The sequence below is a fragment of the Pseudomonas sp. RIT778 genome (genome assembly GCF_019718735.1).
Lineage (GTDB): Bacteria > Pseudomonadota > Gammaproteobacteria > Pseudomonadales > Pseudomonadaceae > Aquipseudomonas > Aquipseudomonas aphyarum.
Map to the genome: position 1 here is coordinate 112,410 of NZ_JAIHBA010000011.1, position 49,788 is coordinate 162,197.

The 49,788-nt window shown below is 61.2% G+C and carries 45 protein-coding genes and 1 tRNA gene; 23 read left to right on the top strand and 23 right to left on the bottom strand.

The features are described from left to right. Positions 1-259 precede the first annotated feature (259 nt). On the top strand, positions 260-1,651 hold the full coding sequence (gene gabP, locus K5E37_RS08900; protein WP_007952562.1) for a GABA permease: 1,392 nt from the start codon (positions 260-262) through the stop codon (positions 1,649-1,651). 70 nt (positions 1,652-1,721) lie between these two features. On the opposite strand, the gene K5E37_RS08905 is transcribed toward gabP, so the two are convergent. The 4 genes from K5E37_RS08905 to K5E37_RS08920 form a co-directional block, all read right to left on the bottom strand. Continuing rightward, on the bottom strand, positions 1,722-2,174 hold the full coding sequence (locus tag K5E37_RS08905; protein WP_085608645.1) for a hypothetical protein: 453 nt from the start codon (positions 2,172-2,174) through the stop codon (positions 1,722-1,724). Positions 2,175-2,180: 6 nt separating this feature from the next. Beyond that, positions 2,181-2,594 (bottom strand): hypothetical protein, encoded by a 414-nt coding sequence (locus K5E37_RS08910; RefSeq protein ID WP_007952560.1) that lies wholly within the window; start codon positions 2,592-2,594, stop codon positions 2,181-2,183. Between the two features lie 20 nt (positions 2,595-2,614). After that, positions 2,615-3,586 carry an alpha/beta fold hydrolase gene (locus K5E37_RS08915; RefSeq protein ID WP_221533622.1) on the bottom strand — a complete coding sequence of 324 codons (972 nt, stop codon included), beginning with the start codon at positions 3,584-3,586 and terminating at the stop codon, positions 2,615-2,617. A 69-nt stretch (positions 3,587-3,655) separates the two neighbouring features. Next, positions 3,656-4,714 (bottom strand): YhcG family protein, encoded by a 1,059-nt coding sequence (locus K5E37_RS08920; protein ID WP_221533623.1) that lies wholly within the window; start codon positions 4,712-4,714, stop codon positions 3,656-3,658. Between the two features lie 260 nt (positions 4,715-4,974). On the opposite strand from K5E37_RS08920, the gene K5E37_RS08925 reads away from it, so the two are divergent. After that, a complete protein-coding gene (locus K5E37_RS08925; RefSeq protein ID WP_221533624.1) occupies positions 4,975-5,424 on the top strand; it encodes a carboxypeptidase regulatory-like domain-containing protein in 450 nt (149 codons plus the stop codon). Between the two features lie 5 nt (positions 5,425-5,429). Here the strand turns inward: K5E37_RS08925 and K5E37_RS08930 are convergent, their stop codons facing one another. From K5E37_RS08930 to K5E37_RS08950, 5 genes are all read right to left on the bottom strand, one after another. Continuing rightward, positions 5,430-5,759 (bottom strand): hypothetical protein, encoded by a 330-nt coding sequence (locus K5E37_RS08930; RefSeq protein WP_221533625.1) that lies wholly within the window; start codon positions 5,757-5,759, stop codon positions 5,430-5,432. Between the two features lie 136 nt (positions 5,760-5,895). Continuing rightward, a tRNA-Phe gene (locus tag K5E37_RS08935) sits at positions 5,896-5,971 on the bottom strand. A gap of 104 nt (positions 5,972-6,075) precedes the next feature. After that, positions 6,076-6,348 carry an oxidative damage protection protein gene (locus K5E37_RS08940; RefSeq protein WP_007952551.1) on the bottom strand — a complete coding sequence of 91 codons (273 nt, stop codon included), beginning with the start codon at positions 6,346-6,348 and terminating at the stop codon, positions 6,076-6,078. Continuing rightward, entirely contained in the window at positions 6,345-7,412 is a 1,068-nt protein-coding gene (gene mutY, locus K5E37_RS08945; RefSeq protein WP_085746373.1) for an A/G-specific adenine glycosylase, read from the bottom strand. The genes K5E37_RS08940 and mutY overlap by 4 nt, the downstream gene beginning before the upstream one ends. After that, complete coding sequence (locus tag K5E37_RS08950) at positions 7,409-9,634, bottom strand: AsmA family protein (RefSeq protein ID WP_221533626.1); 2,226 nt, start codon at positions 9,632-9,634, stop codon at positions 7,409-7,411. The genes mutY and K5E37_RS08950 overlap by 4 nt, the downstream gene beginning before the upstream one ends. A 355-nt stretch (positions 9,635-9,989) precedes the next feature. Here K5E37_RS08950 and K5E37_RS08955 point away from each other — a divergent pair, with 355 nt between their 5' ends. The 7 genes from K5E37_RS08955 to K5E37_RS08985 all read left to right on the top strand — a co-directional run bounded on the left by K5E37_RS08955 (position 9,990) and on the right by K5E37_RS08985 (position 15,809). After that, positions 9,990-11,654, top strand: a complete 1,665-nt coding sequence (locus K5E37_RS08955) for an OFA family MFS transporter (RefSeq protein WP_007952548.1) — start codon at positions 9,990-9,992, stop codon at positions 11,652-11,654. Between the two features lie 270 nt (positions 11,655-11,924). Beyond that, on the top strand, positions 11,925-12,518 hold the full coding sequence (gene hisB / locus K5E37_RS08960) for an imidazoleglycerol-phosphate dehydratase HisB (RefSeq protein ID WP_221533627.1): 594 nt from the start codon (positions 11,925-11,927) through the stop codon (positions 12,516-12,518). Further along, entirely contained in the window at positions 12,518-13,156 is a 639-nt protein-coding gene (gene hisH / locus K5E37_RS08965) for an imidazole glycerol phosphate synthase subunit HisH (RefSeq protein ID WP_007952546.1), read from the top strand. Before hisB ends, hisH begins: the two co-directional genes overlap by 1 nt. Continuing rightward, complete coding sequence (locus tag K5E37_RS08970; protein WP_011332018.1) at positions 13,157-13,417, top strand: DUF2164 domain-containing protein; 261 nt, start codon at positions 13,157-13,159, stop codon at positions 13,415-13,417. A 42-nt stretch (positions 13,418-13,459) separates the two neighbouring features. After that, positions 13,460-14,197: a 1-(5-phosphoribosyl)-5-[(5-phosphoribosylamino)methylideneamino]imidazole-4-carboxamide isomerase gene (gene hisA / locus K5E37_RS08975; RefSeq protein WP_003220753.1), complete on the top strand. Its 738-nt coding sequence runs from the start codon at positions 13,460-13,462 to the stop codon at positions 14,195-14,197. A gap of 9 nt (positions 14,198-14,206) precedes the next feature. Continuing rightward, positions 14,207-14,977, top strand: a complete 771-nt coding sequence (gene hisF, locus K5E37_RS08980; protein ID WP_007909211.1) for an imidazole glycerol phosphate synthase subunit HisF — start codon at positions 14,207-14,209, stop codon at positions 14,975-14,977. A 76-nt stretch (positions 14,978-15,053) separates the two neighbouring features. Continuing rightward, positions 15,054-15,809, top strand: coding sequence for an ABC transporter substrate-binding protein (locus K5E37_RS08985; protein WP_007952542.1), 756 nt, complete (start codon positions 15,054-15,056; stop codon positions 15,807-15,809). Here the strand turns inward: K5E37_RS08985 and K5E37_RS08990 are convergent. The 5 genes from K5E37_RS08990 to gpmI all read right to left on the bottom strand — a co-directional run bounded on the left by K5E37_RS08990 (position 15,790) and on the right by gpmI (position 22,378). Continuing rightward, a complete protein-coding gene (locus K5E37_RS08990) occupies positions 15,790-17,190 on the bottom strand; it encodes a Vps62-related protein (protein ID WP_221533628.1) in 1,401 nt (466 codons plus the stop codon). The genes K5E37_RS08985 and K5E37_RS08990 overlap by 20 nt on opposite strands. A 106-nt stretch (positions 17,191-17,296) precedes the next feature. Next, positions 17,297-18,073, bottom strand: coding sequence for a divergent polysaccharide deacetylase family protein (locus tag K5E37_RS08995; RefSeq protein WP_045121689.1), 777 nt, complete (start codon positions 18,071-18,073; stop codon positions 17,297-17,299). A 2-nt stretch (positions 18,074-18,075) separates the two neighbouring features. Next, positions 18,076-19,395 (bottom strand): S41 family peptidase, encoded by a 1,320-nt coding sequence (locus tag K5E37_RS09000; RefSeq protein ID WP_007952532.1) that lies wholly within the window; start codon positions 19,393-19,395, stop codon positions 18,076-18,078. Positions 19,396-19,428: 33 nt separating this feature from the next. Next, on the bottom strand, positions 19,429-20,715 hold the full coding sequence (locus tag K5E37_RS09005) for a murein hydrolase activator EnvC (RefSeq protein ID WP_085608654.1): 1,287 nt from the start codon (positions 20,713-20,715) through the stop codon (positions 19,429-19,431). 136 nt (positions 20,716-20,851) lie between these two features. Beyond that, a complete protein-coding gene (gpmI, locus tag K5E37_RS09010) occupies positions 20,852-22,378 on the bottom strand; it encodes a 2,3-bisphosphoglycerate-independent phosphoglycerate mutase (RefSeq protein ID WP_221533629.1) in 1,527 nt (508 codons plus the stop codon). A 152-nt stretch (positions 22,379-22,530) separates the two neighbouring features. Here gpmI and K5E37_RS09015 point away from each other — a divergent pair, with 152 nt between their 5' ends. Genes K5E37_RS09015 through secB form a run of 3 tightly spaced genes read left to right on the top strand, consistent with a single transcriptional unit; the run spans position 22,531 to position 23,743 of the window. Next, complete coding sequence (locus K5E37_RS09015) at positions 22,531-22,944, top strand: rhodanese-like domain-containing protein (RefSeq protein WP_007952524.1); 414 nt, start codon at positions 22,531-22,533, stop codon at positions 22,942-22,944. Between the two features lies 1 nt (position 22,945). Continuing rightward, positions 22,946-23,200 (top strand): glutaredoxin 3, encoded by a 255-nt coding sequence (grxC, locus tag K5E37_RS09020; RefSeq protein WP_102687867.1) that lies wholly within the window; start codon positions 22,946-22,948, stop codon positions 23,198-23,200. Positions 23,201-23,257: 57 nt separating this feature from the next. After that, positions 23,258-23,743: a protein-export chaperone SecB gene (gene secB / locus K5E37_RS09025; protein WP_007909233.1), complete on the top strand. Its 486-nt coding sequence runs from the start codon at positions 23,258-23,260 to the stop codon at positions 23,741-23,743. A gap of 64 nt (positions 23,744-23,807) precedes the next feature. On the opposite strand, the gene K5E37_RS09030 is transcribed toward secB, so the two are convergent. Next, positions 23,808-24,263 carry a tRNA (cytidine(34)-2'-O)-methyltransferase gene (locus K5E37_RS09030; protein WP_007952520.1) on the bottom strand — a complete coding sequence of 152 codons (456 nt, stop codon included), beginning with the start codon at positions 24,261-24,263 and terminating at the stop codon, positions 23,808-23,810. On the opposite strand from K5E37_RS09030, the gene K5E37_RS09035 reads away from it, so the two are divergent. Further along, positions 24,262-24,702 (top strand): hypothetical protein, encoded by a 441-nt coding sequence (locus K5E37_RS09035; RefSeq protein ID WP_085608656.1) that lies wholly within the window; start codon positions 24,262-24,264, stop codon positions 24,700-24,702. The genes K5E37_RS09030 and K5E37_RS09035 overlap by 2 nt on opposite strands. 409 nt (positions 24,703-25,111) lie before the next feature. Here K5E37_RS09035 and ntrC read toward each other — a convergent pair whose 3' ends face one another. The 5 genes from ntrC to glnA form a co-directional block, all read right to left on the bottom strand. After that, positions 25,112-26,548, bottom strand: coding sequence for a nitrogen regulation protein NR(I) (ntrC, locus tag K5E37_RS09040; RefSeq protein ID WP_007952518.1), 1,437 nt, complete (start codon positions 26,546-26,548; stop codon positions 25,112-25,114). Continuing rightward, positions 26,545-27,630, bottom strand: coding sequence for a nitrogen regulation protein NR(II) (gene glnL, locus K5E37_RS09045; RefSeq protein ID WP_085608657.1), 1,086 nt, complete (start codon positions 27,628-27,630; stop codon positions 26,545-26,547). Before glnL ends, ntrC begins: the two co-directional genes overlap by 4 nt. Positions 27,631-27,860: 230 nt before the next feature. Next, positions 27,861-28,484, bottom strand: coding sequence for a DUF4124 domain-containing protein (locus K5E37_RS09050; protein ID WP_221533630.1), 624 nt, complete (start codon positions 28,482-28,484; stop codon positions 27,861-27,863). Then, positions 28,481-28,990, bottom strand: a complete 510-nt coding sequence (locus K5E37_RS09055; protein WP_085608659.1) for a DUF4124 domain-containing protein — start codon at positions 28,988-28,990, stop codon at positions 28,481-28,483. Before K5E37_RS09055 ends, K5E37_RS09050 begins: the two co-directional genes overlap by 4 nt. A gap of 285 nt (positions 28,991-29,275) precedes the next feature. Next, positions 29,276-30,682 carry a glutamate--ammonia ligase gene (gene glnA, locus K5E37_RS09060; RefSeq protein ID WP_011332032.1) on the bottom strand — a complete coding sequence of 469 codons (1,407 nt, stop codon included), beginning with the start codon at positions 30,680-30,682 and terminating at the stop codon, positions 29,276-29,278. Between the two features lie 327 nt (positions 30,683-31,009). Here glnA and thiI point away from each other — a divergent pair, with 327 nt between their 5' ends. Then, positions 31,010-32,464, top strand: coding sequence for a tRNA uracil 4-sulfurtransferase ThiI (thiI, locus tag K5E37_RS09065; RefSeq protein WP_221533631.1), 1,455 nt, complete (start codon positions 31,010-31,012; stop codon positions 32,462-32,464). Positions 32,465-32,603: 139 nt separating this feature from the next. Further along, positions 32,604-34,424, top strand: coding sequence for a translational GTPase TypA (gene typA, locus K5E37_RS09070; protein WP_007952502.1), 1,821 nt, complete (start codon positions 32,604-32,606; stop codon positions 34,422-34,424). A gap of 148 nt (positions 34,425-34,572) precedes the next feature. Here the strand turns inward: typA and K5E37_RS09075 are convergent, their stop codons facing one another. Further along, on the bottom strand, positions 34,573-35,010 hold the full coding sequence (locus K5E37_RS09075) for a YkgJ family cysteine cluster protein (protein ID WP_007952500.1): 438 nt from the start codon (positions 35,008-35,010) through the stop codon (positions 34,573-34,575). A gap of 258 nt (positions 35,011-35,268) precedes the next feature. Between K5E37_RS09075 and K5E37_RS09080 the strand changes: the two genes are divergently transcribed. The 5 genes from K5E37_RS09080 (at position 35,269) to K5E37_RS09100 (ending at position 44,591) form a co-directional block, all read left to right on the top strand. Continuing rightward, positions 35,269-37,719, top strand: coding sequence for a glycogen/starch/alpha-glucan phosphorylase (locus K5E37_RS09080; protein WP_007952498.1), 2,451 nt, complete (start codon positions 35,269-35,271; stop codon positions 37,717-37,719). A gap of 102 nt (positions 37,720-37,821) precedes the next feature. Then, positions 37,822-41,418, top strand: coding sequence for a DUF2339 domain-containing protein (locus tag K5E37_RS09085; RefSeq protein WP_221533632.1), 3,597 nt, complete (start codon positions 37,822-37,824; stop codon positions 41,416-41,418). Then, a complete protein-coding gene (locus K5E37_RS09090; protein WP_221533633.1) occupies positions 41,415-42,779 on the top strand; it encodes a DUF3999 domain-containing protein in 1,365 nt (454 codons plus the stop codon). Before K5E37_RS09085 ends, K5E37_RS09090 begins: the two co-directional genes overlap by 4 nt. A 195-nt stretch (positions 42,780-42,974) precedes the next feature. Then, entirely contained in the window at positions 42,975-43,985 is a 1,011-nt protein-coding gene (locus tag K5E37_RS09095) for a class 1 fructose-bisphosphatase (RefSeq protein WP_007952492.1), read from the top strand. A 3-nt stretch (positions 43,986-43,988) separates the two neighbouring features. Further along, positions 43,989-44,591, top strand: a complete 603-nt coding sequence (locus tag K5E37_RS09100) for a DUF924 family protein (protein WP_221533634.1) — start codon at positions 43,989-43,991, stop codon at positions 44,589-44,591. Between the two features lie 62 nt (positions 44,592-44,653). On the opposite strand, the gene K5E37_RS09105 is transcribed toward K5E37_RS09100, so the two are convergent. Continuing rightward, entirely contained in the window at positions 44,654-46,546 is a 1,893-nt protein-coding gene (locus K5E37_RS09105) for a methyl-accepting chemotaxis protein (RefSeq protein ID WP_218887838.1), read from the bottom strand. 282 nt (positions 46,547-46,828) lie between these two features. On the opposite strand from K5E37_RS09105, the gene K5E37_RS09110 reads away from it, so the two are divergent. After that, a complete protein-coding gene (locus tag K5E37_RS09110; protein WP_007952486.1) occupies positions 46,829-47,083 on the top strand; it encodes a hypothetical protein in 255 nt (84 codons plus the stop codon). A gap of 31 nt (positions 47,084-47,114) precedes the next feature. Continuing rightward, positions 47,115-47,684 carry a lipocalin family protein gene (locus tag K5E37_RS09115; RefSeq protein ID WP_007952485.1) on the top strand — a complete coding sequence of 190 codons (570 nt, stop codon included), beginning with the start codon at positions 47,115-47,117 and terminating at the stop codon, positions 47,682-47,684. Positions 47,685-47,821: 137 nt separating this feature from the next. Here K5E37_RS09115 and K5E37_RS09120 read toward each other — a convergent pair whose 3' ends face one another. Then, positions 47,822-49,186: a formimidoylglutamate deiminase gene (locus K5E37_RS09120; protein ID WP_221533635.1), complete on the bottom strand. Its 1,365-nt coding sequence runs from the start codon at positions 49,184-49,186 to the stop codon at positions 47,822-47,824. Positions 49,187-49,332: 146 nt separating this feature from the next. Here K5E37_RS09120 and K5E37_RS09125 point away from each other — a divergent pair. Next, on the top strand, positions 49,333-49,788 hold a 456-nt coding region (locus K5E37_RS09125; RefSeq protein WP_221533637.1), incomplete at its 3' end, for a GntR family transcriptional regulator.

Here is a 49,788-nt window from a genome sequence, read left to right on the forward strand (position 1 = left end):
CCCGTACTTTTTCAGTGTGTTTCTGGTGCGCTGATTCGTTTGAAAAGTGAGTCGCAGGGTAACGCTTTGGCGAAAGGCCAGTATTCTCAAGGACTTGCGATGACTGTCCGGTCGCGCTGAAAACCGCAGGCCAGAAGAGGTTGAAACATTTTGGCGCAATTATTGCGTGCAGAATCTGGAACGCCCCGTTGGTTTCTTTTTACGAGAAGGAAAACCAGACGGGCCGGACTGAATCGCTTTCCTCGCAAAGGTAGTTTCAATGAGCAGTACCCAAAGCTCCAATGGCCTCGAACAGGGGCTCAAACCGCGTCATGTGACCATGCTGTCGATCGCCGGGGTGATCGGTGCAGGTCTGTTCGTAGGCTCCGGCCACGCCATCGCCGCCGCCGGTCCCGCTGTTCTGCTGGCTTACGCCGCGGCTGGCGCGCTGGTTGTGCTGGTGATGCGCATGCTTGGCGAAATGGCTGTTGCCTCGCCTGACACTGGCTCGTTCTCGACTTACGCCGACCGCGCTATCGGTCACTGGGCCGGTTTCACCATCGGCTGGCTGTACTGGTGGTTCTGGGTTTTGGTGATTCCGCTGGAGGCCAACGCCGCTGCAACCATCCTGCACGCGTGGTTCCCGGGTGTGGATATCTGGGCCTTCGCGCTGATCATCACCATGCTGCTGACGGTGACTAACCTGTTCAGCGTGAAAAACTACGGTGAGTTCGAATTCTGGTTCGCCCTGCTCAAAGTCGTGGCGATCATCGGTTTCATCATCCTCGGCGTCGCAGCCATTTTCGGCTTCCTGCCGAACAGCCAGGTCAGCGGCGTGTCGCACATCTTCGACACCCAGGGCTTCCTGCCAAACGGCATGGGCGCGGTGCTGGGCGCGATCCTGACCACCATGTTCTCCTTCATGGGTACCGAGATCGTGACCATCGCGGCCGCGGAATCGAAGAACCCGGGCAAGCAGATTTCCAAGGCCACCAACTCGGTGATCTGGCGGATCGGTTTGTTCTACCTCGTATCGATCTTCATCGTTGTGGCCCTGGTGCCATGGAACGACCCGGTTCTGGCCAGCGTCGGTTCCTACCAGACCGTGCTTGAGCGCATGGGTATCCCGAACGCCAAGATGATCGTCGACATCGTGGTTCTGGTTGCTGTGACCAGCTGCCTGAACTCGGCGCTGTACACTTCTTCGCGCATGCTGTTCTCCCTCGGCAAGCGTGGCGATGCACCGGCCATGGCGACCCGCACCAACAAGAGCGGCACCCCTTACTGGGCGGTGATGCTGTCCACCGGCGCGGCGTTCCTGTGCACCTTCGCCAACTACGTGGCCCCGGCTGCGGTGTTCGAGTTCCTGCTGGCGAGCTCCGGCGCCATCGCGCTGCTGGTGTACCTGGTGATCGCGATTTCGCAACTGCGCATGCGTAAACAACGCATGGCTCGCGGCGAAAAAATCGTCTTCAGCATGTGGCTGTTCCCGGGCCTGACCTACGCGGTGATCGTATTCATCGTCGCGGCCCTGACCATCATGCTGTTTCAGGACGCCCACCGCGTGGAAATCCTCGCGACCGGCCTGCTCAGCCTGCTGGTGGTCGCTGCCGGCCTGCTGGTGGCTCGCCGCCGCAATCTGGAAAAACGTGGCGCCGCGGTTCTGAACTGATCCGCAACGCGTAACGCAAAACGGCCGCTATCAGTGATGACAAGCGGCCGTTTTTGTTACTGCGAGCGGTTTATTCGCTCTTCTCTTCCTGCGCTTCCACCGACTGACCGTAGGTGTCCAGCGCAATCCCGAAATCGCTGATGAACTCCGGTTCGCTCAGCCAGGCCTGGGCGGTCTCGCGATCCATGCCGTCGGCCCACATGCGGTAGTCGATCAGCATATCGGCGGCCAGGTGAGTGGCGGCCATGCCTTCGTTCTCGGCGTTTTCCATGTCCAGCAGTTCAGGGTGATCGACGATGATGAACGCCAGCTCGCGGAGCAGCGTCAGCAGCATTTCGTTGCGGCTGACGGCTTCGGCGTCGCGCATCTTGCTGAACATCGCCAGGGTGTATTCCGGGATCGGCTCGGCGAGGTGGCCGAGGTCATCGTCCTGCGCCAGAGGTTTGCGACCGACCATGCGGATCTGCTTGGCTTTGGCCTTGGCGCGTTTGGCGCGTTTCTGTTGCTTGTTCAGGGATGCCATGGGAACTCAGTTTTTCTGTTGGGTTTGTGCGGCGATTGCGTCGGACGCGGCCACATAGTCTTTCTGGAAATCCGGCGATTCGATCCACGCCAGAGCGCCAGCCTCGTCGGTCTCGGTGGACCATTGGCGGTACTCGATCAGCGCGGCGAGGATGAAATCCATCGCGCCTTCTTCGCCTTCCTGCTCGTACACCAGCTCCAGCAGTGGGTCTTCGAGGAACGCGGTGCACAGGGCCTGCTGGCTGATCTTCTCGGCGTCGATCATTTTCTTGAACAGTTCGGTCAGGTCCACCGACTCGAAGTCGATGCGGTCGTCGTTCGGGTCCAGCTCGACTGGCGCTTCCGCACGTTTGGTGCGGTTCTGCTTGGCCTTGGTCTTGGCCCGGGCGGCGCGTTTTTGCTGCTTGTTGGCGGAAGCCATGGTGTGTGTTCCGTGGTGCGTTAAAGGGCTTGGCTGCGTGGGATTTTGCGCCCCGGTGTGTCGGAGGCCAGTTCGCCGGTCTGCAGCCAGGTCAGAGCGATGGGCCATAGTGTGGCTTGGTATGCGCTGCGAAAAAAGGCGAAATGTCCGACTTGCTGCTCACCGATGTCCTGCGGCTCGATTCGCAGGTGGGTCTTTTGCGCGTTGTGGAAGTAAGCGAGCAGGCGTTCGATGGCGGGAATCGTGCCGTAGGGATCGTCGCTGATGCTGATTGCCAGGGCTTTGGCCCGGACGTTGGCGAAGGGCAAGTCCGCCATCGCTCTGCCGCTCGGGCGCCGCTCATAACGCGCGGCAGGCGTGCTCCAGTCGCGCACCACGCCGGCGGGCGTGTCTTCCAGCCAGCCAAGTCGCTTGCCCGGAAAGTAGCCACAGAGCAGCGTGACCAACGGCATCAGCAGATGCCATTTGCCGAACATTCGCCAGCGGTGCTCGGGCGCGTAATCGCGCCAGTAAGCGAACTGCGCGCCGACCGTCACCAGTCGTCGGATTATCTTTCCAGAGGCCCCCAGGCCTGCTGCGCAGCCGCCGAAGCTGTGCCCGACCACATCGATCGGCTGCCCGGGAAATTCCCGCTGCGCGCACTTGAGCATCGCCTCGAAATCCAGCGCGCCCCAATCCGTCCACGAAGCCTGCAAACGCTTCATCGACTTTGGTCGCGACTCGCCAATGCCCCGGTAGTCGTAAATGATCACGTCAAAGCCGTTGGCGAACAGGTACGCCGCGAAGCGTGAGTAGTGGCGGCAACGCACGGATGTGGCGGCGTTGATGATCACCACTGGGCGTTGTGGGTCGGGCGAAGCGTGGCGCCAGGTGAAGCCGCCGAGCAGATAGCCATCGGCGGCGGGTTCCTGAAAGGGTGCGTCCTGAACATCGCTTTCGAGCGTGGTTTCGCTCCGGGCATCTTCCAGTACGTGCGTCTCTTGAAAACCCATGGCTCTCGACCTTCGCGGAGTAGCTGCCAACGATAGTCCCAGCCAGCTCGGTGAACAATCCGTCGACGGTCAATCAGCCGTCTGATCGCTCAAGCGTTCTTCCAGTCGAGTGTGTTCACGGTTCAACTCCGCTCGTAACTCCTCTTCACTCGGCAGCACCAGTTTGTAGCTGCTGGCGAACAGTTGTTCATTGCCCTTGAGGATCGTGTAGCGCGCAACCGATTCATTTTGCTGTGCGCAGAGAATGATCCCCACCGTTGGCCCGTCGCCCTCGCTGCGTTTCAGGTCGTCGTACATGCGGATGTACATGTCCATCTGGCCCACGTCGCGGGCGCTGAGTTTGCCGCGCTTCAGATCGAGGATGACGAAGCATTTGAGCAGGTAGTTGTAGAACACCAGGTCAATGTAAAAATCATCGTCGCCAGCGCTGATGCGTTGCTGGCGACCGACAAAAGCGAAGCCTTTGCCCAGCTCAAGGAGAAATCCCTGGAGCTGATCCATCAGGGCCTGTTCCAGTTCGGACTCCTGAAGCTTGCCCGGTGATGGCAGGCCGAGAAATTCCAGCAGGACGGGGTCGCGGATGAATTCCCGGGGATTGCTTTTCATCGCGGCAATGTTGGTCGCGGCCTCTGCATAGACGTCGGTTTTGTCTCGGCTCAGCAACAGGCGTTCGTAGTAGAGCGTGTTGATCTGGCGATCAAGGGCGCGGCTTGACCAGTTTTGTGCAGCGGCTTCGTTCATGTACCACTGCCGGGCGGGTTCGCTTTCGACCTGCAATATCCTGCGGTAATGGGTCCAGCTCAATTCGAGACGCAGTGCGTCTCGAATTGGAAAGAGCTGATAAAACTGCCGCATTTTTCGAAGATTAGTAACGTCGAAGCCTTTCCCAAAGTCCGCAGTCAGTTCCTTTGCCAACGTAGCCAGGAGCTGTTTTCCATACCCCGCGCGCCGGGCACCCTGTTGCTCGAACTCGACAATGTGTCGCCCGATCTGCCAGCAGGTCTGGACCTGAATCGTGTCGACCGTTCGCAGCGCTTTCTGCCGCGCCTCGCGTATCAGTTCGCCCAGGTCGCCCAGTAGCGAATCAATTTTTGGATCTTGCGTGTCAGCAGGTTTTAGTTGGCTCATCAGGTCTTCCGGCTCAGGGGGAACAGAAGCAAGAGCATGCCAATTGCCTTGGTCTGGGGATGCCGGCCGCCTCTGATGCCACTGAAGGAAGAGTGGGCGGGTTTTGCGAGATCAGGCTGACGAAGTCCGCGAACGAGGAGTACGGCGTGTAGTCCTTTTCGTATCAACCGCAACTCCCAATCGTTCTAAAACCCACCCCGCAAGACAAAATCTAAACAGAGGTAACGATTGGGTTCCGCGAGAGCCCGGGAGTCGTCCTCATGAAACGCGTTCTTTCCTTCGTGCTGTCCGTTGCCGCTGCGGCGGTGCTGCTGTTTCCGATCATGGCGCAGGCTGCGAGTCTGGAGCCGGTCGACAGTTCTGCTGTGCAGGTTCAGCAGCAAGAGCAAAACGGTGTTCGCTATCTGGCCGGCGGGATTGGTGAAGATGAGTCGAAAGCCATTCAGCAATCCGCGGGCTACAACCTGCACATGACGTTCGCCGTCGGCATGCAAAACCAGTACACCGCCGATGTCGACGTGATGATTCAGAAAGCTCCGGGCCAGACCGTGCTGACGCTGAATCAGACCGGTCCATTGGTCTACGTACAGTTACCGCCCGGCAAATACACGGTCGTCGCGACCCGCAATGGTGAAACGCGCCGGGATGCGGCGGAAATTGGCGGCGGTGCTGCGCGCAATCTGGTGTTTCACTGGAATGACAACAGCTAGTGGCGTTACCGGTCGCGCCGGGAAGGCGCGACCGTTGCCGTGCGGCCCAGCCAGATCAATAACCACGCGGCGCCCGACAGGAAGAGGGCGAGGAGGCAATGCGTGGCGACGGCAAACCAGAAGCTGGCGGGTTGTGTGGTCAGCGAATACACGGCGAAGCGTTTGCCGCGTGCCATGTTGCTGATGCGCCCCTGAATCAGACCGTCCACGGTTTCGTAGGCAATCAGGCCGATACACAGGATCAGCACCAGGCCGAGCGCGATCATCAGCCAGTCGGTGCGTTTTACGGGTTGCGCGGGATGGGGCAGGGGGACGCGGGTTCTTCTCTGGTTCATCGCGGGGATGACCCTCTTCCGTAAGGGTTGGGCAACGTATCGCGAATTCCGGCCTGCAAGAAGGGCGGGATCGGGCCGTCATCAAATCGCAGGCATAAAAAAACCCTGAATCTTGCGATTCAGGGTTTTCGGTATTTGGTGCCCAGAGACGGAATCGAACCGCCGACACGGGGATTTTCAATCCCCTGCTCTACCGACTGAGCTATCTGGGCAACGGGGCGCATTAAAAGGGTTTTTCGGATTTACGTCAACGACTTTTTTAAAATTTCTTAAATTAATTCCGTCGCTTACGATCCGACCCCCGATTTTGCGGGGTTTACTCTGCAGGCGGAACGTAGCCTTCCGCTTGAGCGTATTCCTCGCCGGAGAAGTACTTGTCCATTTCGCCCTGAAGAAATTTGCGGTCTTCGGCGTTCATCATGTTCAGGCGTTTTTCGTTGATCAGCAGGGTCTGGTGTTTCTGCCAGTCGGCCCAGGCCTTGGCAGAGACGTGTTCGAAGATGTCCTGGCCCTTGGCGCCCGGGTACGGTGGGCGCTCCAGGCCTTCGAGTTGTTCTTTGTACTTGCGGCACATTACGGTGCGGGTCATGTCGACTCTCCTGCATTCAAGACGGCGGCCGCGCGTTCGAGCAAGGTCTTGACCGGGGCGGCGAGGCCCAGGCGCGGCGGGGTGGCGAGGTTATACCAGAGCCAGTCGGCCTCGGCCACGTGACCGCCGGCTTCCTGTACCTGAACCAGCCAGGGTTCGATGGACAGCTGGAAGTGGCTGAAGGTGTGGACAAGGCTCGGCAGCGCCTGCTGCTCGCCCAGTTCCAGCGAGTGCTGCGCAGCGAGGTGTTGCAGGTCGTCGAGGCCATCGAGTTCCGGCAGGCTCCACAAACCGCCCCACAATCCGCTGGACGGGCGGCGATAGAGCAAAATCGCGCCGTCCTCGTTGGCCAGCAGTGGCATCAATGTGCGTTTCTGCGGGATGGCTTTACGCGGCTTGGGGATCGGGTAACGCGTCTCCAGGCCGAGCATGTGCGCTTCGCAGCCCTTTTCCAGCGGACACAGCAGGCAGCTCGGCTTGCTGCGGGTGCAGAGTGTGGCGCCTAGATCCATCATCGCCTGGGTGTAGGCGTTGACCCGATCCTGCGGCGTAAAGCGCTCGGCGTTGGCCCACAGCTGTTTGGCGACCTTCGGTTCGCCGGGGTAGCCCTCCTGCGCGGTAAAGCGCGCCAGCACCCGTTTGACGTTGCCGTCGAGAATCGGCGCGCGCAGGCCCATGCTGATGCTGGCGATCGCGCCCGCAGTCGACAGGCCGATGCCCGGCAAATCCGTGAGCTTCTCGACATCCCGGGGAAACTCGCCGCCGTACTGGCTGACGACAATCTTCGCGGTCTTCTGCAGATTGCGCGCACGGGTGTAGTAACCCAACCCCGTCCACAGGTGCAGCACTTCGTCCTCCGGCGCTTCGGCCAGGGCTTCGACCGTCGGCAGCGCCGCCATGAAGCGGTCGAAGTAATTGAGCACGGTGCTGACCTGAGTCTGCTGCAACATGATCTCGGACACCCACACCCGATACGGGTTGATGTTCTGTTGCCAGGGCAAATCATGGCGTCCGTGGCGGTCGAACCATTCCAGCACCGCCGTGGAAAACTGCTCCGCTCTCATCGCTTGAACAGCCCCTTCAATGCGTTTTTCAGTTCCGGGCTGACTTTGTCACCCAGTTTCTCGTCGATTTTTTCGCTGATCTTGTCGCCGGCCAGTTTGGTCGCGACCTGGCCCATGCGTTCGTTGTCCACGCGGCAGGCCTTGGCGCCCAGTTCCAACGGGCCACGGCAGCGCAGCGGCCATTCGATGCCGACGAATTTGTCACCTACCTGGCAGGCCGGGTCCGGCATGGCGCTGGTGTCGCCTTCGACGATGATGCCGACGCGATAGTCCATGCCCAGCACCTTGAGGTCGATATCGCCGTCACCGTTGACGCTCATGCCGGGGATGCGCACTTTCAGGTCCGGGTTGCTGGCCACGCCGTTGCGGAAGGTCAGGTTGCCCTTGAGTTCCTGGAACGGCGTGTCCTTGCCGCGCGGCTCGCCGCTCAGGGATTTGCGGTTGAGTGTGGCGATGCCCTTGCACAGTTGCTGCTCAAGGTTGGCGTTGAGCAGCACGCCGTTGTTGATCACGAAACTGGCGTTGCCATTGAGGGTTTCGATCAGCGCCTGCTGGCTGTTGCCGCTGCCGGTGACGGTGCTGGTGAGATTGACCAGACCCTTGACCGGCGGATTCTTGCCCTGGCTTTCGAGGATTTTCTCCACCGGCACCCGGTTGATCCGGGTCTGCAGGTTCAGTATCGGCGCGGTCTGGCGCACGTCCAGCGTGCCCTTGGCTTCGAAGTCGCCGTTGTACAGCTCGCCGCGCAGGTTCTCCAGGGTCAGCAGGCCGCCCTGGCCGGTGGCTTTCAGTGCGGCGTTCTGAATTGGCAGCTTGTCGAGGGTCAACTGGCCGAAGGTCAGGTCGGCGTTTACGTCGAGTTTGCTCAGGCGCTCAACAGGGAACAGGCGCTCGGTGCTCCAGGCGCTTTTGCTCGGTTTTTCCGGCAGCGGTGTGCTGCCGGCACCGGCCATTGCATCGGCCTCGGTGCTGGCGACTTCGGCCTGACGGACCTGAGTGGCGTTGTTGGCTTTTTCCGATTTCGGCGGCAGATAACGGTCAACGTTGAAGGTGTCGGCCTTGAGGACCGCCCGCAGCGATTGCTTGGCGAAATCTTCGACGGCGATGCGGCCGCTGAAGCTGCTGTCGTCGAGTTTCAGGTTGATGTTGTCCAGCGCCACGCTGGTCGGCGTCGCGGCGACACGGCTGACCAGTTCAACCTTGCTCAGGCTGCCTTCGGCCATGGTCGGCAGGGTCTGGCCAATGCTGTCGACGAATTTCGCCAGGTCGAACTGGGCGATGGAAATCCCGCCGGTGATCTGTGGCGTCTTGTCCAGGTCGTTGGCCTTCAACTCGCCCAAGGCGCGCAACTGATTGACCGAAAGCTTGATGCCGGTCCATTCGGCGACGTTGGCGGCCTTGTCCAGCAACAGTTGGCCTTGGGCGGCGAAGGTCACGGTCTTGCCCTGTAGCGGATCACCGGCGACTTCGCCGGAAAGCTTCAGGTCTTCGAACTTGTAGCGTTGCAGGGCGCGTTCGAAGCGCAGCTCGCCGTTGAGCTCGGTGCGCACCCGCAGCACTGGCTGGTTGGTGCCGAGGAACGCGGTGGCCTTGACCGGGATGTTGGTCGAATCGTGAACCGCGCCGGTGCTCAACTGGATGCTTTCGGCGCTGAATTGCTTGCCGGTCAACTCGTCGTTGTATTCCACGCGGGCGTTGTTGACGGTCAGGCTGTCGATGTCGAGGCGAATCGGCTGGGCCGGTTTTTCCGGTTGCGGGGTGGCCTCGGGGGCGGTTTCGGCCGTGGTGGTTGGCGCCGGGGCGCTGCCGGCCTTGGGTGGTACCTTGCCGATATCTTCCCAGTTGCCGTGACCATTCTTGTCACGGTTCAGGCGCAGGTTCAGGCCTTCGACGCGCACGTCGCTCATCTGCACTTCACGGCGCAGCAGCGGCAGCACGCGCACGGACAGGCCGAGCATCTGCAGGTCGGCGAACGGTTCGGCAGGTTTGGCCAGGGTCGCGACGCTGGCCTCGTGCAGTTCCAGGCCGAGCCACGGGAACAGGCTCCAGCCGATGTCGCCATTGAGCGTCAGCTCGATGTGGGCCTTGTCGCGGGCTATCTGGCGGATCTCGTCTTTGTAGTCGTTGGGATCAAACAGGTGGGTCAGGGCGAAGCCCGCCGCCACAATGATCAGCAACAGCCCGAGAAGTACCAGACCCAGGATTTTGCCGAACGCTTTCATGGGCGAGTCCTTGTAAGTAGTCGAATTCGTAATTTAGCCGGGGAGTATAGCGCTGCATCAACCCGCGCTGTTGCGGTGTCCCGTGCAGCCTGCTGAACCGTGATGTACAGCGCTTCGACAACGATCGGCATCGGGGTTCCCCGGCATCAGGAGATCAGATGACTCAAAAAAGGTGATATCAGTTTGGTTTTTCTGTCACGTGCAAATGGTAACCTTCGCCCGTTCGTCCGCCCATCTGCGACTTAACGTCGCGCTTTCAAGGAGCTTCACCCGCAAAAAACGGTCATGCCTGCGTGCATAAAGGCCGGGGGTGAGCAGTGGCTGGCGAACCATACTAATAATTGGGGGATACACAATGAGCACGACCATTACGGCGGACGGCCTCAAAGCCGATCAGCCCGGATTCCTGTCCAAGGAACGCATCATCGCCAAGCCCGGTTTCAACCGTTGGCTGGTCCCGCCGGCCGCTCTGGCCATTCACCTGTGCATCGGCATGGCCTACGGCTTCTCGGTGTTCTGGTTGCCGCTGTCCAAGGCGCTGGGCGTGACCGCTCCGGTGGCTTGCGCACCGGACATGAGCTTCATCGCACAAGTCTTCTCGTCGCAATGCGACTGGCCGATCTCCATGCTCGGCTGGATCTACACCCTGTTCTTCATCTTCCTCGGCTGCTCGGCAGCGATCTGGGGTGGCTGGCTCGAACACGCAGGCCCGCGCAAGGCCGGCGTTGTATCGGCACTGTGCTGGTGCGGCGGTCTGCTGATTTCCGCACTGGGTATCTATACCCACCAGATCTGGCTGATGTGGATCGGCTCCGGCGTGATCGGCGGTATCGGTCTGGGCCTGGGCTACATTTCGCCGGTGTCGACCCTGATCAAGTGGTTCCCGGACAAGCGCGGCATGGCGACCGGCATGGCGATCATGGGTTTCGGCGGTGGCGCGATGGTTGGCGCTCCGCTGGCAACCGCTCTGATGAGCCATTTCGCTTCGCCGGCTGGCGTTGGCGTGTGGCAGAGCTTCGTGGCCATGGCCGCGATCTACTTCGTGTTCATGATCGGTGGCGCCTTGGCCTACCGCGTACCGCCAACCGGCTGGAAGCCTGAAGGCTGGACCGCACCGGCGAAGAAAGCGTCGAACGCGATGATCACCCACCGTCACGTGCACGTGAATGTGGCGTGGAAAACCCCGCAATTCCGTCTGGTGTGGCTGGTGCTGTGCCTGAACGTGTCCGCCGGTATCGGCATCCTCGGCATGGCTTCGCCACTGTTGCAGGAAGTGTTCGGCGGCAAGCTGCTGGGCAATGATCTGCCGTTCGGTCAGCTGGACGCCGGTCAACTGGCTTCCATCGCTGCCATTGCAGCCGGTTTCACCGGTCTGCTGAGCCTGTTCAACATCGGCGGTCGTTTCTTCTGGGCGTCGTTCTCGGACTACCTGGGCCGCAAGAACACTTACTTCGTGTTCTTCGCACTGGGTTTTGCGCTGTACGCACTGATCCCGAACCTCGGTCACCTGGGCAACGTTGCGCTGTTCGTGGCGGCGTTCTGCATCATCCTGTCGATGTACGGCGGTGGTTTTGCGACCGTTCCGGCCTATCTGGCCGACCTGTTTGGTACACAGATGGTTGGCGCGATCCACGGTCGTCTGCTGACGGCCTGGGCCGCCGCTGGCGTGCTGGGTCCGGTGCTGGTGAACTACCTGCGTGAGTATCAGCTGAGCATCGGTGTTGAACGCGCTGCCGCTTACGACATCACCCTGTACATCCTCGCTGGCCTGCTGGTGCTGGGCTTCCTGTGCAACCTGCTGGTGCGCCCGGTGGCCGACAAGTACTTCATGACCGACGCCGAACTGGCCGCCGAACAGGCGCTGGGCCACGACAAGGGTGCTGACGCCAGCACCGTGCTGGAGTGGAAAGCCGCGCCAGGCAGCAAGCCATTGGCGATCGCTGCGTGGCTGGTGGTGGGGATTCCGTTGGCGTGGGGTGTGTGGGTGACCCTGCAGAAGACGGCGGTTCTGTTCCACTAAGTAACCGTTAAAACGCAGAACCCCTGTGGGAGCGGGCTTGCCCGCGAAGGCGTCCGGTCAGTCGACATCACTGTTGATTGACCCACTGCTTTCGCGAGCAAGCCCGCTCCCACATTTGTTTCCGGGTGCCTGTAATGGCTTGTATGGACATGTCTACCCGCGACAGTCGGGGCTTCTATCCGTCTGCCATATCACCTCTCGTGTTTCTGTTTCGGCCCCGCGCCCCTATAATGGCTGCCTTTTTCGCCCAATGATTTTGCGGAGCTGGTGATGGCCGAACGTAAGGCGTCTGTCGAGCGCGACACTCTGGAAACCCAGATCAAAGCCTCGATCAACCTTGATGGCACCGGAAAGGCCCGATTCAATGTCGGTGTTCCTTTTCTTGAGCACATGCTGGATCAGATCGCCCGTCACGGGTTGATCGACCTGGATATCGAATGCAAGGGCGATCTGCATATCGACGACCACCATACGGTGGAAGACGTCGGTATCACCCTCGGCCAGGCCTTCGCGCAAGCCATTGGCGACAAGAAAGGCATCCGTCGCTATGGCCACGCCTACGTGCCGCTCGATGAAGCGCTGTCGCGCGTGGTGATCGACTTCTCCGGCCGCCCAGGCCTGCAGATGCACGTGCCGTACACCCGCGCCACCGTTGGCGGCTTCGACGTCGACCTGTTCCAGGAATTCTTCCAGGGCTTCGTCAACCACGCGCTGGTCAGCCTGCACATCGACAACCTGCGCGGCACCAACACCCACCACCAGATCGAAACCGTGTTCAAGGCATTCGGCCGCGCGCTGCGCATGGCCGTCGAGCTGGATGACCGCATGGCCGGCCAGATGCCTTCGACCAAGGGCGTCCTGTAATGCAGACGGTTGCAGTTATCGATTACGGCATGGGCAACCTGCACTCGGTGGCCAAGGCCCTTGAGCACGTCGGTGCCGGCAAGGTGCTGATCACCAGCGATGCGGCAGTGATCCGCGAAGCCGACCGTGTGGTTTTCCCAGGCGTCGGCGCGATTCGCGATTGCATGGCGGAGATCCGTCGCCTCGGTTTCGATTCGCTGGTGCGTGAAGTCAGCCAGGATCGTCCGTTCCTCGGCATCTGCGTCGGCATGCAAGCCTTGCTCGACAGCAGCGAAGAGAACGACGGCGTTGACTGCATCGGCCTGTTCCCGGGCGCGGTGAAGTTCTTCGGCAAAGACCTGCATGAAGACGGCGAACACCTGAAAGTCCCGCACATGGGCTGGAACGAAGTGAAGCAGGCGGTGGATCACCCGCTGTGGCACAACATTCCGGACCTGGCGCGTTTCTACTTCGTGCACAGCTACTACATCGCCGCCGGCAACCCGCGGCAGGTGGTTGGCAGCGGTCATTACGGCGTCGATTTCGCCGCGGCGCTGGCCGAAGGTTCGCGTTTCGCCGTGCAGTTTCACCCGGAGAAGAGCCATACCCATGGCCTGCAATTGCTGCAGAACTTCGCTGCGTGGGACGGTCGCTGGTAAATGGCCGTCAAGAAATCCAAGCCGCCGATCCTGACCCTCACTCCCGAGCAGGAGAGCGAGGCCAACCGCAAGATTCAGCGGTTCATGGAGGATCGTTTCGAACTGGACCTGGGTTCGTTCGAGGCGGCGGAAATTCTTGAGCTGTTTACCCGCGAAATTGCTCCGCACTATTACAACAGGGCGATTTTCGATGTGCAGACCCACCTCAAGGAGCGGTTTGAAAGCATCGAAAGCGACCTGTGGGCGCTCGAGAAAAACTGATTTCCGAGCCAAGCTGAACATTCAAATTTGAAGGTTTGCCAGATGCTGATTATTCCCGCTATCGATCTTAAAGACGGTGCCTGCGTACGTCTGCGCCAGGGCCGCATGGAAGATTCCACAGTGTTCTCCGATGACCCGGTGAGCATGGCTGCCAAGTGGGTGGAGGGCGGTTGCCGCCGTCTGCATCTGGTCGACCTGAACGGCGCTTTCGAAGGCCAGCCGGTCAACGGCGAAGTGGTGACCGCGATCGCCAAGCGCTACCCGACCCTGCCGATCCAGATCGGCGGCGGCATCCGTTCGCTGGAAACCATCGAGCACTACGTCAAGGCGGGCGTCAGCTACGTGATCATCGGCACCAAAGCGGTGAAGGATCCGGCGTTCGTCGCTGAAGCCTGCCGCGCGTTCCCGGGCAAGATCATCGTCGGTCTGGATGCCAAAGACGGTTTCGTCGCCACCGATGGCTGGGCTGAAATCAGCACCGTGCAGGTCATCGACCTGGCCAAGCAATTTGAAGCCGACGGCGTGTCCTCGATCGTTTATACCGACATCGCCAAAGACGGCATGATGCAGGGCTGCAACGTTCCGTTCACCGCTGCGCTGGCTGCTGCCACCAAGATCCCGGTGATCGCTTCCGGCGGCATTCACAACCTGGGTGACATCAAGTCGCTGCTCGACGCCAAGGCGCCGGGCATCATCGGCGCCATCACCGGCCGGGCGATCTACGAAGGCACTCTCGACGTCGCCGAAGCGCAAGCTTTCTGCGACTCGTACCAAGGCTGAGGACTGACCATGGCGCTGGCCAAACGCATCATCCCTTGCCTGGACGTGGACAACGGCCGGGTCGTCAAAGGTGTGAAGTTCGAGAACATCCGTGACGCCGGTGACCCGGTGGAAATCGCCCGTCGCTACGACGAACAGGGTGCCGACGAGATTACCTTTCTCGACATCACCGCCAGCGTCGATGGCCGTGACACCACGCTGCACACCGTCGAGCGCATGGCCAGCCAGGTGTTCATCCCGCTGACCGTCGGCGGTGGCGTGCGTACCGTGCAGGACATCCGCAACCTGCTCAATGCCGGTGCGGACAAGGTGTCGATCAACACCGCTGCCGTGTTCAACCCGGAATTCGTCGGCGAAGCGGCGCAGCATTTCGGCTCGCAATGCATCGTCGTCGCCATCGACGCGAAGAAGGTCTCCGGCCCGGGCGAAACCCCGCGCTGGGAAATCTTCACCCACGGCGGTCGCAAGCCGACCGGCCTCGACGCGGTCGAGTGGGCGAAGAAAATGGAAGGCCTGGGTGCCGGTGAAATCCTCCTGACCAGCATGGATCAGGACGGCATGAAAAACGGTTTCGACCTCGGCGTGACCCGCGCCATCAGCGATGCGCTGGGCATTCCGGTGATCGCCTCCGGCGGCGTCGGCAACCTGCAGCATCTGGCTGACGGCATCCTTGAAGGTCACGCCAGCGCGGTGCTGGCGGCGAGTATTTTCCACTTCGGCGAATACACCGTTCAGGAAGCCAAGGCCTACATGGCCAAACGCGGCATCGTAATGCGTTAAACATCCATACAGGCCAGTGGACAGCATGGCGTACCCAAGGCACTCTTGGGCACGCCATGGATTTCGGTAGCCCGACATGATCAAACGCCTGCTTCTCGCCCTCGCCAGTGCCTCCGTGTTGTTGATCAACACCGGCCACGCCGAAGAAAGTCCCGACACCGATCTGGTGCTCCTCACCGAAAACTTCCCGCCGTACAACATGGCGAAGAACGGCAAGAATTTCGCCCAGGATGAAAACATCAACGGCATCGCCACGGACATCGTGCGCGAGATGTTCAAGCGTGCCGGCATCACTTACAGCCTGACCCTGCGTTTCCCATGGGAGCGGGTCTACAAGCTGGCGCTGGAGAATCCCGGTTACGGTGCGTTCGTCATGGCACGCCTGCCGGATCGCGAAAAGCTCTTCAAGTGGGTCGGCCCGATCGGCCCGGACGACTGGGTCATGCTGGCCAAGGCCGACAGCAAGATCACTCTCGAAACCCTCAATGACGCGCGCAAGTACAAGATCGGCGCCTACAAGGGCGATGCGATTGCCGAGACGTTGACCAAGCAGGGTCTGAAGCCGGTGGTGGTGCTGCGCGATCAGGACAACGCTAAAAAACTCGTCAGCGGCCAGATCGATCTGTGGGCCACCGGCGATCCTGCCGGCCGTTATCTGGCGCGGCAGGATGGCGTGACCGGGTTGAAAACCGTCCTGCGCTTCAACAGCGCCGAACTGTATCTGGCACTGAACAAAGACGTGCCGGACGAAGCCGTTGCCAAGCTTCAGGCGGCGCTCGATCAGATGCGCAAGGACGGTGTGGTGGACGAGATCATGGGGCGGTATCTGTAACTATCGCTGATCCTGTCGTTGGTTGCGGATCCGCCTTGGGCTCCGCAGCCGGCAGCTTTTCAGGTTCCTGTTCGGGCGCAACGGCTGTCTGTTTCTCGAGTTCCTTCTTCGTGTCCTTTGCCGGCTCCAGCTCGGCGGGGTAATCCGCCAGATGCAGGCTATCCATATCGGTAAAGCTGAGGCGGCCCTCCACTTGTGAGCCATCTTCGCGAAGTAATCGGTAGTCGCTTTGCATCAGATACACCGCGGCGAACCGGTTTTTTCCAACCAGCGCAATAACTTCTGCCTCCGAGGAATTCACCCATTCATAGGGTGCCGATCCGGTGTTGCAGAAGCTGTCGCCCAGCCTGGCTGAGCAGGTGATGGCCGACTGAAGCGCAGACATTGCCGAAGACCATTGGTTGCCGATGTCGAGACCTGTATTGCGGGTGAACGTGCGCACCATCTCGAATGACTGGGCTCGGCTGGCTCTCCACCTGAAAGGGCGATGCATGTCAGAGCTGTTCCGGCCTTCGCCGACGAGCAAGTAGTGATCAGTTCTTTCCAGGCGGTAAAACGGTGAAGTCTTCAGCTGTACGAGGCTTGGCATCAGCGGGTCGCTGACGGCGAACCACGGCAATCTGACAACCTGTGTGATCCTGGATGGCGTCAGGGCGGCGGAGGCATCGTGCCCGGTCAGTACGGGAGCCGCCGGTGGAGTCTGGACCTGAAGCGGAATCGGCATCCGCAAGGCGTATGCGGTGATGGGCGCTGCAGGTTTGCTGTAGCCGTTAGCGCCGATAAAGGTGCCGGGGGCAAAGTAGATCTCCCCGGCGGGGGCGCTCGGGGGGGAGACGGTCCAGGTGCTGAAGTCGCGGTCGGCTCCGCTGCCCTTGTCGCTCCAGATCAGGGTGCTGGCACTTGAGGCTACCACCAGGTCGGCGCGTACACAGCGAACGGCGTTGAAGGACGGTTTGCTGCTGTCGTTGGAACATACCAGCCCGAGTGCCACATGACCTTCGGGTGGGATCGGCCGCCAGATAGAACAGTCACCGTTGGCCCGCGAGCCGGTATCGCTCCAGACCCATTGATAGTCATTGGGCCTGCTCAGTGCCGGGCCTTTGCCGGCCTCGGCATTTTGCAAGTCTCCTTCACGGACAACGGCCATTACCCGTTTTTCGTTGATGTTGTCCCGTCCGGAGATAACGAGGTCGCCCAAGGGGAAATAGCCGGGCAGCAGGTCGGGAGCCGGAGTGGGGCGCCAAAAGCTGCCGGGTTTTGACTTTGAGCCTGTGTTGTCCCAGATCCTGTGAAATTCGGTGGTGAAATTGATCAGCAGGTTTTCAACCGCTATGGGCTCCATTTGCCGAGTCGGTGATATGAGATGGGTTTGGGTGTCCATGATTGATCCTGAATAGAGAAAACGGCACGGTGGCCGCGACGGGTCTCAATATCCGGGTCTGGAGGTGGCGTCCTGCGGTATCTATTTATTGCTTGGTGACAACTTGTTACCGGTAAACGCCGTCTTTGCCATGAGCGGCTGTCGCACGATTACTGCGTACGCTGATCATTTGCTTGATGTCGATCCACTCGATGCCCTGAGCCTTCAACTTCGGCAACTCACGCTCCAGCACAGCCAGAGTCTGTGGATACGGATGGCCGATCATCACGGCCGAACCCTGTTTGTGCGCCAGGCTGATCGCCGTCTGCAACTGCGTCAGGATCGCTGCTTCGGTGCGTTCGTCATCGAGAAACACATCCCGCGAAACGCTCGCCAGATCGATTTTCTGCGCCTGTTGCGCAGCGACGGTCTGGGCGCTGGTGCGGCTGTCGACGAAGAACTTGTGGCGGCGCTGCAACTCGCCCATCAACCACGCCATCGCCACTGGTTGTGCAGTCATGCGACTGCCCATGTGGTTGTTGATGCCGGCGGTGTAGGGGACCATTTTGAACGCAGCGTTCAGGCGTTTTTCGAGTTCTTCGATGGGCAGTTCGGGATGCCAGGCGAACGGGCCGGTGGCCGGGTCCATCGGCATGTGCAGGATCACGACCTTGCCGGCGCGATGGGCTTCGCGGGCGAATTCGGTGGCGTGCGGGGTGTCGGGCATGATCGCTGTGGTCACCGGCCCGGGGAGGGCCAGCACGCGGCGATCCCGGGGCAGGTTTTGCCCCAGGTCGTCGATGATCAGCGTCAGGTAGGCTTTTTGAGGTGTTGGTCTGGCTGGTTCCGCGTGAGCAGCACCCGCCAGACAGCACAGCAGGACAAAGACGAAACGCAAAGACATCCTCAGCGGCCGGACGTGATGCTCAGGCCTTTGAGCAGGCTCAGGGCCTGGGCCAGCTGGTAATCGTCATCCTGCGGCATCGCCTTGGCCTTGCCGCCGGAACCGGTCGGTTTGTCCGCGCCGCCGTTGCCGTTGCCCAGGTGGCCTTGCAGATCGGCTTCCTTGAAGTAGTCGTTGTCCGCCTCGTTGGTGATCTTGGCACGGCGTACTTCGATGTCCGGAACGATGCCCTGGGCCTGGATCGAGCGGCCGTTCGGCGTGAAGTACAAAGCGGTGGTGATCTTCAGTGCGCGGTCGTTGTTCAGCGGCAGCACGGTCTGCACCGAGCCCTTGCCGAAACTGGTGGTGCCCATGACCACGGCGCGTTTCTGGTCCTGCAAGGCGCCGGCGACGATTTCCGAGGCCGAGGCACTGCCACCGTTGATCAGCACAACCATTGGCACCGCTTCGCTCTCGTCCTTGCCGGTGGCGGAGAAGCGCAGTTCGGAATTGGCGATCCGGCCCTTGGTGTAGACGATCAAGCCTTTGGTGATGAAGTGGTCGACCACTTCCACCGCCGCCTGCAATACGCCGCCCGGGTTGTTGCGCAGGTCGAGGATGATGCCGTTGAGCTTCTTGCCGTTGTCCTTGCGCAGCTTGGCCAGGGCCTTGGAGACCTCTTCGCCGGTCTTGACCTGGAACTGGGTGATGCGGATCAGGCCATAACCCGATTCCAGCAGTTGCGCCTTGACGCTCTTCACCTGAATCACGGCGCGAGCGAGGGTTACGTCGAACGGCGTACCACCGTCACGCACCAGGGTCAGGGTGATCTTCTGGCCGATCTTGCCGCGCATCTTGTCCACGGCTTCGGTCATGGTCTGGCCACGGGTCGGCGCGCCGTTGATCTTGACGATGAAGTCGCCGGCCTGGATGCCGGCCTTCGATGCTGGCGTATCGTCGATCGGCGACACGACCTTGATGAAGCCGTCTTCGGCGCCGACTTCGATGCCCAGGCCGCCGAATTCACCGCTGGTGCTTTCCTGCAACTCGGTGAAGTCTTCAGGGCCGAGGTAGGCGGAGTGTGGATCGAGGTTGCTGAGCATGCCCTTGATCGCGTTTTCCAGCAGGGTCTTGTCGTCCACCGGCTCGACATAGGCCGCCTTGATCCGGTCCATGACCTCGGCAAAGGTGCGCAGCTCTTCCAGCGGCAACGGTGCCTTGCTGGTGGCGGCAGTACCTGCCGGAGCGACAGCCGGGGCCGGTTGAGCGGCAAACGCCAGAGGCGCGCCGATCACCAGGGCGATCGTCAGGGCCAGCGAGGTAAGACGGGACAAATGCAGCATGTCGAACGAACTCCTAATATCGGTAACTCACGCCTATCCTTGCGCGCGGCACCATTGCGCCGGATCACTCGGGTGACCCTGCTGACGAATTGCGAAATACAGCGCTGGTGTGTCCTGGCCACCACTGTTACCCACAGTGGAGATGGACTCACCGGCTTTTACCACGTCACCTGCCGACTTCAGTAGCGTCTGGTTGTGACCGTAAAGACTCAGAAAACCGTTGCCGTGATCGAGGATCACCAGCAGCCCGGCACCACGCAGCCAGTCGGCAAACACCACGCGCCCGCCGTGTACGGCATGCACCTGGCTGCCGGCGGAGGCGCTGATCATCACGCCGTCCCACTTGGTACGGGCATCGTCACCACGGGTTTCACCGAAGCGTGCCAGCAGTCGACCATCAACCGGCCATGGAAGTTTTCCCCGACTTGAAGCAAAAGGGCCACCGAAGGTCTCGCCGCCGCTGGACACCAGGGCGCCGGGAGTCGATCTGACCGGTTTGCGTGGGGCGTCGGTGTTTTCCGCCTCGGCCTCACGCAAGCGCTTTTTTTCGGCTTCCTGCTGGGCGATGAGCGCTTTCTGTCGCGCTTCTTCTGCCTCACGAGCCTGGCGGGCCAGGGTTTCTTCAATGGTTTTAAGGACTTTAGACAGGTCTGCCTGATCCTGCTCGCGGGCGGCCAGTTTCTGGTCCCGGGCTTTCACGTCGTCATTGAGTTTGGCAAGGGCCTGCTGGCGTTCCTTGCGGACCTTGTCGAGCGCTTCACGCTGAGTTTCGAGATCGCTTTGCTGCACCAGCAATTGCGCCTGCTGCAAGCCGATGTCCTTCTCGACATTGGCCAGTTGACGCAGGGTTTCGTTGAAGCTTTTCAACTGCTCCAGGCGAGCCTGGCTCAGGTAGTCGTAATAGGTGAGGGTGCGGGCGAATTTCTCGGGATTCTGCTGGTTGAGCAGCAGCTTGAGGTATTCCTGGCGACCGTTCTGGTAGGCGGCGCGGGCCTGGATGGCGATCAGTCGCTGCTGTTCAGTGCGCGCGCTCTGGAGTTTTTTTTTCTCCGCATCGAGCCGCTGCAGCTCGGATTCGCTCTTCTTCAGCTCTTTCTGCAGGGCTTCGACCTGTTTCTCGAGCTTGCCCATCTCGGTTTCGGTGCCCTTGAGCTCCTTTTGCACGCCGGATTTTTCTTCCTGGAGCTTGCCCAGCAGTTTTTTCAGCTCGGCAATGTCCTGGCGCGTGGCGTCCAGTTGCTGTTGGGTTTGCGCGCGCTCATCCGCGAAGGCCGGTTGGAGCAGGCATGTCAGAGCGAGGGCGATCAGGACGCGAAGCATAGAGGCGGGCGGCACCAGGGTAAGGGACGGCCTAGTATGCCCGCCCGACGCGGCAAAAAAAACGCCTCAAAGCCAACTGCTTTGAGGCGTTCGTCATAAAAAGCCGTTTCAGGCTGATTACAGGGCGTTTTTGATATCAGACCAGAATCGAAGTGCCAGTCATTTCCGCCGGTTTTTCCAGACCCAGCAGTTTCAGCATGGTCGGCGCCACGTCCGCCAGTACGCCGCCTTCGCGGACTTTCAGGTCGCGCTTGCCGACATAAATGAACGGCACCGGCTCGGTGGTATGCGCGGTGTGCGCTTGCCCGGTGGATTCGTCGGCCATCTGCTCGACGTTGCCGTGGTCGGCGGTGATCAACGCTTCGCCGCCGACTTTTTCCAGGGCCTCGACGATACGACCCACGCAGGTGTCCAGGCATTCCACGGCTTTCACCGCGGCTTCGAACACGCCGCTATGGCCGACCATGTCGCCGTTGGCGTAGTTGACCACGATCACGTCGTAGCGCTGGTTCTCGATGGCTTCGACGATGCGGTCGGTGACTTCCGGCGCACTCATTTCCGGCTGCAAGTCATAGGTGGCGACTTTCGGCGACGGGATCAGGATGCGCTCTTCGCCCGGGAACGGTTCTTCACGACCGCCGGAGAAGAAGAAGGTCACGTGGGCGTATTTCTCGGTTTCGGCGATGCGCAGCTGGGTCTTGCCGTTTTTCGCCAAATAGTCGCCGAGCACGTTTTCCAGGCTGCCCGGCGCGAAGGCGGCGGGGGCCGGGATGCTGGCGGCGTATTGGGTCAGGCCCACGTACTGCACTTTTGGCTGGCGTGCGCGCTCGAATTCCTTGAAGCCGTCTTCGACAAACACGCGGCTCAGCTCGCGGGCACGGTCGGCGCGGAAGTTCATGAACACCACGGCGTCGCCATCTTCGACTTTCACCGGCTCACCGATGCTGGTGGCTTTGACGAATTCGTCGCTCTCGCCACGGGCGTAAGCGGCCTCCAGACCTTCCTGGGCGGTGGCGGCGTTGAATTCGCCGTTGCCATCAACGATCAGGTTGTAGGCCTGGGACACTCGGTCCCAACGGTTGTCACGATCCATGGCGAAGTAGCGGCCGATCAGGCTGGCGATGCGGCCCTTGCCGAGCGCCTGGAAGGTCGCGTCGAGCAGTTCGATCGACGAGGCGGCGCTTTTCGGCGGGGTGTCACGGCCGTCGAGGAAGGCGTGCAAGTAGATCTTTTCGGCGCCGCGCTTGAAGGCCAGTTCGGCCATGGCGATCAGGTGATCCTGGTGGCTGTGCACGCCGCCATCCGACAGCAGGCCCATGAAATGCACGGCCTTGCCGGCGGCCACGGCCTTGTCCACGGCGTCGCAGATGGTCGGGTTCTCGAAGAACTCGCCGTCGCGGATCGCTTTGGTCACGCGCGTGAAGTCCTGATACACCACGCGCCCGGCGCCGAGGTTCATGTGGCCGACTTCGGAGTTGCCCATCTGGCCGTCCGGCAGGCCGACGTCCATGCCGCTGCCCGAGATCAAGCCGTTCGGCACGGTGGCCCACAGGCGATCCAGCACAGGCTTTTTGGCCGCATAGACGGCGTTGGATTCGGGGCTGTCGCTGTGACCGAAGCCGTCGAGAATCATCAGGACCAAAGGTTTAGGCGTGGTAGTCATGGAATCCACTCGTGGCTAATAAGAAGAGGGCGATGGAAAAGGGAGTTGGAGTTTAAAGCGAAGTTCCGGCGGCGTCACCGCCGGACGGGGTTTGGCCGACCATAGTGGCTGTGTATACTGGCCGACATTTTAACGCCCTGGAACCTCCTTCGATGGTTGCTCACCTGATTGAATTTGCCACTAACCACTACATTCTTGTCGGTATCTTCGTCGTACTGCTGGCTTTGCTGCTGGCGCATACGGTGCAGGGCGGCGGTAAAAGCCTGAGCACGGGCGAGCTGACCGCACTGGTCAACAAGGAAGCCGGCGTGGTGGTGGATATCCGTCCGAGCAAGGACTACGCCGCCGGTCACATCGTTGGCGCGGTGAACATTCCCCAGGACAAACTGGCCGCCCGTATCGGCGAGCTGGAAAAACACAAGGCCAAGACCATCATTCTGGTCGACGCCCTGGGCCAGACCGCCGGCACCCACGCCCGCGAGCTGATGAAAGCCGGCTTCACTGCCGCCAAGCTGTCCGGCGGGATTTCCAGCTGGAAAGGCGACAACCTGCCGTTGGTGAAGTGACATGAGCGATGTCATCGTCTACTCCAGCGATTACTGCCCTTACTGCTCGCGCGCCAAGTACCTGCTCGCGAACAAAGGCGTGGCCTTCGAAGAGATCAAGGTCGATGGCAAGCCGCAGGTGCGCGCCGCCATGGCCCAGAAGGCCGGACGCACGTCCGTGCCGCAGATCTGGATCGGCGACACCCACGTCGGCGGATGTGATGATTTGTTTGCCCTGGAGCGCGCCGGCAAGCTCGACGCGCTGCTCAAGGCCTGAACTGCTGCACCTGCAAACCAAGAACCCTAAAAGACCCAAGATCAGAAAGGATCTGAGATGACTGACCAACAGAACACTGCAGCCAGCGAAGAAGAAACCGCACCGCAATTCTCCTTGCAGCGCATCTACGTACGCGACCTGTCCTTCGAAGCCCCGAAAAGCCCGGCGATCTTCCGCCAGCAGTGGGATCCGGCGGTCGCTCTGGATCTGAACACCCGCCAGAAAGCCCTGGAAGGTGATTTCTACGAAGTCGTGCTGACCCTGTCCGTGACCGTGAAAAACGGTGAAGAAGTGGCCTTCATCGCTGAAGTGCAACAGGCCGGCATCTTCCTGATAAAGAACCTGGACGCGGCTTCGATGAGCCACACCCTGGGTGCGTTCTGTCCGAACATCCTGTTCCCGTACGCTCGCGAAACCCTGGACAGCCTGGTGACCCGCGGTTCGTTCCCGGCCCTGATGCTGGCCCCGGTGAACTTCGACGCCCTGTACGCGCAAGAGCTGCAGCGCATGCAGGAGTCCGGCGAGACCCCGACCGTTCAGTAAGCGGTCGATCGCCCAAGAAAAAAGCGCCGTTACAGGCGCTTTTTTCTTGGGCGATCGAGTGGCATTACTTGAAGTCGTTCTGCCGCCACGCTTCGTACACGGCGACTGCCACAGTATTGGACAAGTTCAGGCTGCGGCAGCCTTCGCGCATCGGCAGGCGCAGGCGCTGTTCGCCGGGCAGGGCGTCGAGCACTTCCGGCGGCAGGCCACGGCTTTCCGGGCCGAAGATGAACGCATCCCCCGGGACGAACGCGGCATCGTGAAACGGCCGCGAACCCTTGGTGGTGAAGGCGAACAGCCGTGGATGACCGAGGCTTTCCAGGCAGCTGGCGAGGTCGGCATGGCGCTGCAAAGTGGCATACTCGTGGTAGTCGAGACCGGCGCGGCGCAGGCGTTTGTCGTCCATCTCGAAACCCAGCGGTTCGATCAAATGCAGGTGGCAGCCGCTGTTGGCGCACAGCCTGATAACGTTGCCGGTGTTCGGCGGAATTTCCGGTTGAAAAAGGATGACGTGAAACATGCACGGCTCCGAAGGTAAAGATGACGCGCATTCTACGCCGCAAGCGGATCCGCGTTCGAAACTATTCCCGCGGGTGATGGCATCGCTGGCGATCGTCGGTGTGATGGTCGGGATGATGATCGGCCGTTTGACCACGCCTGACCCAACCGTCTTGCAGCAGGTCGAGGTGATCGATGGCGGTCTGGCGGTCTGGTTCAACAACGAGCCGAAGCTGCACGGCGAGATCGTCGATGGCAGCCTCGCGTTGCTGTTCGAGGCTGAAGGCAAGGCGCAGAAAGGTCAGCTCAAGTTCAACGGCAAGGACGTGAACTGGCGGACGCGGCTGAGTGACGGGGGATTGTTACTGACGCTGGTGGCGGCGCGGCCGCTGCAAGGCGACTGGGTTGGCCAGGCGGTCGATGACCGCTGGCGGCTGGAGATCCATCTCCGGGAGCAATAAAAGAGGGAATCCCCGGCCTGCCTGTACCAAGGTTCCCGAAACGGGCGGGCTCATCGCATCGCGTTCTGAGCCGGTGTAAAGAAGGAACCCCTGACCTGCCTGTATCAAGGGCCCCAAAAGGGTGGACTCGATGAGTCCGGTGTAAAGAGGGGAATCCCCGGCCTGCCTGTACCAAGGCCCCCGAAAGGGTGGGTGAATCGAATCACCTGATGGAGTTATTGCAGGGGGCGTGCCAGTTTTTCTCGTTTTGAAACAAAAAGCCCGACACAACGACGAAGGCCCCGTAATACGGGGCCTTCGTCTTTTTACAGGTTGGGATTTTCAGCGGTTTACAGTGCAAGCCTGGGCCAATGACCGTGCCCGATTAAGGGTCACGGTGCCTTGCGGCGGTGCAGGTTGGCGCTGAATCTCAGCCTTCATCGCCCTCATCGTCATCCCCGCCATCGACCTTCATGCCGAGTTCCTTGATCTTGCGGGTCAAGGTGTTGCGGCCCCAGCCCAGCAGGACCGCAGCGTCACGACGACGTCCGGCGGTGTGCTTCAACGCGGTCTCGATCATGATCCGCTCGAACGCCGGCACCGCGCTGTCGAGCAGGCTCGACTGACCGCGCGCCAAGGCTTGATCGGCCCACTGGCGCAGTGCCTGTTCCCAGTTAGTCACTGGCGCCGAGTCCTGCGGCAGGCTCAGCAGTTCCGGCGGCAGGTCGCTGATGTGCACCTCGCGCCCGGACGCCATCACGGTGATCCAGCGGCAGGTGTTTTCCAGTTGGCGCACGTTGCCCGGCCACGGCAGGTTCTTCAGGTATTCCTCGGTCTCGCTTTTCAGCAGCTTCGGCTCCACCGCCAGTTCTTGCGCGGCGCGGCTGAGGAAGTGCTTGGCCAGGGTCGGGATGTCTTCGCGACGGTCCGACAGACGCGGGATGTGGATGCGGATCACGTTGAGGCGGTGGAACAAGTCCTCACGGAATTTCCCGGCGTGAACCAGGGTTTCCAGATTCTGGTGCGTCGCGGCGATGATCCGCACATCGACCTTGACCGGCACATGCCCGCCGACGCGATAAAACTCGCCATCGGCCAGCACCCGCAGCAGTCGGGTCTGGGTGTCCGCCGGCATGTCGCCGATTTCATCGAGGAAAAGCGTGCCGCCATCGGCCTGTTCGAAACGGCCGCGACGCAGGTTGGCCGCGCCGGTGAACGCGCCTTTCTCGTGGCCGAACAGCTCGGATTCCATCAGGTCTTTTGGGATCGCCGCCATGTTCAGCGCGATGAACGGCGAAGCCGCTCTTGGGCTGTGGCGGTGCAGGGCGTGGGCCACCAGTTCTTTGCCGGTGCCGGATTCGCCGTTGATCAGCACGGTGATGTTGGAGTGGCTCAAGCGCCCGATGGCACGAAACACTTCCTGCATCGCCGGCGCTTCGCCGATGATTTCCGGGGTGCGGGTCAGGGTCGGTGCGACTTCCAGGCCCTGTTGTTCCTGGGCGTGCTGATTGGCGCGCTTGACCAGCGACACCGCTTCGTCGACATCGAACGGCTTGGGCAGGTATTCGAACGCGCCGCCCTGATAGGAGGCGACAGCGCTGTCCAGATCGGAGTGAGCGGTCATGATGATCACGGGCAGCCGCGGGTGCTGCTCGCGGATCCGCGCCAACAGGTCCAAGCCGCTGGCACCGGGCATGCGGATATCGGAGATGATCACGTCCGGCTGCTGGCGCGCGAGGCGGCTCATCACGCCATCGGCACTGTCGAAGCTCTGGGTGGTCATGCCTTCCTGTTGCAGGGCTTTTTCGAGAACCCAACGGATAGAACGGTCGTCATCGACGATCCACACGGTTTCACTACGGCTCATGTCGATGTGGCTCCTTGTTCCAGTGGCAGAAAGATCGAAAACGTGGTGTGGCCGGGGTGGCTGTCACACTCGATCAAGCCCTGGTGCTGGCTGATGATGTTCTGGGTGATGGCCAGGCCCAGCCCGGTACCGTCCGGACGGCCGCTGACCATGGGAAAGAAGATGGTTTCCTGGAGTTCCGCCGGGATGCCCGGGCCGTTGTCGATGATCTCGATCTTGGTCACCAGACGATGGCGGACGTGGCCGATGGTGAACTGGCGCATAGCGCGGGTGCGCAGGCTGATGCGGCCCAGGCGCAGCTCGTTCTGGCTGCTGATGGCCTGCATCGCGTTGCGCACGATGTTCAACACCGCCTGAATCATTTGTTCGCGGTCGATCAGAACGTCGGGAATGCTCGGGTCGTAATCGCGCACCAGCGTGATGCAGCCCTGGCTTTCGGCCTCGACCAGGTGGCAGACACGCTCCAGCACTTCGTGGACATTGCACAGGGCCAGCGACGGCAGTTTGTTCGAACCGAGCATGCGGTCGACCAGATTGCGCAGGCGGTCGGCCTCTTCGATGATCACGTTGGTGTAGTCGCGCAGGCTGTCTTCCGGCAGTTCCCGGGCCAGCAGTTGCGCGGCGCCACGAATGCCGCCCAGCGGATTCTTGATCTCGTGGGCCAGGCCGCGCACCAGCATCTTGCTGGTTTCCTGCTTCGACAACTGGGCCTCTTCCTTGGTGATGCGCAACAGGCGGTCACGGGGATGGACTTCCAGCAGCAGCAGAGTCGCGCCGTTGCTGAGGATCGGCGTCACCGCGTAATCCACGGTCAGGGTCTGGCCGGTGAGAGCGGTGAGCATCGCTTCGCGCTTGGTGAACGGGTGCGCCTGCTCCACCGCCTGGCGCAACGAGTTGAGCGCCTCGGTGGACTCGGTGAACAGCTCGCTGATGAACTGCCCATGGCTGCGCTGCCCGCTGATGGCCAGCAGCATCTCCGCCGCCGGGTTCATGTACTCGAGGCGCAATTCGCTGTCGAGCAGGATGGTGGCGGTGGTCAGGTTGTCGAGTAGCAAGCGATGCAGTGCGTCACTGATGGTCATGAGGACCTCTTTTGGAGCATGGCGCGCGCAGGGATACAGCGCTGATGCGAGGAAAATGCAAAAACCAAACCAAGGCTCCGAAAAGAAGCGTTCAACCCCTGAAACGGGCGTTTGACGCTCGTTTGCGTGGCAGCCGAACCGCTCTGGCGGGTACTTTCGAACCAAAATGGGTTGGAATGTGAGTACGGTGCAGCGTATTGCACCAATATAGTGCGCAAAGCTGAACGGCGTCAGAAGAAACGCAGGAAAGGATTTTTCGGTTCTGCGGGTTTGTCTTTCAATGGGCATTCCGGGCGCACGCCATAGTCGGCGCTGACGCACGGTTTGACCTGACGTTTCTGCGCCAGGGAAATGCGCTGCATGTGGAACGGCTGGCTGGCGGTTTTCTCCACGGTTCGGCCCTGAGCATCGAGGATCTCCACCGACAGGTTGTGGCTGCCGCGATCGATGTTGCTCAGCGGGAATACCGGGCTCAGGCCGGGTTCGCCGACGGCCTGGCCATCCAGCAGCAGCCGATACAGATGACCTCGTTGCAGGCCCGGCTCGCTGGTGACGCTGACGATCAGCTCGCCGGCGCTGCTGCGAATGGTCGCGTCCGGCTCGGGGATCAGCACGCGCAGCATGTCGTAGTGGAACAGCGGCGACTCTGCTGATTTTTTCGAAGGCGTGACCGGTGTAGCGGCGGTCGGATTCGAGGCCATGCGGTTGCTTGTGGCCAGCGGCACACGCTTGGCGTTGCCATGCGGTTGATCGGTGTAGACGCGATTGCCCTGTGCGTCGATGTAAGTGAACACCTCGGCCGATGCGCCAAACGCGATCAGCAACAGGCATAGGGCAATCAATCCCCGCATCATGGCTTGTGTACCCGCTGCACGGTGAACACCACCGCCGGACTCTGCTGAATGATCGCCTCGCCATTGATCACCTGCACCGCCAGCCTATGCTCGCCCCGGTCGACGTTCACCAGTTGCAGGATCGGCACATTGCTCGGCTGGCCATAAGGCGCGTCGTCCAGCAGCAGACGCAATTGATGCGGCGGTTGCAGGCGCGGCTTGATCAACACGCTGACCGTGAACGTGCCGTTGTTGGCGCGCAGGGCCTCTTCGGTGGGCACGCCGGTCAGCTCCAGCACTTCATAGGCATTTCGCGCAGGCTCGCGGCTGGTGGTGTCTGAAGAGGGCGCGCTCGGTGCCTGAGGCTGGACGCTGTTGAGCGGCGGCAACTCCACCGGCTGCGCCTGCACGCCGTCCGGCGCATGATCGCTGTACACCGTGTTGCCGCTGGCGTCGGTGTACTTGTAGATCTGCGCGGCAGAGGGCAGGGCGATCAGCAGCAGAATATAGAGAAGGGTGCGACCCATGAAATCGACCGGAAACGAAAACGATGGGTTGCAGCATAGGCCAGTCGCGGCGGTTGGCCCAACTCGCTGCACATCCAGAAATGTATTCAAGCACCACAAGTCCCTGTGGGAGCGGGCTTGCTCGCGAAAGCGGCGGATCATTGGAGGTGATGCTGACTGATACGACGCCTTCGCGAGCAAGCCCGCTCCCACTGTGTGGTGCATCGCCAACGAATTCCGGCCAATAAAAAAGGCCTCCCGAAGGAGGCCTCTTTCTGTCACGCCGCGTAGCGCGGCGCTACCGGATCAGCAGCTGTAGTACAGCTCATATTCCAGTGGGTGTACGAAGGTGCGGACCTTGATTTCTTCTTCGGATTTCAGCGCGATGTAAGCGTCGATGAAGTCGTCGGAGAACACGCCGCCCTTGGTCAGGAACGCACGGCCCTTGTCCAGCTCTTCCAGGGCTTCTTTCAGGCTGCCGCAAACTTGCGGGATCTCTTTCGCCTCTTCAGGCGGCAGGTCGTACAGGTTTTTGTCAGCTGCGTCGCCTGGGTGGATCTTGTTCTGGATACCGTCCAGACCGGCCATCAGCAGTGCTGCGAAAGCCAGGTACGGGTTGGCAGCCGGATCCGGGAAGCGGGCTTCGATACGACGGCCTTTAGGGCTGTTGACGTAAGGAATACGGATCGAGGCGGAACGGTTGCGAGCCGAGTAGGCCAGCATTACCGGCGCTTCGAAGCCTGGCACCAGACGCTTGTAGGAGTTGGTGGCCGGGTTGGTGAAGCCGTTCAGGGCCTTACCGTGCTTGATGATGCCGCCGATGAAGTACAGGGCGGTGTCGGACAGGCCGGCATAACCCTCACCTGCGAAGGTGTTCTTGCCATCTTTGGAGATGGACATGTGAACGTGCATGCCCGAACCGTTATCGCCGTACAGCGGCTTCGGCATGAAGGTCGCGGTGCGGCCGTAAGCGTCGGCAACGTTGTGCACAACGTATTTCAGGGTCTGGGTTTCGTCGGCTTTCTTCACCAGGGTGTTGAACTTGACGCCGATTTCGTTCTGGCCGGCAGTTGCCACTTCGTGGTGGTGAACTTCAACGGTCAGGCCCATTTCTTCCAGTGCGTTGCACATGGAGGTACGGATTTCGTGGTCGTGGTCGAACGGCGGGACCGGGAAGTAGCCACCTTTCACGCCTGGACGGTGGCCTTTGTTGCCGCCTTCCACGTCCTGGTCGGACATCCACGAGCCTTGCTCGGAGTAGATCTTGAACATGGAGCCGGAGATGTCGGACTTGAACTTCACTTCGTCGAAGATGAAGAACTCAGGCTCTGGACCGGCGAATACGGTGTCACCGATACCGGTGGTCTTCAGGTATTCCTCGGCGCGGCGGGCGATGGCGCGCGGGTCGCGATCGTAACCTTGCATGGTCGAAGGTTCGATGATGTCGCAGACCAGGATCAGGGTCGGCTCTTCGGTGAACGGGTCCAGAACGGCGGTTTCGTCGTCCGGCAGCAGGATCATGTCGGAGGCTTCGATGCCTTTCCAGCCAGCGATGGAGGAACCGTCGAACATCTTGCCAACTTCGAAGAAGTCGTCTTCCAGCGCATCGCGAGCCGGCATGGTCACGTGGTGCTGAGTGCCTTTGGTGTCCGTGAAGCGCAGATCAATCCACTTGACGTCATGATCTTTGATGAGTTGAACCGACTTCGACATAGTGTCCTCCGGGTGAATTAGGGCGGGTAGTGGATGCCCTTAATAGTGGTGATGCCGGCGCGAATACTCTGCCAAGGCAACCTGCCTCACAAGGGAGCAAATTGCATGCCAGTGCCCCAGCATGGGTTTTTTGCCCCAAATTCACGCTTCTAAAGGTCGAAAGCGCCTTAAAGGCGAAAATCTCGCCCTTTAATGTAGCGCTCAAATCGAAAAATGACCCGTTTTGGTGCGTGCAAAACCTTCTGCACATTAACTGGTTAAACCTTGAGCAATTTCCGCTATAATCCGCGCCCCCCTTTTTCGGCTGGCCCTGCGCGCGCTGTTTTCATGAAACTAATCGTAAAAGTCTTCCCCGAGATCACCATCAAAAGCCGACCTGTCCGGACGAAATTCATCCGCCAGTTGGCCAAGAACATCCGCACCGTGCTCCGCGACCTGGACCCGGCCGTGGTGGTGAACGGTGTGTGGGACAATCTCGAGCTGGAAACCCGCGTCACCGACCCCAAGGCCCTGAAAGAGATGGGCGAACGCCTGACCTGCATGCCGGGCATCGCGCACTTTCTGCAGATCGACGAGTACCCGCTGGGTGACTTCGACGACATCACCGAGAAGTGCAAGCAGCACTACGGCGATGCGCTGACCGGGAAGATCTTTTCGGTGCGCTGCAAGCGTGCGGGCAAGCATGCGTTCAGCTCGATGGACGTCGAAAAATACGTCGGCAGCAAGCTGCGCCGTGAGTGCGGTGCCGCCGGAATCGACCTGAAACAGCCGGAAATCGAAGTCCGCATCGAAGTTCGCGACAAACGGTTGTTCGTGATCCACAGCCAGCACAATGGCATCGGCGGCTACCCGCTCGGTGCGCTGGAGCAGACGCTGGTATTGATGTCCGGCGGTTTTGACTCGACGGTTGCCGCGTACCAGATCCTTCGTCGCGGCCTGATGACGCACTTCTGCTTCTTCAATCTGGGCGGTCGTGCCCACGAATTGGGCGTAATGGAAGTCGCGCATTTCATCTGGAAGAAGTACGGCAGCTCGCAACGCGTGCTATTTGTCAGTGTTCCGTTCGAAGAAGTCTTGGGCGAAATTCTCGGCAAGGTCGACGACAGTCATATGGGCGTCGTATTGAAGCGTATGATGTTGCGCGCAGCGTCGAGCATTGCCGAACGCCTGCACATCGATGCGCTGGTCACCGGCGAAGCGATTTCCCAGGTGTCGAGCCAGACGTTGCCGAACCTGTCAGTCATCGATTGCGTCACCGACAAGCTGGTGCTGCGACCGCTGATCGTCGCCCACAAGCAGGACATCATCGACACGGCCGCCCAGATCGGTACCGGTGATTTCGCCCGGCACATGCCGGAATACTGCGGCGTCATCTCGGTCAACCCGAAGACCGCCGCCAAGCGTGGCCGGGTCGAGCACGAAGAGCAGGAATTCGACATGGCGGTGCTCGAGCGTGCGCTCGCAAACGCCAGACTGGTGCCGATCGATCGGGTGATCGACGAATTGGGCCAGGATTTGCAGATCGAAGAAGTCAGCGAAGCGCTGGCCGGTCAGATCGTCATCGACATCCGCCACCCGGATGCCGCCGAGGATGACCCGCTGGAGCTCGCCAGCATAGAGGTACAGACGATGCCGTTCTACGCAGTGAACGCTCGTTTCAAGGAACTGGACCCTACTCGCCAGTACCTGCTGTATTGCGACAAAGGCGTGATGAGTCGCCTGCATGCCCACCATTTGCTCAGTGAGGGGCATGCCAATGTGCGCGTTTATCGACCGAGCTAAGTGCCCGGGGCTGTTTGCCTGTGGCCTGCGTCACCGGCCCCCCGACACCGCCGTCAAGCTGTAACGGCCATGCCGGACACTACTGTCAATCGCTGCCAAGACTTGTCAGCAAACCGAATCCTCTGATCGAGATACACAAGTGATCGAAAATCTACGCAACATCGCCATCATTGCCCACGTTGACCATGGTAAGACCACCCTGGTAGACAAACTCCTGCGTCAATCCGGCACTCTGGAGCGCAACGAGCTCAACGACGAGCGCGTGATGGACTCCAACGACCAGGAAAAAGAGCGCGGCATTACCATTCTGGCGAAAAACACCGCCATCAACTGGAACGGCTACCACATCAACATCGTGGACACCCCGGGCCACGCCGACTTCGGCGGCGAAGTTGAGCGCGTAATGTCCATGGTTGACTCCGTGCTGCTGCTGGTCGATGCCCAAGACGGCCCTATGCCGCAAACCCGTTTCGTGACCAAGAAGGCTTTCGAAGCCGGCCTGCGTCCAATCGTGGTCATCAACAAGGTTGACCGTCCGGGCGCGCGTCCTGACTGGGTTCTGGACCAGATCTTCGATCTGTTCGACAACCTGGGCGCTACCGAAGAACAACTGGACTTCCAGGTTGTTTACGCTTCGGCCCTGAACGGCATCGCCGGTCTGGACCACACCGCCATGGGCGAAGACATGACCGCGCTGTACCAGGCGGTAGTCGACCACGTTCCGCCTCCGGCTGTTGACCGTGACGGTCCGTTCCAGATGCAGATCTCCGCTCTGGACTACAACAGCTTCCTGGGTGTTATCGGTGTTGGCCGTATCGCTCGTGGTCGCGTCAAGCCGAACACCCCGGTTGTCGCTATCAGCGCCGACGGCAAGCGCCGCAACGGTCGTATCCTGAAGCTGATGGGTCACCACGGTCTGCACCGCGTTGACGTTGAAGAAGCTGCAGCTGGCGACATCGTCTGCATCAGCGGTTTCGACGAGCTGTTCATCTCCGACACCCTGTGCGACATCAACAATGTCGAGGCGATGAAGCCTCTGACCGTTGACGAGCCAACCGTTTCCATGACCTTCCAGGTAAATGACTCGCCATTCTGCGGTAAAGAAGGCAAGTTCGTGACCTCCCGTAACATCAAGGATCGTCTGGACAAAGAGCTGCTGTACAACGTTGCACTGCGCGTTGAAGAAGGCGACTCGGCTGACAAGTTCAAGGTATCCGGCCGTGGTGAGCTGCACCTCTCGGTACTGATCGAAACCATGCGTCGCGAAGGCTTCGAGCTGGCCCTGGGCCGTCCTGAAGTGATCATCCGTGAAGTTGACGGCGTGAAGCAGGAACCGTTCGAAAACGTAACCATCGACATCCCTGAAGAATCCCAGGGCAAGGTCATGGAAGAAATGGGTCTGCGTAAAGGCGACCTGAGCAACATGGTGCCGGATGGCAAAGGCCGTGTTCGTCTGGAATACAACATCCCTGCTCGCGGTCTGATCGGTTTCCGTAACCAGTTCCTGACCCTGACCAACGGTGCTGGCATCCTGACCTCGATCTTCGACCGTTACGCTCCAGTGAAGTCGGGCCACATGTCCGGCCGTCAGAACGGCGTTCTGGTTTCGGTTGAAACCGGCAAGGCACTGACCTACTCCCTGGAAACCCTGCAGGCTCGTGGCAAGCTGTTCGTGGAACACGGCCAGGAGATCTACAACGGTCAAATCGTTGGTCAGAACTCCCGCGACAACGACCTGGGTGTGAACCCGACCAAAGGCAAGAAGCTCGACAACATGCGTGCTTCGGGTAAAGACGAAACCATCGCTCTGGTCCCACCTGTTCGCTTCACACTGGAACAGGCTCTGGAATACATCCAGGAAGACGAGCTGTGCGAAGTTACTCCTAAGTCCATCCGTCTTCGCAAGAAGATCCTGGACGAAAGCGAGCGTACCCGCGCTGCCAAGAAAGCCAAGGCATAAGATTTAGCCAAGGCTGAAAAAAACGCCCCCGGTCGAGAGGCCGGGGGCGTTTTTGTTTGTCCGGGATTTGAATATCGCGTTCGGCGTCTGGGACGCGGAGCGTCCCGGGCTGCGTTCCCACGCAGAGCGTGGGAACGATCAAGCGGGATCAGAACCGCTCGATCGACCGCGAATTCTGCACCCGCTCCACTTCCTTCGGCTTGTACGCGCAATAGCCCGGGCGCGGGCCGATCTTCGGGTGGTTGCGGCAGGTGTCCGGGCGCTTGTCATAAATGGTGCACAGGCGGCTCTTACGATCCAGGTAGTAGCAATCGTTGTTGCTCATGCGCTGCAGGGTGAAGATCCCCGACTTCTGGTTGAAGCGCTCGACCAGACCTTCCTTTTGCAGACGCTTGGCGATGTTCTTCGGCGGGTCACCCAGTTCGAACTCGTCGACCACACCGATGCGCACCAGATCCTTGATCTTGACCTCGACCGGCAGCGTGCAGCAGCTGGAAACGCACGAGCCGCACATCGGGGCCGAATATTTGGCCCAGGTATCGAGACGGTCGATCTCGGCTGCGGCGATCAGGTTGGGCTTCATCATCGGTGTTTACCAGGCGTGTGCATCAGGGCGCGCGATCATACCGGGACTGGTGGATTTTTGAACAACCTTTCGCCAGATTTTTTCTTCATGCACCCGCATCGTCCGACAATTCGGCACGGCCCCTGCATTCATTGAGGCATTCGCCAGAGTATTGCCGGTCGATCTCACACTCTCGGTAAAAACTGCCGAACCAGAGCCCTTACCGTCGGTCAGACCGTCTAGGCTCTGACAACTCCCCGCTCGCTCGAGGTCCTATCGATGACTCAAGAACCACTAGTTCGCGAAGCAGAGGTGGCCGCATTCCGCGACGCCGTCCTGACCAAACTCACCTACGCGGTGGGCAAAGACCCGGATCACGCCTTCGACCATGACTGGTTCGAAGCCATTGCCCTGGCGGCGCGCGATCACATGGTCGAGCACTGGATGGACCACACCCGGCAGATCTACCGCAAAGGCCAGAAGCGGGTGTATTACCTCTCGCTGGAATTTCTCATCGGCCGTTTGCTGTACGACAGCCTGAGCAACCTCGGTCTGCTGGACGTTGCCCGTGAAGCGCTGACCGAACTGGGCGTCGATCTGGAGCGCATCCGCATCCTCGAGCCGGATGCGGCGCTGGGCAACGGTGGTCTCGGACGGCTGGCGGCGTGCTTCATGGAAAGCATGTCGACCCTCGGCATCGCCGGCCACGGCTACGGCATTCGTTATGAGCACGGGTTGTTTCGCCAGGCCATCGTCGATGGCTGGCAACAGGAGCAGACCGAGCACTGGCTGGATTTCGGCAACCCCTGGGAGTTCGAGCGGCCAGAGGTGGTCTATCCGATCGGCTTTGGCGGCAGCGTCGAGACCGTCACCGACGCCAGCGGCAAGTCCCGGCAAGTCTGGCACCCGGCGGAAACCGTCCGGGCGATTGCTTACGACACTCCGGTGGTCGGCTGGCGCGGCGCGAGCGTCAACACCCTGCGCTTGTGGCGGGCGCGAGCCATGGAGGATCTGCACCTGGAGCGCTTCAACGCCGGTGACCACCTGGGCGCCGTCGCCGAAGTGGCCCGGGCCGAAAGTATCTCCCGCGTGCTCTACCCGGCGGACAGCACCGAAGCCGGGCAGGAACTGCGCCTGCGTCAGGAATACTTCTTCGTCGCCGCCTCGCTTCAGGATTTGCTGCGCCGTCATCGCAACATGCACACCTCGGTGCTGACCCTCGGCGATCACGCGGCGATCCAGCTCAACGACACGCACCCCTCGATCGCTGTTGCCGAACTGATGCGCCAACTGGTCGATGTCTACGACGTGGCCTGGGACGCGGCGTGGCAAGTCACCGTCGATACGCTGTCGTACACCAACCACACGCTGCTGCCCGAAGCGCTGGAAACCTGGCCGGTGGGGCTGATGGAACGCATGCTGCCGCGGCACATGCAGATCATTTACCTGATCAACGCCCAGCACATCGATTCGCTGCGGGCCAAGGGCATTCACGATTTCGACGTGCTGCGCGCGGTGTCGCTGATCGAGGAAGACAACGGCCGCCGGGTTCGCATGGGCAACCTCGCGTTCCTTGGTTCCCACAGCGTCAACGGCGTGTCCGGGCTGCACACGCAGCTGATGCGCAAAACCGTGTTCGCCGAACTGCACAAGCTGTATCCGGAGCGGATCAACAACAAGACCAACGGCATCACCTTCCGCCGCTGGCTGTACCAGGCCAACCCGGAACTGACGTCGATGCTGGTCGATTCCCTCGGCGCGGATGTTCTGGATAACCCCGAACAGCGTCTGCTCGATCTTGAGCCGTTCGCCGAAAAACCAGCCTTCCGCAAAGCCTTCGCCGAGCAGCGGCTGCACAGCAAAAAGGCCCTCGCTTACCTGATCCATGAACGGCTGGGGATCGCGGTCAATCCGGCGGCGATGTTCGACGTGCAGGTCAAACGGATTCACGAATACAAACGTCAGTTGCTCAACCTGATGCATACGGTCGCGCTGTATCAGGCGATCCGTGCCGAGCCGGAAATCGACTGGGTGCCGCGGGTGAAAATCTTCGCCGGCAAAGCGGCGGCCAGTTATCACCAGGCCAAGCTGATCATCAAACTGACCAACGACATCGCCCGGGTGGTGAACAACGACCCGACCGTACGCGGCCTGCTGAAAGTGGTGTTCCTGCCCAACTACAACGTCAGTCTGGCGGAAAGCATCATTCCGGCGGCGGACTTGTCGGAGCAGATCTCCACCGCCGGTTTCGAGGCCTCGGGCACCAGCAACATGAAGTTCGGCCTGAACGGCGCGCTGACCATCGGCACCCTCGATGGCGCAAACGTCGAGATGTGCGAAAACATCGGCGCCGAGCACATGTTCATCTTCGGTCTCAGCGCCCAGCAGGTCGAGGCGCGCAAGCAGAATCACGAGTTCAGCGCCTTGCCGGACATCGCTGCGTCCCACCGTTTGAACGATGTGTTGCAGGCGATCCGCAGCGGGGTGTTCTCGCCGGATGACACGTCGCGCTACACCGGGCTGATCGATTCGCTGGTGGATTACGACCGGTTCTTCGTCTGCGCCGATTTCGACTCCTATTGGGATGCGCAGATGCGTGTCGATGCGCATTGGCACGACGCCAACAACTGGTGGCGCTCGGCGGTACTGAACACCTCGCGCATGGGCTGGTTCTCCTCCGACCGGACGATCCGCGAGTACGCCACGGATATCTGGAAGGCACTGGAGTAACTTTTAGCGACAAATGTGCGCCCGGCCCCACGATTGTTGGGCCGGGCCGATATACTGAGCGTTGGTTCCGCCCCGCCACGGGGCTGCTCAGGGATATCGACCATGCAATGGATGTTCATGTTGATCGGGCTGCTGCTCGGCTGGCTGCTCGACGAGTCGTTCAGCGATGCGCTGTTGGGCGCGTTGCTGGGGCTCGCCATCGGGCAGGCGATGCGTATCGCGCGGCTGGGTTCACAAGCCGCCGAGCAACAGCGTCAGTTGGATCACGCGAAGATCGCATTGCAGGGCGTCGAACAGCGTCTGTTTCTGCTGGAGGGCGCTCCGGCGCATTCGCCAGCGCCGCCGAGTGTCGCGCCGGCCAGCGAAACGATCGTTGAACCCGTCACGGTATTTGAACAACCCGCTGCCGCAGAACCCGAGCTGGTCTGGGAACTGCCACCCGAACTCGAACCTGTCGCCGTCGCCGCCAGCGAACCCGGTCAGCCGCTGCCGGTCGATGTCTGGCGTCTGGACGCCGTTACGCCTGAACCTGAACCCCGACAACCCGCCGAACCTCGTGGCCCGAACCTTATCGAACGCGGCATCAGCGCTGCGCGCAACTGGCTGTTCGGTGGCAATACCGTGCTGCGGGTCGGTGTGGTGCTGTTGTTCTTCGGTCTGGCTTTCCTGCTGCGCTACGCCACCGAAGGCATGGTGGTGCCGATCGAATTGCGTTACGCCGGGGTTGCGGCGGCAGCGCTGGGATTGCTGGCGCTGGGCTGGTGGTTGCGCCATCGCAACAACAGCTACGCCTTGATGCTGCAAGGCACCGGGATTGCGGTGTTGTACCTGACGGTGTTTGCGGCGATGCGTCTGCACCCGCTGCTCGATCCGTCTGCTGCGCTGGGATTGCTGGTGGCAGTGACGGTGTTCTCGGCCATTCTGGCCATCACCCAGGACTCCCTGGCCCTGGCCTGCGTCGCCGCGCTGGGCGGTTTCGCCGCGCCGATTCTGACGTCGACCGGCGCCGGCAACCATGTCGCGCTGTTCAGTTATTTCGCGCTGCTCAACGCCGGCATCCTGGCCATCGCCTGGTTCAAGGCCTGGCGCCTGCTCAACCTGATCGGCTTCGTGGGCACCTTCGGCATCGGTTTCGCCTGGGGCCTGCGCTCGTACACGCCGGAGTTGCTGTGGAGCACCGAGCCGTTCCTGATTCTGTTCTTCCTGATGTACCTGGCCATCGGCCTGCTGTTCGCCCGACGCAAGTTGCTGGACATGCCGGACGCCCCGGCAGACGGTGATCGTGAGGCGCTGCTGCACTGGTCGGCGCGCAAGGGCGACTACGTCGACGGCACGATGCTGTTCGGTCCGCCACTGGTGGGTTTCGGCCTGCAATTCGCGCTGGTGCAGCATCTGGAATTTGCAGCGGCGTTCAGCGCACTGGCGCTGGGCATGATCTACATGGCCCTCGCCAAAGTGCTGATGGGCGGACGCGCATTGTTGCTGGGCGAGACTTGCCTGGCGCTCGGGGTAATTTTCGCCAGCCTGGCGATTCCATTGGGGCTGGATGCGCGCTGGACCTCCGCCGCCTGGGCGGTAGAGGGCGCGGGGATTTTCTGGCTCGGCTTGCGTCAGCAACGGCCGTTGGCCCGGGCCTTCGCGTTGCTGCTGCAACTGGGCTCGGCGCTGGCGTTTCTCAGTCAGTTGCGCGTTGGCGAAAGCAGTCTGCTATACGGTGCGCCATTGGGGGCATTGATGCTCGGCGCGGCGTTGCTGTTCAGCTTCTATCAATTGCGCAAGGCGTCGCCGGAGCAAACTTCACCGTGGGAACGTCAGGGCTTGTCGGTGCTGGCGTGCTTGGGGCTGACCTTCCTGTATCTGCTGGCGCCGCTGTTCTTCTTCACTCAGGGCACGGCGATCAGTTGGGCGCTGGCCGGGCTGGTGACTTTGTTCGTTGGCTTGCGCCTGCAATCGCGCACCTTCCTGTTCACCGCGTTTGCCGTGCAACTGCTCGGCGGAGCGTTGTTCCTGTTGCGCCTGCAAGGGGCGGGCGAGGATTCGGCGGCCGTGTTCAGCGCCGGGTGGAGCGGTTTGCTCAGCGCATCGCTGATCGGTCTGGCGCTGATCGCCGGCATGTTGCTGGCGGCGCGCGACGAGATGGTGCGCAGCGATGTTCGTTTGCTGCGCGGTTTGTCGGTGGTGCTGCTGGCAGGTCTGGTGTTGATCAATCTGGCGGTGTTGTTCGTGCTGCCCTGGCAAACCGCGAGCGCGGTGTGGGCGGCCAGTGGCTTGCTGATCATCTGGCTCAGTCTGTACCTCAAGCAGCGCGTGAGTTTTGTTTTCGGTCTGCTGTTGCAACTGATCGGCGGCGCAGCGTTTTTGCTGGCCGGCCCCGAACTGCTCGGGCCGTTGTCCAGCGAAGGTCTGCGACCGCTGGCCCATGGCGGATTCTGGACGCCATTGGTGCTGGGCCTGGCGGCGATGATCGGGGCGTGGCGCCTGCAACTGGGCAATCACGCCTCGGCGTTCGACGTGCTGAGTCTGCAGCGACTGTCCGAAGTGTTGCTGGTGTGGGGCGCCGGTTGGTGGGCGCTGGCGTGGGTCAGCGAAGTGCTGCGGTTTGCGCCGCTGAATCTGCAGGGGCCGCTGTTGCTGCTGGTCGCCGCGCTGAGTGTCGCGTTGTGGACGCTGTTGGCACTGCGCCTGAAATGGCCGTCGCTCGGGTTGCTCTGCACCGTGCTGATTCCGGCGGCCGGACTGGTGTTGCTCGGCGCGTGGCACTCGCGTTATCACCCGGCGGCGGATTTCGGCTGGCTGGCCTGGGCGGCGGTGTTCGTCGTGCATTTCATCAGCCTGCGGCGTCTGGCGCCGATGTTGCCGGCGCGGGCCTTGAGCACGGCGCATGTGCTCGGTTGCTGGCTGCTGATCGGCGTGCTGGCGCTGGAGTTGCGCTACGGCCTGCTGCTGTTGTCCGAGCAATACAACGCCTGGCGCTGGCTGGGCTGGGCGATTCTGCCGAGCGTGTATTTGTTGCTGATGGCTGCGCCGCGTCAGTGGCCGTGGCCGGTGGCGGCGTTCCCTCGCGAATATCGCCTGTACGCGGCGGCGCCGCTGGCGGTGTTGATGCTGGTCTGGTTCTGGCTGGCCAATGGCGTGAGTGATGGCAATGCCGAACCGCTGCCTTATTTACCGCTGCTCAACCCGCTGGAATTGGGTCTGCTGTTTGCGCTGTTCGGTGTCTACGTCTGGTCGCGCAGCGCCGTTGCCGAGCTGTCGATCCGCCAGGATTACGCCGCTTACGCGACGCAACTGATTGCCGGCGTTTCGCTGTTCGCGTTCTGCACTGCGCTGGTCACCCGCGCCGCTCACCATTGGGCCGGCATTCCGTTCGAGCTGGATCTGCTGCTCGAATCGATGCTGGTGCAGGCCGGCCTGTCCATCGTCTGGACGCTGATGGCGCTCGGACTGATGATCGGCGGGCACCTGCGCCATCGCCGCGAAGTCTGGCTGATCGGCGCGGCGCTGATTGCGCTGGTGGTGGCCAAACTGATTTTTGTCGAATTGAGCAACCGTGGCGGACTGGCCCGGATCGTCTCGTTCATCGGCGTCGGCGTCTTGCTGCTGGTGGTGGGCTACTTTGCGCCGCTGCCGCCCAAACGCGTCGACGCTGCACCGGCGGCGGACAAACCGGCCCCGGAAACCGAAGGAGTGTCGTCTTGAGTCGCAAGCTTAATCTCGGGTGGCTGTTGCTGGGCGTGGCCATGGCGGCCGGCGCCCAGGAAAAACCGGCGGACTTCGCCGCGCAGGTGCCGTTGTCGGTCAGCGGTTCCGGCCCGTGGTATCGCCTCGAACTGCCGCTGAGCGTGCAGTTGCAGGCGCGCCAGACTGATCTCAGCGACCTGCGGGTGTTCAACGCCGCCGGAGAACCGCAGGCCTATGCGCTGGCCCGGGAATCAGCGCAGACCCGCGACGTCGGCCAATTGCATGAGGTGAAGTGGTTCCCGCTGTACAACTCGGCGGATGCCACCGAGCGCGCGCCGAGCGTTCGCGTGCAATCCACCACCACCGGCACGCTGGTGGAAGTGCAGCCGTCCAGTCAGCTTGAAGCCGGTGAAGAAGTGCTGCGCGGCTGGCTGCTCGACGCCAGCGCAATCAAGGCGCCGCTGCAGCAACTGATCCTCGACTGGACCAGCGAGCGCGACGGCTTCCAGCGTTTCAGCATCGAGGCCAGCGATGATTTGCAGCACTGGCAGGCCTGGGGCGAGGGCCAGGTCGCGCGCCTGACGTTTGCCGACGAACGGGTCGAGCAACATGAAGTGGCGCTGCCGGGGCAATCGGCGCGGTATCTGCGTTTGCTGTGGGATTCGCCGGCTTCGGCGCCGGTCCTGACGTCGGCGCAACTGAAAAGCAGCGACCCGCGCAACCTGCCGCTGCCATTGGTCTGGTCGCCGGCGCTGGCCGGCAGCAGCGGCAAGTCCGGCGAATACACCTGGCAGTTGCCGATGGGGCTGAACATCGAGCGGGTGCAGGTCGAACTGAAACAGGCCAATAGCCTGGCGCCGGTGACCCTCTCGGGGCGTCGCGAAAGCAGTCTGCCGTGGCAACCGCTGAGCAGCGGCTTGCTCTATCGCCTGACCCAGAACGGCCAGGACGTGGTGCAGAACGAATTGCAGCTCTACGGGCAGACCGTGCAGCAGTTGAAACTGACGGTCGACGAACGTGGCGGCGGTCTCGGCGAGCAGGCGCCGAGTGTGAAATACGCGGTGCGCGCCACTCAGGTGATCTTCCTCGCGCGCGGCGACGGGCCTTACAGCCTGGCGCTGGGCAATCCGACCGTGAAAACGGCGAACCTGCCGCTGACCACGCTGATCCCCGATTTCAAACCGGAGAAACTGGCCACGCTGGGCAAGGCCACGGTGCAGGGCGAAGCGCTGGCGACCCAGACTTCGACGGCCACCACCTCGGCCACGGCGGACACCAACTGGAAGAAGTTCGGCCTGTGGGCGGTGTTGCTGCTCAGCGTGCTGTTTCTGGCGGCAATGGCTTTCAGTCTGCTGCGTAAGCCGCCGGCCAAGTCCTGAATATGACGGGTGTGGCCTCTACACCCGTCGGGTTTCCAACTACGCTGAATCCGGTGCCTGAACTCTCTCGGTTCGATCACGTCTGATAGCAGGAATTGCACCCGACGCACGTTACCGGGCGTCATTGCTCGCTACGGTTTCAGACTCCCTGTAAACTGCGCGGGTTTTTAGCCCCCCATTCCACCGGAGCCGTCCATGTCCCGCGTTACCCTGAGTCGCTATTTGATTGAGCAGACCCGCAGCAACAACACTCCTGCCGATCTGCGTTTCCTGATCGAAGTGGTGGCGCGCGCCTGTAAAGAAATCAGCCACGCCGTGTCCAAAGGCGCCCTGGGCGGTGTTCTGGGCAGCATGGGCACAGAAAACGTGCAAGGCGAAGTGCAGAAGAAGCTCGACGTGCTGTCGAACGAAATCCTGCTCGAAGCCAACGAGTGGGGCGGTCACCTGGCCGGCATGGCGTCCGAAGAAATGGACAATGCCTACCAGATCCCGGGCAAATACCCGAAAGGCGCCTACCTGCTGGTATTCGACCCGCTGGACGGTTCGTCGAACATCGACATCAACGCTCCGGTCGGCACCATCTTCTCCGTGCTGCGTTGCCCGAACGAATACCTGAGCCAGAACGAAGCGCTGGATGAAAAGGCCTTCCTGCAGCCAGGCACTCAGCAGGTTGCCGCCGGTTATGCCATCTACGGTCCGCAAACCATGCTGGTGCTGACCCTGGGCCACGGTGTCAAAGGCTTCACCCTGGACCGCGAAATGGGCAGCTTCGTCCTGACCCACGAAGACATCACCATTCCTGAGTCCACCCAGGAATTCGCCATCAACATGTCCAACCAGCGTCACTGGGAAGCTCCGGTACAGCGCTACGTTTCGGAACTGCTGGCCGGTGAAGAAGGTCCGCTGAAAAAGAACTACAACATGCGCTGGGTCGCGGCGATGGTTGCCGACGTGCACCGCATCCTGACCCGTGGCGGTCTGTTCATGTACCCGCGCGACAGCCGCGAGCCGTCCAAGCCGGGCAAACTGCGTCTGATGTACGAAGCCAACCCGATGTCGTTCCTGGTGGAACAGGCTGGCGGCGCTTCCACCGACGGTCACCAGCGCATTCTCGACATCAAGCCTGAAGGCCTGCACCAGCGCGTAGCGGTGTTCCTCGGCTCGAAAGAAGAAGTCGCCCGCGCCACGGCTTACCACAAGGAATAAACCATGAACGCGCCCTGGCAGCCGTTGCTCGATTGGTGGTTCGGTCACTCCGAATCGGCTACTGAAGTGACGGCGCAACAGGGCGGGTTGTGGTTCGGCAAGAAAGACAGCCAGGACCTCGAAGCGCGTGAGCGTTTCGGGGTCTTTGTCGATCAGGCCCTCGCTGGCGAATTGACCGAGTGGACGCAACGTCCCGATGGTTGGCTGGCGGTGGTGCTGTTGCTCGACCAACTCCCGCGAATGATCTTTCGCGATACGCCCAAGGCTTTTTCCGGTGATCTACGGGCGCAGAAACTGGTTGCCCAGGGGATTGCTGCAGACTTCGATCGGCAGTTGAAACCGATCCAGCGACTCTTCATCTACCTCGTCTTCGAACACTGCGAAAACCTCGCGGTGCAGAATGAAGCGGTTTCGCGATTCATCGAACTGGTGGCTGAACAGCCGGAAGCGGAGCGCGGGGTGTTTGCCGACAACCTGGATTATGCCGAGCGGCATCAGAAGGTGATTGCGCGGTTTGGGCGGTTTCCGCATCGCAATGCGGTGTTGGGGCGGGAGTCTACGGCGGAGGAGTTGGTGTTTCTTTCGCAACCAGGGTCGAGTTTCTGAATCAGTATCAAGACGACTGACCTCTTCGCAGAAAGGCCCGCGAAGAGATCAGTGAGAGCGCCTTAAATCCTGAAGCTGCCTACCAACTGCTTCAACCGCGCAGCCTGCTGCTCCAGATCCGCACAAGCCCGCAACGTCGCCTGCAAGTTCTCCACACCTTCCTGGTTCAGCGTGTTGATCTCGTTGATATCAACGTTGATCGACTCGACCACCGCCGTCTGCTCTTCCGTCGCCGTCGCTACCGACTGGTTCATGCCGTCGATCTCGCCGATACGCTGGGTCACGCTGCCCAGGCGTTCGCCGGCCTGGTTAGCGATGCCGACGCTGCTTTCGCTCTCACGCTGGCTCTCGGTCATGATGCCGACCGCCTGACGCGCGCCGACTTGCAGCTCTTCAATCATCTTCTGCACTTGCTGCGCCGAATCCTGGGTGCGGTGCGCCAGGTTGCGTACTTCGTCGGCCACCACGGCGAAACCACGACCGGCCTCACCGGCACGAGCCGCTTCGATGGCGGCGTTGAGCGCCAGCAGGTTGGTCTGCTGGGAGATGCTGGTGATCACTTCCAGAATCTGCCCGATGTTCACGGTGTTGCTGTTCAGGGTTTCGATGTTGCCGCAGGAGTCGCTGATCTTCGCCGACAGTTGCTGCATGGCGTGGATGGTTTTATCCACAACCTGCTGGCCGTCTTCGGCCAGGCTGCGCGCGTCGCTGGAATGTTGCGAGGCGAGGGCAGCGTTCTGGGCGATTTCCTGGGCGGCGGCGCCGAGCTGGTTGATCGCGGCGGCCACGCTGTTGGTGCGCGAGGCTTGCTGGTCGGAGTTGAACATCGACGAGTTCGACGCCGCGACCACGCGCAGGGCGACTTCGTTGACCTGGCCGGTGGCCGACGACACTTCGCGGATCGAAGTGTGAATGCGCTCGACGAAACGGTTGAAAGAGGTGCCCAGTGCGCCGAACTCATCGTTGCCGTGAATGGTCAGGCGTTTGGTCAGGTCACCTTCGCCTTCGGCGATGTCGTGCATGGCGCGGCCCATGGTCAGCAACGGCTGCATCAGCACGCGGATCAGCATGCCGAGCAGGGCGATGATGATTACCACGGCGATGACCATGGCGATCAGCGCCGAAGTGCGGAATTCGCTGAGCATCGAAAACGCGGTGTCCTTGTCCAGCACCAGCGCCACGTACCAGTCGGCCGAGGGCACGCCGTTGACGTGGGTGAAGGAGATCAGCTGGGTCTTGCCGTCGAACTCGACTTCTTTCAGGCCCGGGCTGACTTTCGGCGCACCGTTGGGATAGGCCTCGGCCAGGGTCTTGAGCACCAGTTTGCTGTCCGGGTGGATCAGGATTTTGCCGTCGGCGCCGACGATGAACGCGTGACCGTGGCCGCCGAAGTTCAGCGAGTTGATGATCGCGCTGACACTCGACAGGTCAATGTCGGCGCCGGCCACACCGATCATCTGGCCTTGGCGCTGCACCGGGGTGGCGACGGTAATCACCAGTTTGCCCGACGAGGCGGCGATGTACGGTTCGGTGACGATGGTCTGTTGCGCAGCATTGGCCGCCTTGTACCAGCCACGGGCGCGCGGATCGTAATCCGGTGCGCGGTTGCCGGCCGGGACCGAAAACATCACGCCGTCGGCGCCGCCGAAGTAGCTGAGCTGGAAATTGCCGGTGTAGGCGGGCAGGTCGATAATGCGTTTCAGGCTGGCCGGGGCGTTGCCGTCGGCGACAACCTGTTGCGCCATCGATTGCAGCAACTGGATGCGGCTTTCCAGCCAGGTCTGGATGTTGCTGGTGGTCAGGCTGCCCAGTTCCTGCATCGACGCTTCGGTACTGCTTTGCAGGGCTTCGCGCTGGCGATAGTCGTTGAACAAAATGAAACAGGCGAACGCAACGGCCACCACGAGGGCGGCAGCCAACAAGATCTTGTGGCTGAATTTCATGTTTCTGGTCATTAAGTGAGCTACCGCGAAGGGGCTGGTCAAGAAAGGGCGGCAATTTGCCACACTATCGGGCTTTGCGCTGCTCTTATTTCGACCGCGGCGCGCCAAAGATTAGGCGCCTTTTGCGAAATACGACGAAATGCTCAATAGCCTTACAAACTGTCTGATTTACCGGCGAAAGCCGGACGAGCGGGCTAACAAATAGCCAGCCTCCCAGGGAACCAGACAGGGGTTTTCTCTTCTAAGCTTCTGGTTGGCGCCATGCCATCCCCCTTCCGTTCCAGGAGTTACACCATGTCGCTGCGATCTATCGCCCTGCTGTCGTTTTGCGTGCTGTTGGCCGCATGCAGCAAGGTCAATCAGGAAAACTATTCGAAGCTCTCGGCCGGCATGGCCAAGGCCGAAGTGGAGACACTGCTTGGCAAGCCCACCGATTGCTCGGGCGCGCTCGGCATGTCCAGTTGCACCTGGGGCGACAAGAACAGCTTTATCAGCGTGCAGTACGCCGGTGACAAAGTGCTGATGTTTTCCGGCCAAGGCCTGAAGTAAACCGGGGCTACGCGCCCACGGGAGAAAAACAATGAAGCGGTTATTGCTTGTCCTTTTGGCCGGCCTGGTATTGGCCGGCTGCGCCACGTCCGGTGAAGATCCGCTGGCGCCGAAGACGGTCAACAGTGTCAATCTCAAGCGTTACCAGGGCACCTGGTACGAACTGGCGCGTCTGCCGATGTATTTCCAGCGCAATTGCGCGCAATCCGAAGCCCGTTACTCCCTCAAGCCCGACGGCAATGTCGCGGTGTACAACCGCTGCCTGACGGCGGACTGGCAGTGGGAAGAAGTCAAAGGCACGGCTTATCCACAGGTGCCGGGCAAGACCGACAAGCTGTGGGTCGAGTTCGATACCTGGTTTTCGCGCCTGATTCCGGGTGTGGCGAAGGGGCAATACTGGGTGCTGTACGTCAGCGATGACTACAAGACCGCGCTCGTGGGCGACCCGAGTCGTCGCTACCTGTGGCTGTTGTCCCGCACGCCGACCGTCAACGGCGTGGTGCGTGAGGAACTGCTGAGCAAGGCGCGTCAGCAGGGTTATGACACTACGCGCCTGATCTGGCGCACGTCGGATCAGCAGATGGCCAAGACGTCCAACTGATGTCTCCTGTTCTGATCGTTCCCACGCTCCGCGTGGGAATGCCTCAATGGACGCTCTGCGTCCGCTTTCGGGACGCGGAGCGTCCCGGGCTGCATTCCCACGCAGAGCGTGGGAACGATCAGTAACAGAGGTTTGTGTCAGCCCAAAAGCTCTCGCAGGACCTGGGTGAAGGCGCGATTGCTGTCCTCCTCCCCGGCATGTCGCCCCTCGCGCACAGCCCACTGACCATTGACCAGCACGTCGCGTACCTGACGATCGCCACCGGCAAACAGCCAGCGATTGAGAATCCCGTCACCGCTGGCCGTGGCCAGATACGGATCGTTGCCATCGAGCACAATCCAGTCGGCACGCTTGCCGACTTCCAGCGCGCCGATCGGCTGGCCCAAGGCCTGAGCACCACCGTCCAGCGCCGCGTCATACAGCGTACGGCCGACCATCGGCTGATCCGCGCCATACAAGCGGTTGCGCCGCTGATCGCGCAGGCGCTGACCGTATTCCAGCCAGCGCAGTTCTTCCACCACGCTCAACGACACATGGCTGTCGGAGCCGATGCCCATGCGCCCGCCCTGAGCGAGGAAATCCACCGCCGGGAAAATCCCGTCGCCGAGGTTGGCCTCGGTGGTCAGGCACAGGCCGGCGATGGCGCGACTCTTGGCCATCAGCGTGACTTCTTCCGGATTGGCGTGAGTCGCGTGGACCAGGCACCAGCGCTGATCGACTTCGGTGTTTTCGTACAGCCATTGCAGCGGACGACGACCGCTCCAGCTCAGGCAGTCGTCGACTTCCTTCTGCTGTTCGGCGATGTGGATGTGCACCGGGCATTGCTGGTCGCTGGCTGCCAGCACTTCGCTGATCTGCTGTGGCGTGACCGCGCGCAACGAGTGGAAGCACAGGCCCAGCGACTGCGCCTTTTGCTGCGCCAGCAGGGGTTGCAGGCGCGATTGCAGCTTCAGGTAGTTTTCGGTGCTGTTGATGAAACGGCGCTGGCCTTCGTTCGGCGTCTGGCCGCCGAAACCGCTGTGGCTGTAGAGCACCGGCAACAGCGTCAGGCCGATGCCGGCGGAGCTGGCCGCCTGGCTGATGCGTAACGCCAGTTCGGCCGGGTCGGCGTAAGGCTGGCCGTTGTAATCGTGGTGGACGTAATGGAATTCGGCGACCGAGGTGTAACCGGCCTTGAGCATTTCGATGTACAGCTGACGGGCAATCACACCGAGCTGGTCGGGGCTGATTTTTCCGACGAGCCGGTACATCAGATCGCGCCAGGTCCAGAAACTGTCGTTGGGATTGCCGGCCACTTCTGCAAGTCCCGCCATCGCTCGCTGGAACGCGTGGGAGTGCAGATTCGGCATCCCCGGCAGCAGCGGACCGCTCAGCCGTTCGGCGTCATCTGCGGTGGAATCGGCCTGGATTCGGGTCAACACGCCATCGGCGCTGACCTCGAGACGTACATTGTTGGCCCATCCGTTAGGCAGCAGCGCGCGTTCGGCAAAGAAGGCGGACATGGTTCAGCACCCCATCGTGTGTTATTTGTATATACATATACAGACGTTTGCCTGCCCGGTAAACTCCGGCAAGCTAGCAACTTTCATCCAATGAACAGGGATCCACCGTGCCGACTCCGCCTCCAGTCTCCCCGTTGGCCGCGAACATGGGCGACAGTCCGGCGCCCTTGTACGCCCGCGTCAAACAGATGATCACCCAGCAGATCGACAGCGGTAACTGGCCGCCGCATTACCGCGTGCCGTCGGAAAGCGAGCTGGTCAGCCAGTTGGGCTTCAGCCGCATGACCATCAACCGCGCGCTGCGGGAAATGACCGCCGACGGTCTGCTGGTACGCATGCAAGGCGTCGGCACTTTCGTTGCTGAACCGAAGAGCCAGTCCGCGCTGTTCGAAGTGCACAACATCGCCGACGAAATCGCCTCCCGTGGCCATCGCCACACCTGTCAGGTAATCACCCTGGAAGAAGAGGCCGCCGGTTCCGAGCGCGCGCTGGCGCTGGACATGCGCGAAGGTCAGAAGGTCTTTCACTCGCTGATCGTGCATTACGAAAACGACATTCCGGTGCAGATCGAAGACCGCTTCGTCAACGCGCTGGTCGCCCCG

What these genes read in the sequence shown, in the direction of transcription:
- K5E37_RS09035 (WP_085608656.1), top strand. Translation starts at nt 24,262, where the DNA reads ATGCACGGCTCCGAAGGTAAAGATGACGCGCATTCTACGCCGCAAGCG.
- K5E37_RS08955 (WP_007952548.1), top strand. Translation starts at nt 9,990, where the DNA reads ATGAGCACGACCATTACGGCGGACGGCCTCAAAGCCGATCAGCCCGGA.
- K5E37_RS08985 (WP_007952542.1), top strand. Translation starts at nt 15,054, where the DNA reads ATGATCAAACGCCTGCTTCTCGCCCTCGCCAGTGCCTCCGTGTTGTTG.
- secB (WP_007909233.1), top strand. Translation starts at nt 23,258, where the DNA reads ATGACTGACCAACAGAACACTGCAGCCAGCGAAGAAGAAACCGCACCG.
- hisA (WP_003220753.1), top strand. Translation starts at nt 13,460, where the DNA reads ATGCTGATTATTCCCGCTATCGATCTTAAAGACGGTGCCTGCGTACGT.
- K5E37_RS09075 (WP_007952500.1), bottom strand. Translation starts at nt 35,010, where the DNA reads ATGATGAAGCCCAACCTGATCGCCGCAGCCGAGATCGACCGTCTCGAT.
- K5E37_RS09015 (WP_007952524.1), top strand. Translation starts at nt 22,531, where the DNA reads ATGGTTGCTCACCTGATTGAATTTGCCACTAACCACTACATTCTTGTC.
- hisH (WP_007952546.1), top strand. Translation starts at nt 12,518, where the DNA reads ATGCAGACGGTTGCAGTTATCGATTACGGCATGGGCAACCTGCACTCG.
- K5E37_RS08915 (WP_221533622.1), bottom strand. Translation starts at nt 3,586, where the DNA reads ATGGGTTTTCAAGAGACGCACGTACTGGAAGATGCCCGGAGCGAAACC.
- gabP (WP_007952562.1), top strand. Translation starts at nt 260, where the DNA reads ATGAGCAGTACCCAAAGCTCCAATGGCCTCGAACAGGGGCTCAAACCG.
- gpmI (WP_221533629.1), bottom strand. Translation starts at nt 22,378, where the DNA reads ATGACTACCACGCCTAAACCTTTGGTCCTGATGATTCTCGACGGCTTC.
- thiI (WP_221533631.1), top strand. Translation starts at nt 31,010, where the DNA reads ATGAAACTAATCGTAAAAGTCTTCCCCGAGATCACCATCAAAAGCCGA.
- K5E37_RS09095 (WP_007952492.1), top strand. Translation starts at nt 42,975, where the DNA reads ATGTCCCGCGTTACCCTGAGTCGCTATTTGATTGAGCAGACCCGCAGC.
- K5E37_RS08940 (WP_007952551.1), bottom strand. Translation starts at nt 6,348, where the DNA reads ATGACCCGCACCGTAATGTGCCGCAAGTACAAAGAACAACTCGAAGGC.
- K5E37_RS08905 (WP_085608645.1), bottom strand. Translation starts at nt 2,174, where the DNA reads ATGGCATCCCTGAACAAGCAACAGAAACGCGCCAAACGCGCCAAGGCC.
- glnA (WP_011332032.1), bottom strand. Translation starts at nt 30,682, where the DNA reads ATGTCGAAGTCGGTTCAACTCATCAAAGATCATGACGTCAAGTGGATT.
- K5E37_RS09030 (WP_007952520.1), bottom strand. Translation starts at nt 24,263, where the DNA reads ATGTTTCACGTCATCCTTTTTCAACCGGAAATTCCGCCGAACACCGGC.
- K5E37_RS09120 (WP_221533635.1), bottom strand. Translation starts at nt 49,186, where the DNA reads ATGTCCGCCTTCTTTGCCGAACGCGCGCTGCTGCCTAACGGATGGGCC.
- K5E37_RS09080 (WP_007952498.1), top strand. Translation starts at nt 35,269, where the DNA reads ATGACTCAAGAACCACTAGTTCGCGAAGCAGAGGTGGCCGCATTCCGC.
- K5E37_RS08995 (WP_045121689.1), bottom strand. Translation starts at nt 18,073, where the DNA reads ATGTCTTTGCGTTTCGTCTTTGTCCTGCTGTGCTGTCTGGCGGGTGCT.
- K5E37_RS09115 (WP_007952485.1), top strand. Translation starts at nt 47,115, where the DNA reads ATGAAGCGGTTATTGCTTGTCCTTTTGGCCGGCCTGGTATTGGCCGGC.
- K5E37_RS08920 (WP_221533623.1), bottom strand. Translation starts at nt 4,714, where the DNA reads ATGAGCCAACTAAAACCTGCTGACACGCAAGATCCAAAAATTGATTCG.
- K5E37_RS09000 (WP_007952532.1), bottom strand. Translation starts at nt 19,395, where the DNA reads ATGCTGCATTTGTCCCGTCTTACCTCGCTGGCCCTGACGATCGCCCTG.
- grxC (WP_102687867.1), top strand. Translation starts at nt 22,946, where the DNA reads ATGAGCGATGTCATCGTCTACTCCAGCGATTACTGCCCTTACTGCTCG.
- K5E37_RS08990 (WP_221533628.1), bottom strand. Translation starts at nt 17,190, where the DNA reads ATGGACACCCAAACCCATCTCATATCACCGACTCGGCAAATGGAGCCC.
- mutY (WP_085746373.1), bottom strand. Translation starts at nt 7,412, where the DNA reads ATGAGAGCGGAGCAGTTTTCCACGGCGGTGCTGGAATGGTTCGACCGC.
- K5E37_RS08910 (WP_007952560.1), bottom strand. Translation starts at nt 2,594, where the DNA reads ATGGCTTCCGCCAACAAGCAGCAAAAACGCGCCGCCCGGGCCAAGACC.
- K5E37_RS08950 (WP_221533626.1), bottom strand. Translation starts at nt 9,634, where the DNA reads ATGAAAGCGTTCGGCAAAATCCTGGGTCTGGTACTTCTCGGGCTGTTG.
- K5E37_RS08970 (WP_011332018.1), top strand. Translation starts at nt 13,157, where the DNA reads ATGGCCGTCAAGAAATCCAAGCCGCCGATCCTGACCCTCACTCCCGAG.
- hisB (WP_221533627.1), top strand. Translation starts at nt 11,925, where the DNA reads ATGGCCGAACGTAAGGCGTCTGTCGAGCGCGACACTCTGGAAACCCAG.
- K5E37_RS09085 (WP_221533632.1), top strand. Translation starts at nt 37,822, where the DNA reads ATGCAATGGATGTTCATGTTGATCGGGCTGCTGCTCGGCTGGCTGCTC.
- K5E37_RS09100 (WP_221533634.1), top strand. Translation starts at nt 43,989, where the DNA reads ATGAACGCGCCCTGGCAGCCGTTGCTCGATTGGTGGTTCGGTCACTCC.
- K5E37_RS08925 (WP_221533624.1), top strand. Translation starts at nt 4,975, where the DNA reads ATGAAACGCGTTCTTTCCTTCGTGCTGTCCGTTGCCGCTGCGGCGGTG.
- ntrC (WP_007952518.1), bottom strand. Translation starts at nt 26,548, where the DNA reads ATGAGCCGTAGTGAAACCGTGTGGATCGTCGATGACGACCGTTCTATC.
- glnL (WP_085608657.1), bottom strand. Translation starts at nt 27,630, where the DNA reads ATGACCATCAGTGACGCACTGCATCGCTTGCTACTCGACAACCTGACC.
- K5E37_RS09105 (WP_218887838.1), bottom strand. Translation starts at nt 46,546, where the DNA reads ATGACCAGAAACATGAAATTCAGCCACAAGATCTTGTTGGCTGCCGCC.
- K5E37_RS09055 (WP_085608659.1), bottom strand. Translation starts at nt 28,990, where the DNA reads ATGGGTCGCACCCTTCTCTATATTCTGCTGCTGATCGCCCTGCCCTCT.
- K5E37_RS09005 (WP_085608654.1), bottom strand. Translation starts at nt 20,715, where the DNA reads ATGCTTCGCGTCCTGATCGCCCTCGCTCTGACATGCCTGCTCCAACCG.
- hisF (WP_007909211.1), top strand. Translation starts at nt 14,207, where the DNA reads ATGGCGCTGGCCAAACGCATCATCCCTTGCCTGGACGTGGACAACGGC.
- K5E37_RS09110 (WP_007952486.1), top strand. Translation starts at nt 46,829, where the DNA reads ATGTCGCTGCGATCTATCGCCCTGCTGTCGTTTTGCGTGCTGTTGGCC.
- K5E37_RS08930 (WP_221533625.1), bottom strand. Translation starts at nt 5,759, where the DNA reads ATGAACCAGAGAAGAACCCGCGTCCCCCTGCCCCATCCCGCGCAACCC.
- K5E37_RS09050 (WP_221533630.1), bottom strand. Translation starts at nt 28,484, where the DNA reads ATGATGCGGGGATTGATTGCCCTATGCCTGTTGCTGATCGCGTTTGGC.